The sequence below is a fragment of the Lysinibacillus fusiformis genome (genome assembly GCF_002845985.1).
GTDB classification, from domain to species: Bacteria; Bacillota; Bacilli; order Bacillales_A; family Planococcaceae; genus Lysinibacillus; species Lysinibacillus fusiformis_D.
Window position 1 is genome coordinate 1 of sequence record NZ_PDFK01000013.1, and the last position, 49,163, is coordinate 49,163.

The 49,163-nt window shown below is 37.6% G+C and carries 33 protein-coding genes and 1 riboswitch; of the genes, 21 read left to right on the top strand and 12 right to left on the bottom strand.

What is annotated here, in order from left to right; genetic code table 11:
• The first annotated feature begins 373 nt into the window (after positions 1-373).
• The gene (locus CRI88_RS21895; RefSeq protein WP_101967029.1) at positions 374-1,954 is read left to right on the top strand and encodes a helix-turn-helix domain-containing protein; all 1,581 of its coding nucleotides are present in this window, start codon (positions 374-376) and stop codon (positions 1,952-1,954) included.
• Between the two features lie 128 nt (positions 1,955-2,082).
• Positions 2,083-3,063 (top strand): ABC transporter substrate-binding protein, encoded by a 981-nt coding sequence (locus CRI88_RS21900; protein WP_101967030.1) that lies wholly within the window; start codon positions 2,083-2,085, stop codon positions 3,061-3,063.
• Between the two features lie 47 nt (positions 3,064-3,110).
• On the opposite strand, the gene CRI88_RS21905 is transcribed toward CRI88_RS21900, so the two are convergent.
• The 5 genes from CRI88_RS21905 to CRI88_RS21925 form a co-directional block, all read right to left on the bottom strand.
• Complete coding sequence (locus tag CRI88_RS21905; protein ID WP_036125805.1) at positions 3,111-3,911, bottom strand: alpha/beta hydrolase; 801 nt, start codon at positions 3,909-3,911, stop codon at positions 3,111-3,113.
• Positions 3,908-4,894 carry an ABC transporter substrate-binding protein gene (locus CRI88_RS21910; protein WP_036125808.1) on the bottom strand — a complete coding sequence of 329 codons (987 nt, stop codon included), beginning with the start codon at positions 4,892-4,894 and terminating at the stop codon, positions 3,908-3,910. The genes CRI88_RS21905 and CRI88_RS21910 overlap by 4 nt, the downstream gene beginning before the upstream one ends.
• A gap of 45 nt (positions 4,895-4,939) precedes the next feature.
• On the bottom strand, positions 4,940-6,127 hold the full coding sequence (locus CRI88_RS21915; RefSeq protein ID WP_101967031.1) for a helix-turn-helix domain-containing protein: 1,188 nt from the start codon (positions 6,125-6,127) through the stop codon (positions 4,940-4,942).
• Between the two features lie 34 nt (positions 6,128-6,161).
• Positions 6,162-7,796, bottom strand: a complete 1,635-nt coding sequence (locus CRI88_RS21920; protein WP_101967032.1) for an ABC transporter substrate-binding protein — start codon at positions 7,794-7,796, stop codon at positions 6,162-6,164.
• A 97-nt stretch (positions 7,797-7,893) separates the two neighbouring features.
• Entirely contained in the window at positions 7,894-8,850 is a 957-nt protein-coding gene (locus CRI88_RS21925) for an ABC transporter substrate-binding protein (RefSeq protein ID WP_180957839.1), read from the bottom strand.
• A gap of 232 nt (positions 8,851-9,082) precedes the next feature.
• Here CRI88_RS21925 and CRI88_RS21930 point away from each other — a divergent pair, with 232 nt between their 5' ends.
• Both CRI88_RS21930 and CRI88_RS21935 read left to right on the top strand, forming a co-directional pair.
• The gene (locus CRI88_RS21930) at positions 9,083-10,249 is read left to right on the top strand and encodes an MFS transporter (RefSeq protein ID WP_101967033.1); all 1,167 of its coding nucleotides are present in this window, start codon (positions 9,083-9,085) and stop codon (positions 10,247-10,249) included.
• A gap of 89 nt (positions 10,250-10,338) precedes the next feature.
• Positions 10,339-11,310: a helix-turn-helix transcriptional regulator gene (locus tag CRI88_RS21935; protein ID WP_036125819.1), complete on the top strand. Its 972-nt coding sequence runs from the start codon at positions 10,339-10,341 to the stop codon at positions 11,308-11,310.
• A gap of 38 nt (positions 11,311-11,348) precedes the next feature.
• Here the strand turns inward: CRI88_RS21935 and CRI88_RS21940 are convergent, their stop codons facing one another.
• Positions 11,349-12,305, bottom strand: coding sequence for an ABC transporter substrate-binding protein (locus tag CRI88_RS21940; RefSeq protein ID WP_101967034.1), 957 nt, complete (start codon positions 12,303-12,305; stop codon positions 11,349-11,351).
• A 98-nt stretch (positions 12,306-12,403) separates the two neighbouring features.
• On the opposite strand from CRI88_RS21940, the gene CRI88_RS21945 reads away from it, so the two are divergent.
• The 4 genes from CRI88_RS21945 (at position 12,404) to CRI88_RS21960 (ending at position 19,174) form a co-directional block, all read left to right on the top strand.
• Positions 12,404-13,963 carry an AraC family transcriptional regulator gene (locus CRI88_RS21945; protein ID WP_101967035.1) on the top strand — a complete coding sequence of 520 codons (1,560 nt, stop codon included), beginning with the start codon at positions 12,404-12,406 and terminating at the stop codon, positions 13,961-13,963.
• 100 nt (positions 13,964-14,063) lie between these two features.
• Entirely contained in the window at positions 14,064-15,008 is a 945-nt protein-coding gene (locus CRI88_RS21950) for an ABC transporter substrate-binding protein (protein WP_101967036.1), read from the top strand.
• A 189-nt stretch (positions 15,009-15,197) separates the two neighbouring features.
• On the top strand, positions 15,198-17,108 hold the full coding sequence (locus CRI88_RS21955) for an AraC family transcriptional regulator (RefSeq protein ID WP_101967037.1): 1,911 nt from the start codon (positions 15,198-15,200) through the stop codon (positions 17,106-17,108).
• A gap of 143 nt (positions 17,109-17,251) precedes the next feature.
• The gene (locus CRI88_RS21960) at positions 17,252-19,174 is read left to right on the top strand and encodes an ABC transporter substrate-binding protein (protein WP_101967038.1); all 1,923 of its coding nucleotides are present in this window, start codon (positions 17,252-17,254) and stop codon (positions 19,172-19,174) included.
• Between the two features lie 106 nt (positions 19,175-19,280).
• Here the strand turns inward: CRI88_RS21960 and CRI88_RS21965 are convergent, their stop codons facing one another.
• Together CRI88_RS21965 and CRI88_RS21970 are read right to left on the bottom strand one after the other, a co-directional pair.
• The gene (locus tag CRI88_RS21965; protein ID WP_101967039.1) at positions 19,281-20,579 is read right to left on the bottom strand and encodes a hypothetical protein; all 1,299 of its coding nucleotides are present in this window, start codon (positions 20,577-20,579) and stop codon (positions 19,281-19,283) included.
• A gap of 758 nt (positions 20,580-21,337) precedes the next feature.
• The gene (locus CRI88_RS21970; protein ID WP_180957840.1) at positions 21,338-24,307 is read right to left on the bottom strand and encodes a hybrid sensor histidine kinase/response regulator; all 2,970 of its coding nucleotides are present in this window, start codon (positions 24,305-24,307) and stop codon (positions 21,338-21,340) included.
• Positions 24,308-24,518: 211 nt separating this feature from the next.
• On the opposite strand from CRI88_RS21970, the gene CRI88_RS21975 reads away from it, so the two are divergent.
• The 4 genes from CRI88_RS21975 (at position 24,519) to thiC (ending at position 31,150) form a co-directional block, all read left to right on the top strand.
• Positions 24,519-25,679 carry a response regulator gene (locus CRI88_RS21975; RefSeq protein ID WP_036125634.1) on the top strand — a complete coding sequence of 387 codons (1,161 nt, stop codon included), beginning with the start codon at positions 24,519-24,521 and terminating at the stop codon, positions 25,677-25,679.
• Between the two features lie 210 nt (positions 25,680-25,889).
• Positions 25,890-27,992, top strand: coding sequence for a methyl-accepting chemotaxis protein (locus CRI88_RS21980; RefSeq protein ID WP_058845295.1), 2,103 nt, complete (start codon positions 25,890-25,892; stop codon positions 27,990-27,992).
• A gap of 111 nt (positions 27,993-28,103) precedes the next feature.
• Positions 28,104-29,033 (top strand): AEC family transporter, encoded by a 930-nt coding sequence (locus CRI88_RS21985; RefSeq protein ID WP_036125640.1) that lies wholly within the window; start codon positions 28,104-28,106, stop codon positions 29,031-29,033.
• A 78-nt stretch (positions 29,034-29,111) separates the two neighbouring features.
• A riboswitch (TPP riboswitch) is annotated at positions 29,112-29,226 on the top strand.
• Positions 29,227-29,371: 145 nt separating this feature from the next.
• On the top strand, positions 29,372-31,150 hold the full coding sequence (gene thiC, locus CRI88_RS21990) for a phosphomethylpyrimidine synthase ThiC (protein WP_101967041.1): 1,779 nt from the start codon (positions 29,372-29,374) through the stop codon (positions 31,148-31,150).
• Between the two features lie 438 nt (positions 31,151-31,588).
• On the opposite strand, the gene CRI88_RS21995 is transcribed toward thiC, so the two are convergent.
• Positions 31,589-32,443, bottom strand: a complete 855-nt coding sequence (locus CRI88_RS21995) for an IS3 family transposase (RefSeq protein ID WP_145991340.1) — start codon at positions 32,441-32,443, stop codon at positions 31,589-31,591.
• Positions 32,428-32,934 (bottom strand): helix-turn-helix domain-containing protein, encoded by a 507-nt coding sequence (locus tag CRI88_RS22000; protein ID WP_180957841.1) that lies wholly within the window; start codon positions 32,932-32,934, stop codon positions 32,428-32,430. The genes CRI88_RS21995 and CRI88_RS22000 overlap by 16 nt, the downstream gene beginning before the upstream one ends.
• Before the next feature lie 486 nt (positions 32,935-33,420).
• Between CRI88_RS22000 and CRI88_RS22005 the strand changes: the two genes are divergently transcribed.
• The gene (locus CRI88_RS22005) at positions 33,421-34,770 is read left to right on the top strand and encodes an IS1182-like element ISBsp5 family transposase (RefSeq protein WP_101967043.1); all 1,350 of its coding nucleotides are present in this window, start codon (positions 33,421-33,423) and stop codon (positions 34,768-34,770) included.
• A gap of 244 nt (positions 34,771-35,014) precedes the next feature.
• Here the strand turns inward: CRI88_RS22005 and CRI88_RS22010 are convergent, their stop codons facing one another.
• Positions 35,015-36,520 carry a catalase gene (locus CRI88_RS22010; protein WP_036125644.1) on the bottom strand — a complete coding sequence of 502 codons (1,506 nt, stop codon included), beginning with the start codon at positions 36,518-36,520 and terminating at the stop codon, positions 35,015-35,017.
• A gap of 310 nt (positions 36,521-36,830) precedes the next feature.
• Entirely contained in the window at positions 36,831-38,285 is a 1,455-nt protein-coding gene (locus tag CRI88_RS22015) for a helix-turn-helix domain-containing protein (protein ID WP_101967044.1), read from the bottom strand.
• Positions 38,286-38,566: 281 nt separating this feature from the next.
• On the opposite strand from CRI88_RS22015, the gene hutH reads away from it, so the two are divergent.
• The 8 genes from hutH (at position 38,567) to CRI88_RS22055 (ending at position 48,890) form a co-directional block, all read left to right on the top strand.
• Positions 38,567-40,081, top strand: coding sequence for a histidine ammonia-lyase (gene hutH, locus CRI88_RS22020; protein ID WP_058844644.1), 1,515 nt, complete (start codon positions 38,567-38,569; stop codon positions 40,079-40,081).
• A 161-nt stretch (positions 40,082-40,242) separates the two neighbouring features.
• Complete coding sequence (gene hutU / locus CRI88_RS22025; protein ID WP_058844643.1) at positions 40,243-41,913, top strand: urocanate hydratase; 1,671 nt, start codon at positions 40,243-40,245, stop codon at positions 41,911-41,913.
• Positions 41,910-43,187, top strand: coding sequence for an imidazolonepropionase (gene hutI, locus CRI88_RS22030; protein WP_058844642.1), 1,278 nt, complete (start codon positions 41,910-41,912; stop codon positions 43,185-43,187). Before hutU ends, hutI begins: the two co-directional genes overlap by 4 nt.
• 150 nt (positions 43,188-43,337) lie before the next feature.
• Positions 43,338-44,138, top strand: a complete 801-nt coding sequence (locus tag CRI88_RS22035; protein WP_058844641.1) for an NUDIX domain-containing protein — start codon at positions 43,338-43,340, stop codon at positions 44,136-44,138.
• A 79-nt stretch (positions 44,139-44,217) separates the two neighbouring features.
• Positions 44,218-44,772, top strand: a complete 555-nt coding sequence (locus tag CRI88_RS22040) for a cysteine hydrolase family protein (protein ID WP_101967045.1) — start codon at positions 44,218-44,220, stop codon at positions 44,770-44,772.
• Between the two features lie 19 nt (positions 44,773-44,791).
• Positions 44,792-46,252: a nicotinate phosphoribosyltransferase gene (locus tag CRI88_RS22045; RefSeq protein ID WP_101967046.1), complete on the top strand. Its 1,461-nt coding sequence runs from the start codon at positions 44,792-44,794 to the stop codon at positions 46,250-46,252.
• 5 nt (positions 46,253-46,257) lie between these two features.
• Positions 46,258-46,872 (top strand): nicotinate-nucleotide adenylyltransferase, encoded by a 615-nt coding sequence (nadD, locus tag CRI88_RS22050; protein WP_101967047.1) that lies wholly within the window; start codon positions 46,258-46,260, stop codon positions 46,870-46,872.
• Between the two features lie 164 nt (positions 46,873-47,036).
• On the top strand, positions 47,037-48,890 hold the full coding sequence (locus tag CRI88_RS22055; RefSeq protein WP_101967048.1) for an SLC13 family permease: 1,854 nt from the start codon (positions 47,037-47,039) through the stop codon (positions 48,888-48,890).
• Positions 48,891-49,163 lie beyond the last annotated feature (273 nt).

The following is a 49,163-nucleotide window of genomic DNA, read 5'->3' on the forward strand; positions in this document are numbered from 1 at the left end:
ATTAAAAGTGATGTGTGACAACACCCCTCCATAAAAGAGTAATGAATACCTTCCCTTTTTTGCTAAAAAGTTAACATTTTTATTTTATGGATTGGAGTGGAAGGCTACTTGACTCCCGTGGGATAGCGAGACAGGCGAGCCCCTGCACGGAGCGGTAGCGGAGGAAGCGGCTCGGCGCTCGCCCACAGGAAAGCAAGTAGCCTGCAACGGAAATCCTTTTTCACCTTTCACATAAATTCTATGGATGGTTTTGTTTTTCAACACTAAGTCAAGCAATTATAGTTATCTATATTTGCTTGACTTTTAATGATAACTATTATCAATTATAATGACTCTATAATGATTGTTTCAATTATATTAAGGTGGATGCAAAATGTATAGATTAATGGACACAGCAATAATTGAATGGAAAGAAAAGGTTAATACATATTCACTTCATACAAAATTTCCAACCTTATTAGCTTGCGATGTTGCTACCAAAATTTCCTTAGATGGAAAATGGTTATGTTTAGATAAAAATGAAATGATATATCTTAGTGCGGGGAAAATAGCAAAGTTAGAAAAAGCAAATCACCAAGTTGTTCATTTATACATTGTATCTTTTCAAATGTACAGTCTTACTGAAGAAAATGCTGATTTATTGCTTTATCGTGTCGATCATAAACAATTGCCTGCCCATGGCTCAATTGCTAGTGTAGAAACATTATCGTATCGTGCTGTTACTCTTCTTCAAGAACTTGTAGGTGAGTTAGACTTAGGTGAACAGCATTTTCATAGTAGACAAAATTTTTTGTTGGAGGAAATATTACATTTATTTATCCAAGCTTTAAAGCCGTATAAAGAGAAAGTAGATTTGATTATGCGAGAAGCTCTAGCATATATCAATCGCCATTATGATCAAAATCTAAATCGATCACAATTAGCAGAGCTTATGGGTTTTAATCCAAGTTATTTTTCAAGATTGTTTCAACAACAAATAGGGCGTAGTTTCTCGAACCATTTGATGAGAGTGAGAATAGACAAAGCCAAAATGTATCTTCTTTCAACGGATGCCACATTGAACGAGATTGCGAGAAAAGTTGGCTATACAGATGGACTCTATTTAAGCCGAAAGTTTAAACAAATTGTTGGTGTATCGCCAAGTGAGTATCGGTATAGACCAAAGCCGAGACGTATTGTAGCATTCCAATATAGTGGTGATTTACTTGCTTTAGGCATACAGCCAATTGCTGCTCCTTTTACACCATGGGAAGTATCACCGCTTATACATCGTGAGCTTAGTGGTACGATTGATCTGGAGCAAGATAGAACTCATCAACTGGAGAAAATGGACATCGACCTAATCATTGTGCCTGAATATTTATATTATTGTCCAGGCAAGTTAGAAAAATTGGAGCAACTTGCACCCATTTTGGTTTTGCCATGGAATCAATTAGATCGACTTGAAGAAGTTAAGCTTATAGGGAAAATTCTTGGATGTGAGGCAGAGGCAACGATGTGGGTTGAGCATTATCAATCCATTACACATACAGCAGCTGCTAAGCTCGAATTCATTATACAACCTCACGAAACAGTAGGTTTATATGAGGTATGGGAGGATCATACAATATGTATTTGGAATACCACTGCAAGAGCTACCTTTAATTTATATAATGGCTTAAAGTTAACTCCTCCTCCACGTATTCAGCAAGAGGTGCTCGAAGTAAATAGTCATCTTTTTATAGAGGGAAATATATTGTCTGACTACGCTGCTAACCACATGTTTGTCGTCCTCACAGAAGATTACTATCAAGATTTCCCAAATAAGTTATTAAAGCATAAAGCTTGGAAGCAGCTATTTGAAGATCCAACAAGGAGCATTTATCCAATTAAGCTGAATGATTTTTGGTGCAATGATGGATTAACGCTAGAAAAACAACTTAGTATTATGCTAGAAAAGCTATATAATCATTAATAATGAAGCCAATGTCACTTTTGTCCATATGCAAGTTCTCACATTTTGAAATAGACGATTGAAGAAGAGACCATTACGATAAGGATATTGATTGAGAAAGATTATCATTATCGATAGGAGTGGAACAAATGGTCAAGGCGAGGCAAAGAATTTGGATAGGGTTAATGATGCTACTGTTGATTTTAATTGTTTTAGGTGGCTGTAGCAAGGCGACAAAAAGCAATTCAGAAAGCCCACAGTCAGAGTCAAAAAGTAATTCAGAAACAGATACAAAAGTTATTAAAACAGTTGATGGTGATGTTGAAATACCTGCCAATCCTCAACGAATCGTTACGCAAGGATATTTAGCAAATTTTTTAGTTTTTGATGTTAAACCAGTCGGTGCACCATATTGGGAAATGGAAAGCCCTTATACTATGGAATTAAGTGAAGGGATCACAGATATTGGTCAAATTGATGGAGGCTCGGTTGAAAAAATTTTATCACTTAAACCAGATTTAATAGTCACGGTTGGAGGAGATGAAAAATTAAATGAGCAATACCGCAAGATTGCCCCAACATTGGTCATCCCTTATGGTACATATCATGAAGTTCATGACGAAATGAGAGCTTTTGGGGAGATTTTAGGAAAAGAGAAGGAAGCGGAAAAATGGCTAAAAGAATTTGATAAAAAAGTAGCGAAGGCAAAGGATTCTATTAAAGGGTTAATTAGAGAAGGAACGACTTTTTCTCTTATGGGTCCGTTTGGAAAGGATTTTTATGTCTATGGTGATGGTGTAAATCGTGGTGGACAAGCAATTTATCAGCAGCTAGGTTTAACACCACCAAAATTAGTACGCAAGGATTTAATTGAGCCAAAAATTAATGCACTGAGTATTTCACAGGAAAAGATTGCAGATTATGCAGGTGACTATATCTTTTTAGATATTTCAGGAGAAGCGGAATTTGATGAGAATGACCCTGTATGGTCAACGATTGATGCAGTTAAAAATAATAAAGTATTCTACTTAAATCCCGAACGTTTCTGGCCATATGATCCAATTGCAGTGGAATCACAGGTTGAAGAAATTGCTAAAATGTTAAAGAACCATTTAGAGCAAGAGAAGTAAATGCTACAAAAAAGCCCAAGTGGATAAATTACCACTTGGGTCTTCTACTAGGAATCCAAAAAACGGGGAAGACGACTAAGCATACAAGGGAGGACGCTCACATGGTCCTCCTCATCAAATTTCACATAATCAGTAAGAATGTTTTTGTCGCTTAAACGCTTCATTTGTTCAGCTGCTTGATCAGCTCCTTCAAGCATATCTGGCAGCTCGTTAGCGCCGATTGTAAGTAAGAGATTAATAGTATGCTGACTGTTCCAAGTTTCAGCAAATTTGTCTATTTCTTTTAGTACGGCATTGTTAGCCCACCAAACAGAGGGGCTTCCGACTACTACATGACTAAATAAATTTGGTCTCGCACATAGAGCATACAGTGTGAAAAGACCGCCTAATGAATGACCAACAACCGCTTGTTTCTTCTTATTGACTGGCCACTCCTTTGCGATAGCAGGCATTAGCTCATGCTCAATAAAGTCTAGGAATTCATTGGCTTTGCCATTAGGAGGCCAAGGCGATCCATCTGGACGTGGTGGTAGCTGAGCTTCACTAACAGGTAGTGTAAAATCATTGCAACGTCGTTCCATATCAAAGGGTTCCTTTGAGGGATAGCCAATCCCAATAACAAGAATTGGCTCATAGCCTTTTGGTTTACGTGTTTGTAATTTTACTGCCTCAGCGAGCGTTGGAAAAAGAGCGTCCCCATCTAAGGCATATATAACAGTATAGCCATCTGCTGGTGGTGCTTCTGTTGGGGCAGCAATTAAAATTCGATAGTCAAGCTGTTGACGAGATGTCATGGCAACTTCAAAGTAGTTATCTGATGTATAAGGTTTCTTTGTCATTGTTGTCATGGCGCTAAAAACTCCAATACATCCTCTATCACTTTTCCTTGTGCATGAATACCACCATTTAGCCAATAATCCTCGGATGTTTCAAATACTTGATTATGTTTGAAGGCAGCTGTACTTTGCCAAATTTTACTGTCCTTCAACTCATTTATAAATTCATCTCCAAGATTGCCATCATTGATTAGGAAAATATAATCGGCATCAAGTTCAGGTAGAATTTCTAATGATACTTCAAAGGCACCATTTTTCACGTAGCTGCTTTGTTCAAATCCTAATTCATGTGTTAAGACATACCCACTGAAATACTCATCAGTCATGAAAAACATTCCTTTTGCATTAAAGCGAATTAACGCAACCTTTTTACCTTCTGTGATGGAGGCTAGCTTTGTTTTTGCTGCATCCACCTTTTCTTGATAGCCTTGTAAAGCTTGCTCAGCCTTGTCTGGTTCATCAAGTAATTGCCCTAAAATTTTAATAGAGCCTTCTAAATCGCTTGCAGCATTATTAAATACATAGGTTGGAGCAATTTTGGCATATTTTTCGTATGTGCCATTTTCCACATAAAATGAATTGTGCAAAATAATTAAATCTGGTTTATTAGCCATAATTGATTCGGCTGAAGGGGGACCACTTGCAAAGCTAATTTCAGGTACGCCTTGTAGCTGATCTTGTAAATAGAGCTGTGGTTTAACACCATTCGACCATTGCATAATAGGCTTGATGCCAAAAGCTAATAACGAATCCTCCATAACAGGTGCAAATATTTTTGTAGGCTTAGCAGGTAGTGTCACATCATTGCCAACCTCATCTTTTATTGTTAATGGATAAACACTTTGCTCCTTCGTATTTTCTGAGTCAGCCTGTTCTTCTTTATTACTTGATTGGTCATTGCATGCCGAAAGTATGCCAATAGCAAGCAATAACATCGCTAATATATAGGCAGATTTTAAAATCGTTTGACAGTGATTACGACAATTTTGTTTCATTGTTCATCAAAGTCTCCTTCCATTGATAATCATTCTCAAATGGAATTATAAATCACTGTCTGATAGGATACCATGGACGGAAACAGGAAAAGGGTTTGGATTTTTTCCGGTTAACATCAGCAACATTTCATCTAGCATTCGGTTTATAGCAATAGCAGAGTATTCGAACCAAGGATTTGATGGCAAAACATATACATGTCCATTTTTTACGGCTTGGAGCTCTTTCCAATGATCGAGGTATTGTAAAGTGAGCCAATAATTCCGAGTGGGCGAATCTGGGCAAATGATAAATAGTAGACGGTCTGGATTTATATCTACTAGCTGTTCAAGTGTAATAGGTTCGTTACATGTTTGTTGTTGCGCATCAACAAGACGAAGCTGCAAATCCGTAAAGAGCACATCCTGAATGCCTTTATTACAATATAAAAATAATTGGTCGCCACATAAACGGAGAACAGCAAAAGTATCCTCCCCAGTCACTCCTTTGATATCTTGTTTAGCCTGTAATACCTTTTGTTCATATGTTTGAATGAAATGCTCACCCACGCTTTGTTTTTTGACAGCAACAGCTATCTCTCTTAACTGTGTTCGCCAGTCCTTAGCTTGTATATAGACATTTTTAATACCCATTGTTTGAAGCCAATCAAGCATGGAGAGGGAGGGCTCCTCTTGGAAAATGTGAATATCTGGCTTAGCAGAGGCTAATTTTCTAAAGTTGTCTTCGGACTCTGCATCAAAAATATTGACATGCACTTGAATTTTGTCTTGGTAATGGTTGTAATAATAAGGACTCCATTTGGCATTCAATGGAGCTGCAACAGGTATGATGCCAAGTGCTAATAAATTCCCGGTAGCTGAAACAGAAAAAGTAGAGATTCGCTGACGAGCTATTTTATTAAAAGCAGAAGGTGAAACCCCCACTTCCTTTTTAAACTTCCGACTAAAATAAAATTCATCACTGTATCCAACTTTTCTAGCGATTTCACGAAGCAATAGATCTGTATCACGCAATAGCTGCTTAGCATGTCCAATACGCAGCTCCGTTAAATAATCAGTGGCACTTTGACCGAATGCCTTTTTAAATGCCTCACCAAAGTAGCTAGAACTTAGACCAGAAATGAGTGCCAGATGCTCCATCGTGAGTGGTTGATGATGGTTTTTAGCAATATAATCTCGAATATCCTTTAATGAAATTTGAGTTGTCATTCTATCTGTTATGCTTTCCGTTTTCATGTAACATGTCACCCCTTGTATATAATTATGGGAATTACTTTACAGTAACCAATAACTTTGGTAATGCACCGAGTAACTTCTCCCTTGTAAAGGCATCACTATAATTCCACTTTGTTGCATCCACTAAATAAACGTGGTTATTTTGTACGGCAGTGAGGCTTTTCCAAATATCACTTTGCATCAATTCCATCGTTGCCTTTTGCGATTCTGGTTTATCAGATAAAAGCATAAAGATTCGATCACCAGCGTATTGAGGCAAGTGGTTTATCGGAATTTCCTTATACCCCATGCTTGCTTGAAGTAATTTTTTTACTTGCGGGTGAGGTTGAAATCCATCTGGATGAAAAAGGGCAGGGGATAGACCTGTACAGCCCATGACATAAAGGCGTTTACCATGATCAAAGGTCAAAACTGATGCCGTTTCACCAGACTCTACAACGGTTTGTAGCTGCTGCCACATAGTTTGTTCTTGGATTTTAAAACGTGTTAGCCAATTTTCTGCACATTGTTGTTGGCTTAGCCATTGTCCTAATAGACGGATGCGTTCTTCTAATGAATCCCAAGAATTTAGGGTAATAGTTGGAGCAATCGACGATAATGCCTGATATTGCCGTTCGTCGTTATTTGTAAAAATGATTAAATCTGGATTAAGCTTTGAAGATTTTTCTAGATTGATTGGAAATGCTACATCTTGAATGTACGGAACATGGTTTTTATAAAAAGATTTACTAATAGAGTTTTTGTCACCACCTATTGGCTGTACATCAAAAATCAACATATCGCCAAATGTCTCTCCATGATAAATAATACGATGAGGAGAGGAAGGGATGACTACCTCATGTCCAGTCCAATCTTTTACAATTGTTCTTTGCTTATACTGCCGTGCAAACTGCTTTGGGGGAATCCCAATCACTTGTCGGAAGCGGCGATTAAAATAATATTCATCATCAAATCCAACTTGCTGTGCAATATCCTTTAATGGCTCATTTGTTTGTAGCAATAATTCCTTTGCATTGGTAAGACGTAAATCTGTAATATAATCTAACGGTTTTTTCCCTGTTAAAGTTTGAAAGATTGCGCTATATTGCCATTGAGCGATATGAGCTAGCTCTGACAGCTTTTTCACGGTTAAAGGCTGTTGATAGTAGCTATGTATATAGTTAATTGTTTCTTCAACCGACTTTGTCATTGTTAATTGGTAATTCACATGAAGCTGATGTTCAAATAATAAATTTAATAGTTCATACAAGATTCCGTGTTGTTTAAGATAATCTGATTTAAGCTTTAAATGATATAGATCTTCGGTAAGACGAATAAAGCGCGTATTTGGGTAAACGGTATACTCCACTTCATCAGAAAAAAGGGCTCCTAAATATGGAGAAGGGTACTCATGTTTTAGCTGAAAAGCTGTAAAAGTTATTTTATAGAAATGGAATTGCTTCGTTAGATCCGATAAATCTATCATAGAATGAGGTTGTATAAGAAAAATCTTCCCTTTCGTCACCAAATAGGGAATATCATCAATCGTTAATGTGCCACAGCCATCCATAAAAAGTATCATCGTATGGTGAGAAGTTGAGATAAACGGATAGCTCTGTGAAATATAGTCGATATCTTCTAAATGAAATAGTAAATTATTGTTAAAAGAAGATGAAATATTGTCTTCCATCTGTTCACTTCCTTGCTAAATGAAAATGATTATCAATTAACTATATTGTATAAAAAGTAAAGAGACATTTCAACAAAGATGAAATGTCTCTTGCTATTTATTTTTTTAGCATAGTAGGTATTTGTGTTAACAGCCATTCTCTAGTTGAGGCATCGCTATCACTTTTTTGAATATCAATTGTGTAAACATGTCCATTTTTCACAGCAGGTAGGTTCTTCCAGATTGGGCTTTCCATCATTTCTTTTGTCGATTGTTTCGCCTCATCATCTACTGGTGTTAGGATGAAAATTCGATCACCAGCATATTCAGGAAGAAGTTCTGTGGAGATTTCAGCAAAGCCTGTTCCATCATCAAGTATTTTTTGTATTTTGTCACCAGGCTTAAGAACGTTTGAATCGTATAAAACTTGAGAAAGTCCAGCACGTGCCATTACAAATAATCGGTCTCCTGGATAATAGGTTAAAACCGATGCCGTTTCATCTGGTTTAACGCTGCCATCAGCTACAAGTGAGTTCCACATTTTATCTGCTTTTTCTGTATAGTCATCTATCCATTGTGCTGCTTCATCTTTTTTATTAAGTATATCGCCTAGCTCTGTCAAACGTTGGTCCAAAGGCGCGAAAGTATCAAGCACTATAGTTGGAGCGATTTTAGAAAGCTGTGAATATGTCTTATCATCAGAAGTACCAATAATGATAAGGTCTGGTTTTAATGACAATGTTTTCTCAACATTAATAGGAAAACCAACGTCCTCTACATCTTTTACACGATCTTCCCAAGCATAATTTGTAATCCAGGAGAAGCCTGCACCAACTGTTTTAATATTCAATGCAAGCAAATCACCGTATCCTTCTCCATGATAAACCACTCTCTGTGGATTTACTGGGATTTCAACCTCATGATCTAAATAATCCTTATACATACGAGTTGTTGCTTCAGTTGTTGTTGTCCCTTTTTTATTTGTCTCTTCATTGCTTGAACCACAAGCAGCCATAAATATCCCCATCAGTAGTAATAGGCTACAAATGAGTATATGTCGATTTAATTTTTTCATGTCTATTCCTCCGTAAATGATAATCATTATCGATATTGATTAGCATAATTTAGTCATTGTCCAAGGACAATGGACAAACAAAAAATGGGTCATTGAGGTTTATCCAAAAAGCGAATGTCTTCTCTTTTAAATGGCAGAAAATAAAATCCGTTTAACCGTATAAGCATCCTTCCATAGGTGGAAAATGGGCCTTTCATTGAACTAAGATGCATGTAATGAAAGGAGTATACAAATGAAAAAATTTTGGGTGTTTGTCTTAACAGGTATGCTATTAATTGTTACAACGACAGGATTTGCACGTATGGCCTATGGCATTATTTTACCGTTTATGCAGGAGGGGTTAAGCCTTACGACCTCTCAGTCTGGTTACTTAGGTACAATGCTGTTTTTAGGCTATTTACTAACTGTTGGACTTTCAGGAGTACTCACAATACGCATTGGTGCAAAAAATGTTCTGTTAGTTGGAGGAGTCTGTGTTGTTTTAGGATTGATGGGTCTAGTTTTCGTCACTAGCTTCTGGGAGGCTGCTATCACACTGTTTTTTGCAGGCGCTGGTAGTGCACTTGTGTATACACCACTACTATCTATAGCCATTAGCCTATACCCTAAGAAACGAGGGACTGTCATGGGACTGTTAATGAGTGGAGCTGGAATTGGGATGCTTTTATCAGGCTTACTCGTCCCTTTTATGCTGCAACAATTTCCTACGTTAGGATGGCGAGGGGCGTGGTTAGTATTTGCGATTTTGACACTGATCGTCATGTTGTTAGCGTTCTGGACGATAAAGCAACCAAATCCTGTTAAGAAGGATACAATACAGGAAAAAACAACAGCATGGCGCAATAAGCAGCTATATATCATTGCAGGTATTTATTTTGCTGTTGGTCTAGTCTATCTTATTCCTAATCTATACCAAACAAGCTATATGAAAAGCCTTGGGCTATCCAATGGACTAGCAGGTTCCATTTATGCCATTGCGGGAATCGTGTCGATTGGAGGCGCTCCATTCTGGGGAATGTTAGCAGATAAAATGGGTATTAAAAAGGCATTAACAGCGGCTTTACTACTATCGGTTGTCGGCGATTTACTACCAATAATGTTTGAAAATATTGGAGGGTTTATATTATCCTCTATTATTTGGGGTTCATCACTCGGTGGTGTTCTTGTCTTGATTCAGATGAAGGCAAGCCAGCAAGTGCCACCTCCATATATTGCATCTGCCATCGGATTTATTTCCATTTTTTATGCAGTTAGTCAAATGATGGGGCCTGGTTTAGCAGGTTGGTTAATTGAGCATGTTGGAGGATTTCCAGTTGCTTATGGCTTTGGAGCGATAGTTTTCTTTATATGTATCCTGCTAGCATTTACAATGACTACTGCAACAACAGAAGAATTCTAAATTTCATAGCGGAAAAGATGTACCTTTGCTATACTTTGGTTAATTATTGATAATCATTCTCAATAAAATACTGAGGGATGGTGAACGCTATGAATATCGACTTTCATCAAAATTTTACTCAATTTTTTCATGCATTAGAGATACTAAAACCACAGGAAAATGCAACACAATATATGACATTCCAATCATCGATAAAGGAAGGGGCAATACATCGTTTTATGCCTCGTGCAGATTTAGAGGTGGTTGTATCGGATTATTCATTTCATCAAGAACATCGAATGTATATCTCTACAGCGAAGCCAATGGTGGAAGTTAGCTACTGCTTGCAAGGGACACGTGGCGTTCATATTTCTAATTGTGAATATGAAGTAACGCCAGGAACATGTACTTTGCAATTAATGGAGCAAGTAGAGGCAAATTTTTTATTTAATAAAGATGAGTCTTATCAGATGGTTGGCATCGGTATTCCCGTAACAACTTTTAATCATTACATGGAAAAAATCAATGGCAATGGCGGTGCTACCAAGTTTTCTAAGGTTCTTCAAGGATATCCCTATCGTTTGTTTCAAGAGAAGATAGATTCGCTTGATTTGTTTATGGTAAAACAGCTGCTAGAAGGGATAGCAGCTAATCGGATGACTAATTTGGAGTTAGAAAGCATGGCTTTACAGCTTTTAACGAGAACATTTCAAACCTTTTTCTCTCATCCTACTAATTCAATGGAATTTTCACAGGACGATAGAGCTAAACTATCTCAAGCAAAAGCCATCATGGCAGGAAATATAGTGAATCCTCCTTCACTCATGGAGCTGTCTCGTTTAATTGGCTTAAATGATTATAAGTTGAAAAAAGGATTTAAAGAAATGTATGGCACAACAGTATTTGGCTACTTACGTGAGCAAAGATTAGAAAAGGCTTGTTATTTACTACAAAATGGAACAATGAATGTCATGGAAGTGGCAAATGCTGTCGGGTATTCGAATCCAAGTCATTTTGCTGAGGTTTTTAAGGAGAGGTATGGGCTGAGTCCTCGAGAATTTGTAAAATATAGTTCACACTAAAACCCCTCCAGCGTTATGTTGACGCTGGAGGGGTTTTCTTACTTAGCAATGCTATCTACGACATTTTGAATGATTTGTCGATTAGCAATAGCCCCTGAATATAACCAACTTGAATTTTGGTCAAATTCATAAACATGGCCATTTTTAATAGCAGGTATATTTGCTAAGAGTGGATCACTTAATAATTCAGTGCTGCCTGTATGATCACTGTTAATAACAAAAAGATAGTCAGCATCTATTTGTATAAATTTTTCTAAAGAAACCTGTGACCAATCACCAGCAGCAGAGGCTGATACCTCTTTTACTAAGGTTGGTGTTTGTAGTCCGAGATCCTCATAAAGAACAACACCGCTAGAAGCTGTGTCACTTACCATATAAATTGTATTTTTAATATTCCAGATGACAGTGGCAGAAGGGCTTCCGACTTTGTTGTGAATAGCTTCTTTAGCTTCTTTAGCAAATTGATCATAATCTGCAAGGACTTTTTTTGCCTTATCTGTTTGACCAAAGATTGCGCCCATTGTTAAGAGCTTATTGCGCCAATTATTATCCTCTGCTCCCATGACATAAGTAGGTGCAATTTTGCTATATTGCTCGTATTTTTCACCTTCGGCAATTTCAGGTGAACCAACTACAATTAAATCAGGATTAAAGCTTGTAACAGCTTCGTAAGGAAGATCAAATTCAATCGTTGGGATGTCTTTTAATGAATCTTGAAGGTAGCCTTGGATAGAGGTACCTCCTTTGACTGACCATTGTGCAACTGGCTTGATGCCTAATGCTACAAGGTGATCTTCTAAATAGGGTGCAATGACATGCTGAGGATTTTTGGGAATGGTCACCTCATGACCGATGGCATCTGTTAAAACTCGATTAGTGCTCTTTTCATTTGTTGTATCGGATGAGGAAGATGGTTGATTTCCACATGCAGCTAATAGGATGGAAATAATAAAAATGCCTATTAACAAGACATTCTGTTTTATATATTTTGTCAAAACGATAAGCCTCCTAATTCAATTGATTTCTATCATGCTATTTCATTATAATGAAAATGATAATCAATATCAATTTGATGTTTAGGAGATAAAACGAAATGAACAAAGATCGTCAGTTACTGTCCCATATTTTTTATCAACCTATTCAAATAGTGACATTACAAGAAATGTTAAATGACAAAGCAGCACATTTCACACATCCTATTATTGTCATCATTTATGAGGGACAAGTAGAGTGCACCCACCAAGGTAAGAAGATTCAGCTTAGTTCAAATTCTGTTATGCTGTTGAACGATACTGACGATTTTCATCTACTTGAAACAGGTGAAAGTAGCGGAATCGTCATTCAATACTGTGCATATGGCTCTAAAACGGATCATTTATTACAAGATGCTATTTTAATTGAACATGGCTCCTATCGGCTCATGAATCTAGCTAAAGAAATAGAAAAGGAAGCGGACGCCCAAGGTAACAATCCGTTTCACTTACAAAAATTATTTGGTGAAATGCTTGAAGTGTTATACAACCATTTACGTGATAATACACAACAACTATGGATTGATAAGGTACTTCATTATATCAACCTACATTTTCGTGAAGAATTAACAAGGGAGCAGCTGGCTGAAAATGCACAAGTAAGTCCTGAGCATTTTTCACGTACCTTCCACAAGCATACTGGTCATACATATAGTGAATATTTAACGTTGCTAAGAATACGAGAATCCCAGAAAAAGCTGTTGTTAGCGATGCCGAAATTAGATGATCTTGCCCAGGAGGTTGGCTACCGTGAGGGTACTTATTTAAGTCGGAAATTTAAAGAATTAGTGGGTATGTCACCGACAGTTTATTATCAAAAATCGAAGCGTGTCATTGCGCTTAATACCAATCATACAGCCTGCTTACTTGCTCTAGGCATTACGCCAGTGTTGGGGGTGTATTCTCCATTTCTGGAGGGCATCGAGCCAGTACCCTCTTTGCAGAGGCTTAAAGGCTATGAGTATGCTATTACGTCAAATTATCAGGAGATAACCGCAGCATGTCCAGATGTCATTGTTAACTACAGTGGTGGCAAGGAGAAACAAGCATTACTGTCAGTAGCCCCTGTATTCGAGCTACCATGTAGACAATTGAGTTGGCGAGAGCAATTTGGGCTGATTGCCGATATTGTTGATAGACGAGAAGTGTGTAAGAGCTGGCTTCAGCAATATGATGAACAAATAGCGCATTGTAACTATATTCTTGATCAACAACTTGGGTCAAGAAGGGGTACCGCTATTGTTTGGGAAATAGGTAGTCATCAAGCATATTGTTTAAATAGTAGTCATGGGAGAGGAAGTCATATATTATATGAGGATTTAGGCTTTAGTCGACCAGATACTATAGTCACGAAAAACATTGAACAAACAGGCTACTTAACAGTAGATATTGAAGATATTGTGTACTTTCCAGCTGATTATATATTCGTTACGGCTCTTCCTACAACCGATTTTGGAAAGGAGTGTCTCTTAACAGTATTGCAGTCAGAAAAATGGCGGTCACTTACGGCAGTGCAAAAGAAGCAGATGTACTTTATGAATCAATATGAATTATTTTATGGCTATGACCCATTATCTACAGTGGCTCAATTACAAAAATTAATGGAAGTACTAACATCATAAAAGTACAAGGGAACAAATCACTTCCATGCATAGACAGTTATTTTACTTTCTTCTACAATTATTGAGAATGATTATCAACTAATGTGTATGGAGGGAAAAAATGCTTAGACAAAATAGAAAATTCATAGCACCACTGTTTCTTCTATTACTTCTTTTGTTAACGGCTTGTGGGGAAAATGAAAAAAACACTAGTTCAACTACAGAACAAGATACAAAAGAAGCAGAGACAAAAACGGTCCAGACGACAAATGGCGAAATTGTTATTCCGACTAATCCACAGCGTATCGTAGCAGAGGAATATATTGCTAGTTTGCTTGTATTGGACGTGAAACCAGTGGGAGCTCCTGGGTTGGCTCTTGAAAACTATTATTTAAAGGATGGATTAAAGGATGTAGAAGAAATCGGTGATTATGGAAAACCATCGATTGAAAAAGTTATATCACTCAAACCAGATTTAATTATTACGGGCAATGGGGAAAATTACGATGCTTTAAGTAAAATTGCACCGACAGTTGTCATCCCTTATGGTGAATTAAAGAATGCACATGAAGAGCTTACATATTTTGGTGAATTGCTTGGCAAAGAGCAGGAAGCGAAGGATTGGCTCGCACAATACGATCAAAAGATTGCCGATGCAAAAGCACTGGTAGATGCGATTATTCCAGAGGATGCAAGCTTTTCTATTATTGAAGATGCAGGCAAATCTTATTATGCTTATGGCGATAACTTTGGACGTGGTGGACAGCCAGTTTATCAGTCGCTTGGTCGTAAGCCACCCGCTAAAGTAGCAGACGAAATTATGGAAAAGCAGTGGGTTGAAATTTCAAAAGAGGTGCTAGCAGATTATACAGGAGACTACATCATTTTAACTGCAGATGGTCGCACAGTTGAAGATTTTAAAAATGATCCAATATGGGGCAGCCTACCAGCTGTAAAAAACGATCATCTTTATGTTTGGCCTGAGGAACGTTCGTGGTACTATGACCCTACAGCAGTGTTGGCTCAGGTTGAGGAATTAACCAAATGGCTAACGACTAAAAAATAACAGGGTGAGTTGTGCAGATAATTTATTAGTACGATGGTTTTTAGCAAGTAAAAAAGGAAGCAACTTTAGCAATAAAGGTGCTTCTTTTTTGTTGTTTCATTTTAATATATTATTGAGAATGTTTATCATTTATAATATTCACATGAGGTACCATTCTATGCTTTGACTAGAAAGGTGTGAAAACAAACAGTGAACATAGATGACCATATCCTTTTGTGGAAGGCTGCTTCCATTCAATTGTTTGATATTCGTTATACAAGGATGCAAAGTGATGAACAGCTTAGCTCCTATCGTGTACCAGCAAGCGGTTTTTTGTACGCAATAAAGGGAAAGGCTAAAGTATTATTAGACAGTAAAGCCTATAAGATAGAAAATTTTTATATAGTGCATGTTGGTAAAGGGAGCTGCCTGCATATTAGTGCTGTAGAAGATAGTTTGGAGTACTATTTAATTCTCTACAAAGCGACGTTACCTCTTCCTCATAGAAAAAATTTGCTAGCATTGTGGGAACGTGAAAAACCTTTTCAGCTTCAATATGTTTTTCAAATTTCGAATGCGCTCACATTACAGGAAAAAATCGAAACTATGCACCGAGAGTGGCTCAAACAGGGCAATATAGCCCATTTTCATGTCAAAGTCCTTTTTTATCAATTCATTTATGAACTTTTGCAGCAATTACATCAACAGCAGGTCATTGTTCAACAGCCGGATCTTGTGGAGCAAATTCAAAATTATATAGAAGAATATTACAATCAACCGATTACACGAGAATCGCTTGCTCAAATGTTGAATTATAGTGTGCCCTATATAGCTAAGCAATTTAAGCAGAAGACGGGTAGAAGTATTATTGATTATCTTATCCAGATAAGAATACAAAAAGCACAGCAGTTATTATTACATACCACTTCGAGCTTGCAGGAGATTGCGTCGAGTGTTGGCTATGAAGATGTCTCTTATTTTATCCGTATCTTTAAAAAGTACAGTGGGCAAACCCCAATGCAATTTAAACAACAGCCAGATAAGCATAAATCGTATCGTCCTATGTATCGGCTTTCTTTGTCTAATGATAAAAAGTGGATACGACATTATATTGATAATGATAATTATTATCAATATAAAGCAAAAGGAGATTTATCGATGAATAAAAAAGCAAAGTCCTCTATGATGGCGACTTTATTGCTATGCTTCACTTTATTGCTTAGTGCATGCTCTGGTACTGCTATCACAGCTTCTAATAATGGAGAAACAAAAGCACCAGCTAATGAGTCAACGGAAGTACAGTCGACAACCAAAATTGTATCCACTGTGAAGGGGGATGTCGAGATTCCTGTTGACCCAGAACGTATCGTAACCGATTATTACCCAGGTTTTTTATTAACTATGGGCATTAAACCAGTTGGAACACAGGAGCTTTATATGAAAAGCCCTTACCTGAAGGAGCATAATGAAGGAATTACTTATTTTGAAGAATCCCTTGAAGCAGTAGTTGATTTGAAGCCCGACCTTATCATTACTGGGGATGATAAGAAATACGAAGCATATGCTAAAATAGCGCCTACAGTTTTAATACCCTTTAATTTAGAAATGGATGCAACATTGGAGGAGTTTAGTAAAATTTTAGATAAAGAAGAAGAAGTGAAGGCTTGGTTAGATGACTATAATCAAAGGGTAGCAAAAGCGAGACAAACGGTTCAAGATATCATTGGTAAGGATCAAACCGTGACGATTTTTGCTGGTGGAGCAAAAAATAACATAACATTATATGGTAATGGTTATACAGGGCGATCATTTTATGATGGGCTTGGGCTAACTCCACCCGCAAAAGTAGTAGAGGAAATTGATCCTGAAAAGCCGTGGCTGGAATTATCACCTGAATTACTTCCAGATTATGCGGGTGATTATATTTTTGTGGCTGTTGATAAAGCGACAGAAACATATGATTATAAAAACGAACCAGTTTGGAAAACGCTAGATGCTGTGCAAGATGATCAAATTTTTGAAATTGATGGCTGGAGTTTCTGGTTTTCAGATCCTATTTCAATCCTAGGACAAATTGAAGAAGTGACAGAAATGCTAGTACAGCATGCAAAAGCAAAATAAATGGGATTCCATAAAATCACTCAAGCATTGGATGTTTGAGTGATTTTTCTATGTTTCATGCATGATTGTAGAAAAATGTATTGAGAACGATTATCAATTATAATAAACTGGGAGATAGTGATAATTGGAAGGAATGATGTAGGATGCTGCCAAAAGAGGAGTTTTTTTTTCTTTGGAATCATGCAACGATTAAAGTACTCGATATACGATATGAACTATTTAAACCTGAAGAGATTGGGAAATTATATAAATTGCCTGCTAATATGTTTCTTTTTGCCACAGGTGGAGGTGCAGAAATCCAGATCGATTTAACAAACTATACACTAGAGGGCTTTCATCTTATTCACGGTGGAAAAGGCTCCACTTTGCAAATCGTGGCAACAGACAAAGGGTTTGAATACTACATGGTATTTTATCGAGCTTCCATTCCTTTAACCCTTAATAAAATGATAGCAAGAGCCATGCAAAGCAATAATCCTTTCAACTATCAATACAGTCTTATACCTAACTCACCTATTACTATGTTTAAAAAAATACATTATATGTATATAGAATGGGGAAATGCTAATAATCTCAGCAAATTTACCATTAAATCGCTATTCTATCAATTATTAAATGAGATTTTCAAGCAGTTAGAACAAGACAGTATCGACATTCAAAAGCTGAATGTCTCTAATCAAATTAAAGCCTATCTAGAAGAAAATTATGCACAGCCATTGACTTTAGAATCAATTGCGAAGGCATTACGCTATAGTCCATCCCATTTATCCATTCAATTCAAGCAACAAATAGGTTGTAGTCCGATTGAGTATTTAATTCAGCTCCGTATTGAAAAAGCTTCTATTTTGCTTGAGCAGACAAATGCTAGCTTGCGCGATATCGCAATGGGTGTCGGCTATAACGATGTTTATTATTTTAGTAGACTATTCAAAAAGAGAGTAGGCGTTTCCCCCATAAAATTTCGTCAAAGGGAACAGTTGAATCGTCTAGTAAAAGATAGTCCTTCAATGTCTGAAAGATACTCCATTGTCGATTGGAGCTTCCAAGATTATATTGAGAATGGTTATCAATATAATGAAAGGAAGTATGAACCAATGAATAAAAGAGGATTATCAGCTATTGCAACACTCTTTCTATGTCTGACACTTTTATTAAGTGCTTGCAGTAGTGGAGCAACAACAAATACTGGAAGCGGGGAAAAACAGGCCTCTACGGCACAAGCAGTCAGCGAATCACAAACAAAAATTGTATCCACTATGAAAGGAGATGTAGAAATACCTGTAAATTCTGAGCGAGTAGTGGTGATGTATTATACAGGTGATGTACTAGCTTTTGATGTGACACCAGTGGGCTCCTCTAAAATACAAGAGGGAGCAGCATTTGAGGAAGAATTAAAAACAGTTGAAAGTTTAGGTGAGTGGTTCGAACCAAATGTGGAGGCAGTAATCCAATTAAAACCTGACGTCATCATTATCCCAAGTAAGGATGAGCTGTATGAGCAAATGCAAAAAATTGCACCTACTGTCATGATCGATTTCTCTACATCACTGGATGACCGTTTAACGAAGATTGGTGAAGTATTAGGGAAAGAGAAAGAAGCAAAAGAGCTTTTAGCTAATTTCTATACAAAAGTAGAGAACAGTCAAGAGAAGCTGAAAGAGGCAGGTATTTTAGATAAAACAGTTAGTATTATGGAAGGCGGCAAAGGACAAATGTCCGTAGTGACAAGCTATACCTATGGACGTGGTTCCCAAGCTATTTATGAGTATTTAGGTTTGAAAGCACCTGATATTATTCAAAAGAAAATTGATGACAAAAACAACACGGATGAGGCAATCAATGTTTCTTTAGAAGTACTAACAGATTATGCAGGTGATTTTGTGTTCCGTTCATCCTACGAAGGAATGGTGGATTTAACAGATCACCCAGTTTGGTCTAATATCCCAGCCGTTAAAGAAGGAAGACTGATTGAAATGGATTTTGGTTTTTGTTACTATAACGACATTTATTCATTAACAAAGCAGCTAGATTTCATCGTGGACAACCTAGTAGCTACGACAAAATAGTATAAACATTAGAGAGTGCCCCATAAATATCGTTTATGGGGCTTTTGTCTACAGTCTGGAACAACTAACTTGAATTTAGTTGTTTCTTCTTTCAGAAGCGTCATGCTTATTTTCTTATAATTTGGAATGTGCCAGACGTAGTTGCTTGAACAATATGACGATTTCCATCAACATAGAAGTTAGTATGCAACTTCTCACCTAAATCGTTCCTTTGAATAATGGAAGCATTTTTAGGCAAATTGTTAATAATTAATTCGATGTTTTCCTCGAATTCTATAGGTTTATTATTGAGTGTCATCTTGAATGTAATGTTATTTAATTTTCTTTTAAGCTGAATTTCTATGACACCAGTAGTATCCTTATCCACTAAAGTTGAGAGAGAAGGAATAATTAATGTCATATTAGATTTGGTAGTTAAGATAAATCTTTCTGTGTGAACTCCTGGGTCAGTGACATTTATTTTTGCACTATAATCATTTCTATTTCTAGACATAGCCGTTGTTTTACCAGGCAATGCGGCGATATTGGAAAAATTAGGCTTTGTATTTTCAACTGATTGTGTTGGAAGTTTATATTTACCATTCACAAGATCAATTAAAATAGACACATTTGGAACTATTTGTTGCTGCACGGGTGTTAGCGCCTCAAACGCAGTTTTAACCTTTTGTACATCCTTAATTGTAGATGTTTTAGGTGATAGAGTAGCAATGGCATTTTCTACATCTTTGGCAGCAGCTTTATCCTTTACGACAAGTCGTTCAGCCTCTAATAATAGTTGCTCTGTACCATACGGTAAATAAGCATTTGTAAATTTTCGTAATGCATTATATTCAGCACGTGCTGCCTCAACTTCTTGATGGAAGCTTAAACGTGAAGAATTTAATAATTGTATTTTCGTTACTACTTTGTAAATTGTCGTATTTGGACTTATATATGATGATAGTATTCTCTGTGTTTCAGCATTAACAAATGTTTTCTGTGCAGCGTTTAAAGAATTGAACCACTCCCTTGTAGCCAAAACATTTTCATAATAATTTACTGCGGTAGGTTCTACAGAAGCTAGTTTTTCTTCAATTTGTGAAGCGAGTTTACGATATAAAATTCTAGTATGTTGATGATTGGAAAGTACGTCATAATTAGTAACATACTGTTTTTCTGTTTCAGTCAAGTTGTTATAAGCTTTGAGAGCCGATTCCAATCTTGTTTGGAATGAGGAATATCGATCATCAATGATTGATATGAGCTGAATAACATTCCAGACATTAGAATTGTAGTAGTAGTTATTATTGTATGTGTAGGCTATTTTTGATGGCTCTGTAACTTCAGCTGCTGATGCTGGTGCACTGTAAAGAAGTGAAGGGATAGCAACTAAAGACAGCAAAGCCAATCTTTTTTTGTTTTTCATACTAAGAGAAGCCTCCTATTTTATTTTTCATGGTAGATGCAGTGGGAATCTATCCAAGATTTGGTGTTAAATCAATTTTATCATAGCCTAGGATCTTTTTATGCATTTTTTAGATGATTAGGTAGATTGGTTATAAAATTTATGTGAGCATCATATAACTTCAGTACCTATAGAGGAAGTTATATTTGTAAAGATAATAGAAATTTAATGGGAAAAACAGGAGATGTTGAGTAGTGAGCATGGTGAGTCAATTGGTTACAATTGATCCCGAAGGTTAAAAATGCATCACTAGGTACTGTTCAAAAGAAGAAAATGAACAATTCATCAAAGTATTATGTTGTAACAGGTACATAAGAAAATCGACAAATTGCTGAAAATATTCATGATGTGATGAAGTATTAATTTGGGTGGTATGTAGACATTGAACAGATTAATAGTAGATGGAGAGCCAAGAAGGGAACGGTTACAAGCAAACTAAGCAGAAAAGAAAATTAAGCAGCTGAACAGTCAAAAGTTACGAATGTGATACGTGAATAATTCAAGGATGTTCAGGATTTGTTCAGTACCATGTAGTAAGCTATTTTATGTAATCTTGTCAATGTCTTAAACTTTAAGCAAACCAAGAAAGACTAGGCTTCTTTTGTAAGCCTAGTCTTTTTTGTTCGTGCAATGGATAGGATTTCTGGAAGAGATGAATAGAGCTCATAAAGTGATGGATTCACCTTCCAAACTGACGGTTAGAACGACATCATTCGCCTTTAAGTTTTTGGAATGGAGAAGGAGATGGTTGTGCCTTGATCAATGACACTGTTTATCGTTAATTCCACGCCAAATAATTGCTTTAGACGTTGTTCCGTATTGACAAGACCTACGCTTGTTTTCTTTTCAGGTATCCTATGTTCAAAGCCAACACCGTTATCAGAAATGGCTATTGTAAAAAGCTTCTCCATCTCTTTGATGCAGATGGTCACAGTACCACCCTCTCGACGAGGTAAAATACCATGCTGGATAGCATTTTCGACCAAGGTTTGTAACGACAGTGGAGGAACAAACAGACTCATCTGATTAGGAATATTCCACACAACTCGTATCCTGTCACCAAAGCGAATTTGTTCAATTGCAATATAGGCGCGTACAAGCTTTAATTCATAGTCGATAGGCACGACTAAATCGACATTTTGGAAATCGAAACTCATTTGTAGGTAATCACTAAAGGCCAGTAGTAATTCCTCCATTTTTTCATCATCTACTCCATTTAAAGAAATAATAGAATTCAGTGTATTGAAGAAAAAGTGAGGTTGAATTTGTGCTTGGAGCCATGCAGCTTCAATGCGAAGACGTTCCTCACTAGATTGCTTCATCTGAATGAGTGCTTGAACACGTGATTTAAGCTCCATGTATTCCATTGGTTTCCTAATGTAGTCATTTGCTCCACTTAAAAAGGCGAGTCGAATATCTTCACTTTGCTGTCGAGCTGTTAAAAATAATATGGGCAGCTCTGAAATTGAGAATTTTTCACGAATGTACTTTGCCAATTCATAGCCAGACATATGCGGCATCATAATGTCGGAAATAACTAAATCAAAGCTACTCTCTTGTAGTTTTCTAAGAGCTTCGGTCCCACTTAAAGCTGTTTCAATTTCAAAGGGTTCAGTCGAAAATGCATTCACGAGAACTTGTAAGTTTACAGCATCATCATCCACGACAAGAATTCTTGCCTGACTGGTCACCAAAGTAGTTTCTTCAGTGGAAGCGGCAAAGCTTTCTTTCATTTGCGATAAATCATTTAACAATGACGTAAATTTTAATAATGTTGTATCCATTTCAGTATTGGAGTCACTGTATTCCACTGTTTGTGTCTTTGCTATGGGTAAGGAAAACGTAAAGGATGAGCCTTCCCCAAGAGTGGAAGTCAACGATATTGTCCCACCGTGCAAAGATATAAGCTCTTGGCAAATACTTAAGCCTAATCCGAGGCCCCCACTTACCGACGTCATTGTTGAATCAACTTGCTCATAAGGGTCAAATATTCTTTCTTGCATATCCTTTTCAATGCCAATTCCTGTATCTGTAACGGAAATATATAATTTTTTACCAACCACTTCGGCATCAATCGTAATGGAGCCCTGCTCTGTAAATTTAATGGCATTATGAATTAGGTTGGAAAAAATTTGAATTAATCGTGTCTCATCTGCTAACACAAAAGGTGAATTAGTAGGTATCCGTATGATAAGCTCAATTGGTTTTCCTTTCAGCATAAAACGAAACATATTGCTAACCCCACTTGCGAGATTATAAGCATTCAAAGGTTTGGGCTGCAGTCGAAGCGTTTTTTCTTTTAGCTTTACTAGATCTAATAAATCATCTAGCATATGGGTCATGTGATTGCCGATTCTTACCAATAGTTTTAAATCACTTTGATCTTCTTTAGTTTCCTGTTTTGCTAACAAAGTTTGGGCGATGCTCATCATGCCGTGCAAAGGGTTTCGCAGCTCATGAGAGGTATTTGCTAGAAAATCATCCTTTGTACTTATTTCTTTTTGTAATTTCACAGAAAGCTTTTCAGTTTGTAAGGTTGATTGAAAATAGCGTGTAAACCAAAATGCGGATAATGCCGTTATACCAATTAATAAATCAAAAGGATAATGACTATAAGGTAGTGTAGCATTTTGTCTTATAGAGAAAAATAATGAATTAGTGACTACTGCTGTCCCTGTTAATAATAAAAATATTACGCCTTTTTGACCTTTTATCACGATAGACAATGTGAAAATCGTTATAATAATAGGCGAGACGATGAAAAGTATTATGAATATCATTTTTGTTTTAAAAATGTATTCTATCGGGGTTACTACAATAAATAATAAATAGGTAGCACACAGCAAAGGAACAATCGTTAATATTTTAGGCTTAGCGTATTCCTTCATCAATTCACGTAGGAACAAAACGAAAAACATCATATTGTTAATATAAGAAAAATAAAATAATTTGTTTGCCCAAATCCAATTGATAGGTATGTAGCTAAATAAAATTTTATTGCTAGAAACGAGTACGGTTACACAGGTTGAAACAATAATCAAGGCAAAATAAAGAAGAGATTTATCCCGAATACCGATAATCCAAAGTAGAATCGTAAATAATAGATAAAAAATAAAGACTAAGCAAACCGCCATTTGAGTTGTAATGGAAAAGGTTTTTGATTGTTCCATAGAGTGCAAATCGCCAAAAATAATTTCTTTTTGAAACCCGCCTTGTACATATGGGTTTGTTTGAACACCTTGGATAATAATTTCGCTTTCATTAGTATTAAGCGTAAAATAATGGGTTACAGGTCTGCCAATAGGAGCCGTTTGAGTATAATCCGCTGTAAGATTCCCTAGTCCACCAATGAATTGACCATCTATGTAAAGCTCATAGGGAGCTAAACCTTCAGGAATCGTAATGCCATACATCTGAGGTGCAGTGTGTTCTTTGAGAATTTTTAAACGATAAGAACCATAATGAACCTCATCATTATGTTGAAAATACTGATCCCAAGATTCTGGTTGATTTGTATAAACTTTATGTTGTTCCACTGATTGGGTATTTTCTGAAGCGAGAAGGATATTAGGGTAGAATTCCCATTCCTTTTGTAGCTTAATTATAAAATTATGGCTTGTATCAATATTTCTTAAATTAACAGTCCCTTGGATAGCATCGATCCCTGTTGAAATATTTGTGAAATTCATCCAAGTGAAGCGTATCAAAGTTAGAAAACAAAAGAATAACCAGGCAATTAGAAAAATAGTAAAATTTTTGGAAAGTATTTTCTTTTTCATCATAAATAATAGATTTCAACAAATAGAGTTATTTCTCCTTCAAAAGTAATGGTTATTCTATCAATTCTTTTAATAATTATACGATAATAAGTAAAGGAATAGTTTTTTAGGAGGGGTCAATGTGAGAATCGTGCTAGTAGATGATGAAATTTTACCATTAACGAGACTGAAAACCTTACTTGAAAAAAGTAATGTCCCGGAAATTGAAATAGTAGGAGAATACACCGATTCTCTAAAAGCAATTGAAGAGATCCAAACGCTACAGCCAAATGCTGTATTTTTAGATATCGTGATGCCTGATTTGGATGGTTTAGCATTAGGGGAAAAAATTCAAGAGTTATTGCCCGATGTAGAAATCGTTTTTACAACAGGGTTTGATCAATACGCAATAGATGCATTTAATCTACATGCTATTGATTACTTATTAAAGCCTGTACAAAATGTTCGTTTAGAAAAGACCTTAGAACGTCTAGAACACATAAATAATAAACATAAAAAAGTTCCGCCTAAACATACAATTATTAAGCTTTTTGGCGGTCTTAATGTTGTTACACCAGATGGTCATACACAGCTCATGAAATGGCGTACATCTAAAGCCAAAGAGCTATTTGCCTTCATGCTAAATCACCGTGATGAAATGATTTATCGTGATACGATTTTAGAATTATTTTGGCCGGAGTCTGATATCGATAAAGCATCTAAACAGCTTTATACAGCTATCTATACAATCCGTCAAACATTAAAAAATTATGGAATGGATGGTGTGCAAATTTCAAGCCCTTTGCTGAATTCTGGCTATAAGCTCTTAGTTGAAAATGTTGTAGTGGATGTAGAACAGTGGCTGTCCTGTTTAAAATCATTACCCCCATTACAAGAGACATCAGTTGATGAACATGAAAAAGTATTCCAAATGTATACAGGTGATTATTTAGGAGATTGCGATTATCTATGGGCGGAAAGTGAGCGAGAGCGCTTAAGGAGATTGTGGTTACACCATGCTCATCAGCTAAGCGAGTTTTACATAAAAAATGAGAACTACATGGCTGCAGTAAAGGTACAGGAAAAAGTCCAGGCACTTTTTTCTGATGCAGAGGAAAACTACTTCACTTTAATGAAGCTATACGATCTTCTAAATAATACAGCTGCTGTTGAGGAGCAATACTGGTTATTAAAAAAAATGCTTCAGGAGCATTTGGCAGTGGAACCAAGCGAGGAAATTGAGAGTTGGTATGAAAGCTGGAAACAAGCAAATGCTATGCCTCATGCTCAAACCTTTAGTTAAACTACATGATTTTGTTATGAAAGGCTCTGTCATAGACAGAGCTTTTTGTTTTTAATAGTTCATAAGACCCTTATTAAAAAATGTATATTGGTTGTAGATTTGTCCGTATTTCTCTCTATAACTCTGTAAAATTCTACTTTATTCGCTAAATATTTTATTGTGATACAACCTTTCATCCTTTATCATTATTATAAAAGTGGGGTGTTAGTTATGAAAAAATCTAAAGGTATTGCATTAAAACTATCTTCCCTAATTATAGGATTATTTCTAGTTTTATTTTTATCCTATACAGTGACAACGGGAATTATTATAAAAAATCAAAGTGTGGAAGACTCAGAATATGCAACGGTGCAGGCTGCTGAATCTTCGGCTGCTATTATGAGTGAACGTTTCAAGAAAGCAAATACGGCATTGCAAACAACAAAGCAAATCATTGAAAGCATGCAGAAGAATAATGCTTTATCTTCCAAGGGTGTCTTAGACATTATGGAAAATAATCTAGCTAACAATGATGATTTACTTGGTGTTGGAGCAATCTTTGAGCAGGGTTCTATTATGTTAGATGCAAATGCAGAGGCTACTTTAGTCGATTCCAAAAAACGTTTTGGACCATACCTAAGCAAAGATGATAATAAGATCAGCACCACTTTAATTGAAGGGGTCGATGATAAAAGTGTTTCTGAATGGTACTGGGTGCCAAAAGAAGACGGACGCGCAGTTTTAACGGAGCCGTATGATTACAATGTAAATGGAAAGAACGTATTAATGACAACCATTTCAGTGCCGTTAGTCAATGCTTCTGGATCGTTTTTTGGTGTATTGACGGCGGATGTATCGATAGATTTTTTAAATGGATTAACAGAATCTGTTGCACCAGAGGGTGGTTATGCGGGCATTATTACGAATAAGGGTGTACTGACAGCCAACAGTTTTGGTGAAGAGCTAGATGGGCGCAATATGCAAGAGGACCCAGCTTGGACAAGTATTAGTAAGACCATGGAAAATGATGAGCTTACAAGTATGTACGTTGATTCTAACCAGTTTAAGGAAAAGGCATTTAATGTATTTGCCCCAATGATTTTAGAGGATATTGACGAGACGTGGACTGTTCAAATTGTATTGCCTGAATCAAAAATTCTAGAGACATACAACCACGTCTTTGTATTTACAATTATTTCTTCTATTATTATGGTTGTTTTGATGACAGTTGCAAGTGTGCTATTCATTTACAAACAGTTAAAGCCACTCCAATTTTTGCGTGCATCCATTGAAACAGCTGCAGAAGGGGATTTAACACAAAGAGTAGAGGAGAAATATATTAAGTCTGATGAGATTGGTGCAGTTGCACTGGCTTATAATAATATGCTGGATAAAACCAATAGTGCAATACAAACAGTGCTAAATTCTACGACATTGTTGAACCAATCTTCTAATCAAGTGCATGAGGTCTTTAATGAAATAGTAGCTTCAAGTCAAGAGGTTTCAGTAGCAATCAATGAAATTGCACAAGGTGCATCGAAGCAATCAGAGGATACTGAAGAAACCAATTATCGAATGATGGATCTATCTGATCAGATTGATGCCATTACGTCACTATCCAATGAGATGGATGAGCTATCTCATCAAACAAGTGCAACGACAGAAAAGGGATTGCATGAGGTTAATAGTTTACGTGAACATAATATAGAAACCAATGAGATGAATGGGCGTATTCAACAGCAAATGGAATCATTAGCTTCTAACATTGCCAATATTAATCAAATCATCGCTTCTATTCAAAGCATTACAGAGCAAACGAATCTGTTAGCTTTAAATGCAAGTATTGAGGCAGCTCGTGCTGGCGAACATGGAAAAGGGTTTGCGGTAGTAGCAGAGGAAGTAAGAAAGCTAGCAGAGCAATCTAAAAATGAAACAGAAATTATTAAGAGTACGGTAGAAAGTATTCTCGAAAATTCCCAACAGACAGTAGCTGTTATTGCTTCGAATGCAGATTTAATGCATTCTCAAAATGAGTCCGTACAAAGCACACAAATGGCCTTTAAAGATAGCAGTGACTTGTCACGTTCAATTGCAGCTTCCATTAGTGAACTAATGAGTAAGTTATCTAGTATGTTAGAGCATAAAAATCAAGCAATTATGGCTATTCAAAGTATATCTGCTATTTCAGAGGAAACAGCTGCCTCTGCTGAACAAGTAAGTGCTTCTGCAATGGATCAACAAGCAGAGTTACAAAAAGTAGCAGAGTCTATTCAAAATATGAATGATATATCAAATGAACTGCAAGAAGTCGTAAATCGATTTAAGCTAGCGTAAAGAAAAAGGCTGCCTAAAATATATAGGCAGTCTTTCTTAATGGTGAAGGGAAGAGACATTGACCTGTTAGCCATTCAGCACTACTATAATGAAGGGAAGGGGGTCATCAATATGATGTATCTCGGAATGATTTTCTTTCAAATTGTTGCACCTATTTTAGTGTTGCTTGTACTTGGCGCTATACTACAAAAGAAATTTCGTTTTAACTTAAAAGCATTGTCTCAGCTTATTACATATTGCTTTATGCCAGCCGCTGTTTTTGTGAATTTATATGAAACACGTGTAGAGCTGTCTGTTCTGGGAGAAGTCGGGTTATTTATTGTGCTTTTTATTGGAAGTCAAATGATACTCAGTCATTTTTTAGCGAAAGGGCTTGGTTTGGCCAAAACGGAGGCAGCCGTCTTTAAAAATAGTGTTGTGCTCATTAACTCTGGAAATTATGGTATTCCAGTGGCCCAAATGATTTTTGTAACACAACCTATTGGTGTAGCCATTCAGGTCATGCTCGTTATATTTCAAAATATGACAACTTATACATATGGTTTGTACAATTTAATTTCCTCTACGAAATCGGGTATGACAATCATCAAAGATTTCTTTAAAATGCCCATTATTCATGCGCTAATTATTGGTGTCGCTATGAACTATTTTAATATTGGTATACCGCAGTTTATCAAAATACCTGTAGAGCATGTCGCAGATGGATTTATTGCTGTAGCCTTAATTACATTAGGCGCACAATTATCACAGCTTGAAATCAAATCTATGTTTAATAAAACTGTTTTTGTTAGCTGTTTTACAAGATTAGTTATCGGACCAGCTGTAGCATTGGTCATTATTTATGTATTGGGGTTAGATGGAGTTGTCGCACAATCTCTGTTTATAGCCAGTGCCTTCCCAACATCTCGCAATAGCTCTAGTCTAGCATTAGAATACGATGTGGAATCAGCTACAGCTGCGCAAACTGTTTTATTTTCAACCATTGTGAGCTGTCTAACAGTAACGATCGTGATTTATCTTGCGGAAGTATTATTTACTTAGTTGGATGAAAATTTTAAAATATTGAATGGAAAACTTCCATCTCTTAGAAATATCTGCTACACTAGCATCAAACTAAATAGTATTAACTAGGGGAGTCTGATGAGTCAGGCTGAGAGGGAAACGCTTAGAAGTTTCTTGACCCTTTGGACCTGATCTGGCTCATACCAGCGTGGGAAAGTTAAGAAGCTATTGCATCGTATGTCGTGTGCAATTACTAGACCTTTACATTCATGGCCGGATCCAAAAAAATATTTTGGATTCGGCCTTTCTTTATTTGTTGGAGTGAGCTAGATTTTCGGTCCTTGTATCAAATTACATTTAAGGGAGAGAAGTAGCTCATGTCAGTAGTTAGTGAAAAGAACATTACGATTATGTCTAGCTTTGAAGGAAGCAAAAAAGTGTATGTGGAAGGATCACGTCCAGATATTTTAGTACCTATGCGTGAAATCGCATTAAGCCCAACGACTGGTAGCTTTGGGGATGAAAAAAATGCCCCTATTCGAGTATATGATACGAGTGGTCCATACACAGATCCGAATTATCACATTGATATTACAAAGGGTCTGCCTACTTTGCGACGTGCATGGATAGAAGAAAGAGGAGATGTTGAGGAATATGAGGGGCGTACGATTAAACCTGAGGATAACGGTTTTCGTCGTGTTGATGATCCGCGCATTCAAGAAAATGTTTTCCCTGAATTGGAGCGGAAGCCTTTACGTGCAAAAAGGGGTAAAAATGTAACACAGCTTCACTATGCACGAAATGGAATGATAACGCCGGAAATGGAGTTTGTGGCGATACGTGAAAACATGGATCCTGAATTTGTTCGTTCAGAAATTGCAGCAGGTCGGGCTATTATGCCTTCTAATATTAATCACCCTGAGGCAGAGCCGATGATTATTGGTCGTAACTTCCATGTGAAAATCAATGCAAACATTGGAAATTCCGCGGTGTCGTCGTCAATAGCAGAAGAAGTTGAGAAAATGACATGGGCTACACGCTGGGGTGCCGATAATATTATGGATCTCTCGACTGGTAAACATATTCATACAACGAGAGAATGGATTATTCGAAATGCTGCAGTGCCAGTGGGAACGGTGCCCATTTATCAGGCTTTAGAAAAAGTAAATGGCATAGCCGAGGATTTAACGTGGGAAGTTTATCGTGATACGCTCATTGAGCAAGCAGAGCAGGGGGTTGATTATTTCACGATACATGCGGGTGTTCTTTTACGCTATGTACCTCTTACAGCAAATCGTGTAACAGGCATTGTGTCACGTGGTGGTTCAATTATGGCACAGTGGTGTTTATTTCATCATCAAGAGAATTTCCTTTATACACATTTTGAGGAAATCTGTGAAATTATGAAGACATATGATATTGCTTTTTCTTTAGGAGATGGCTTACGCCCAGGTTCCATTGCAGATGCCAATGATGAGGCCCAATTTGCAGAGCTTGAAACGCTTGGTGAATTAACACAAATCGCTTGGAAGCATGATGTTCAGGTGATGGTAGAGGGGCCAGGTCATGTACCGATGCATTTGATAAAGGAGAATATGGACAAGCAATTAGAAGTTTGTAAGGAAGCGCCTTTCTATACATTGGGCCCATTAACAACAGATATTGCGCCAGGATATGACCATATTACCTCAGCTATTGGTGCAGCGATGATTGGCTGGTTTGGTACAGCGATGCTCTGCTATGTGACACCGAAGGAGCATCTTGGCTTACCTAATCGTGAGGATGTTCGAGTAGGAGTTATTACTTATAAGATTGCTGCCCATGCAGCTGATTTAGCGAAAGGACACCCAGGTGCACAACAACGGGATGATGCATTGTCAAAAGCACGCTTTGAATTCCGCTGGCGTGATCAATTCAATCTATCATTAGATCCAGAACGTGCGGTTGAATATCATGACGAAACGCTTCCAGCAGAGGGGGCAAAAACAGCGCACTTTTGCTCAATGTGTGGCCCTAAATTCTGTAGTATGAGAATCTCACAGGATATTCGTAATTATGCTAAAGAAAAAGATTTAAATACGACTGAAGCTATTCATCAAGGTATGCAGGAAAAGGCAGAGGAGTTTAAAAAAGCGGGGAGTCAGATTTATCAATAATGAAGGAAGGCTTATGTCAAAGTATAGACATAAGCCTTTCATGTTGTTGAAAAAAGATGATGTCAACGGCAGAAAAAGCAAATTTGCAAGGTGAGAGGTTGATTTCCGTTCCGCCAGCGCCCTTTCCAGGGGGCGTCCGATGAGCCACTTCACTCACTTACGCTCGCTCCACTCCAATCAACCATTCTGCAAAGTGTCTTTACTTTTTTTCATAGTAGTATAGCGATCAAATAGCCCATTATCTGTATTCTTAGAGGGGATAGGCTCTTATTTTCAATATGGAGAAGTGATGAATGACAATCATCCTCCATAAAATAAGTAGCAAAAACCTTCACTTTATTTGAAAACCTTTGCTAAAAAGGTACCATTTTTGTGGGTTGGAGTGGAAGACTACTTGACTCCCGTGGGAGAGTGAACTGACCCCAAAAATTTGAACTTTTAAGAAACTCTTCGAAACTCAACTGGACTTTTTCCGTTGAGTTTTATTTTTATCCGTTCATGATTGTAGTAGTGGATATAGTCTACTAACGCTTTTTTGAATGCTTCGTAGTTCTTAAACGTTGTTGCGTATAGAAATTCTGATTTCATAATGCCAAAAAAGCTTTCTATCACGGCATTATCTAAACAATTTCCTTTCCGTGACATACTTTGCTTGATTTCATGTGTTGCCAATAACGCTTTAAAACGTGGTATTTGATATAACCATCCTTGATCAGAATGGACGATTAAGCCACTCTTTTTCGATAACTTTGTATACGTAAACGCCTTCTTAAAAGACTGTTGAACTAACTCAAAATTAGGTGATTTTGATACCTCATACCCAACGATTTCTCGATTGAATAAATCTAATACAGCGGATATATAGATTTTTTGACCGTTTATTTTAAACTCCGTTACATCGGTTACCCATTTCTGATTGGGTGCAGTGGCTTCAAAATCACGTTGGATGACATTCTCTGCGACATAGCCGACTGTCCCTTTATACGAACGGTATTTTTTAGGGCGTACCGTCCCTTTTAAGCCCAATTCTTGCATCAATCGTTGGACCGTTTTATGGTTGATGAAAAACCCTTCATTTCGGAGGGCTAAACAAATACGACGATAGCCATAACGCCCCTTATGGTAATGAAAAAGCGTCTGAATTCGTTCTTTGATCGCCTGATATTTATCTGGTTTTACCCATTTTTGGAGATGATAATAATACGTACTTTTCTTAAGTTTCGCGACTTTTAATAGAGCTTGAAGAGGAAAATCCAACCTTAGCTCATCAACAGCTCTTACTTTTTCTTGGATTTGAAGGCATCCTTTTCTTGAACTAAGGCTTTCAACTTTTTTAAATAGGCATTTTCCATCCGTAAATACTCAATTTCCGCTTTTAACTCATCCGTTGTTTTTCCATTTAAATCAGACGAAGGTGGTTGTTTTTTTGGCATTGATTGGCGCTCCTTTTCTACTTGATAGAGCACCTCACCAGCCGTTGACATCCATTGTTTTTTCCATCTCCGAATGGTTTCACGGGAAGGAATATTAAACTTCGCAGCAGTCTGAAGGAGCGAATCGCCCGTCTCTATCAGGTGTTGAATTACTTTTATTTTAAAAGAATCTTCGTAATTCGTGAACCCTTGAGGACGAATAATTCCTTCGATGCCATGATAGCGATATAATTCAATCCATAATCGAATGTACTGTCGATCCCTCTGTAATCGATTGGCAATCTGATACGTACTTTCTTTTTCTTCAAAGTAAGCTAGAACTGCGGCTAATTTTTGTTCATCAGAAATCACTACCTGCACCCCCTATAGTACATTTTTAAGTCCAATATTTTGGGTGCAGCTCAGAGCGAGACAGGCGAGCCCCTGCACGGAGCGGTAGCGGAGGAAGCGGCTCGGCGCTCGCCCACAGGAAAGCAAGTAGCCTGCAACGGAAATCCATTTCTCCCTTTCAATTGACTGTTTTGTTTTTCAACACTAAGGAAGGCTTATGTCAAAGTATAGACATAAGCCTTCAGACTGTAGACAAACTCGATGAATTTTGAGTTTGCCTACAGTCTTTTTTCTTTTACAATAAAATAAAGTAAAGCCGTTGATTTCCACTACGGGCGGACGCTTTCCGCGGGCGGGGTCGAGCTGCTTCCCTCGCTTCGCTCAGTCCAGGATCTCGACTTTCCCGCTTTTCCCGCAGGAGTCGCCGCCCTTCGTTCCAATCAACTTCTACATAAAGTACTCTATCTACATAGGGTGTTGAAAAGTAAACTTTTGAGGTGATGAAGCATGATGACGAAGAATCAAACCAATGAACGTGAACAATTAGAAATGTTAACGATTGATCAATTAGTTCCCCAAGATCATTTAGTACGAAAACTAGAGGCGGCTATTGATTTTTCATTTATCTATCCTTTAGTAGAAAACCTCTACTCTGCTAAAGGACGCCCTAGTATTGATCCTGTTGTTCTCTTTAAAATGACGTTTATTCAGTACGTTTTTGGTATACGGTCCATGCGTCAAACCATCAAAGAAATTGAAACCAATATGGCGTATCGTTGGTTTTTAGGATTTGGCTTCCATACAGAAGTTCCGCATTTCTCTACCTTTGGTAAAAATTATGTCCGTCGCTTTCAAGACACCGATATATTTGAGCAGATATTTTATCGTATATTAAAAGAGATTATGCATCAAGGACTCCTCCATGCAGACCATTTATTTATCGATTCTACGCATGTGAAAGCGAGTGCGAATAAACGAAAGTATGATAAAAAAGTTGTGCGAAAAGAAACACGGGCTTATGAAGAGAAGCTTCAATTAGAGTTAAATATTGATCGTGAGGAACACGGAAAAAAGCCCTTTTCCCCGGAGAAATTTGAAAAAGAAGAATGGAAAGAAATAAAGGAAAGCACGACAGATCCTGAAAGTGGATATTACGTGAAGGATGAACGTACAAAACAGTTTGCGTATTCTTTTCATGCAGCGACAGATGAAAAGGGCTTTGTCTTGGGTGCCATTGTGACTCCGGGAAATGTGCACGATAGTCATGTATTACAGCCACTTGTGGAAAGAGTCATTGAAAACGTTCAAAAACCATTAGCTGTTGCGGCAGATGCAGCCTATAAAACACCAGCGATTACGAACTTTTTGTTAGAGAATCAAATGTTGCCTGTTCTTCCGTATACACGTCCTAAAACGAAAGATGGATTCTTCCGAAAGCACGAGTATACATATGACGAGCACTATAATTGTTATCTTTGCCCACAAGGGCAGATATTGAAGTATGCGACAACGACGAAGGAAGGATATCGCCAATATAAATCGAATCCTTTGATTTGTGCGAAGTGTCCAAGCCTTTCCCAATGTACAGAAAGTAAGCATCATCAAAAACTCATTCAACGCCATATTTGGGAGTCATATGTGGAGGAAGCTGAACATTTACGCCATTCCTATGACATCAAACAGATTTATGCAAAGCGCAAAGAAACGATTGAGCGTGTCTTTGCCGATGCAAAAGAAAAGCATGGTATGCGATGGACAACCTTAAGAGGTCTAAAAAAATTGTCCATGCAGGCGATGCTTACTTTTGCTGCCATGAATTTGAAGAAACTGGCTACTTGGACGTGGCAAGTAGCTTAAGAGAGCAACTATGCTCGAAGAGTATGTTGAATTTGGTAGTATATTACCAAATGTTAAAGATAAAATAGGAAGAAAAATGACAAAAACCATCGAGAGTGAACTTCTCGATGGGCTTTTGTCTACAGTCTGAAGGCTTATGTCAAAGTATAGACATAAGCCTTTTCTAATCATAAAAAAGCTCCATGTGAATGACAGATTCACATGGAGTAAAAGTTGAATTTGGATATCAATAATAAGTGGACTATTAAACGTTAGTTGGTTGTTTTACATATGGGTTTGTAAGGTCCATACCTTCTAACGAAAGACCCATCGCTTTTGCGACACCCTCACCATATGCTGGGTCAGCTAAATAGCAGTGAAGGATGTGACGGCGTTTGATGAATTCTTCAACAGAAGCCATATCATTCGCTGTATTTTCAAATAGACGTTGTTGCTCTTCTGTAGTCATTAAACGGAACAGTTTACCTGGTTGCTCAAAGTAATTGTTATCATCTTCACGGAAGTCGTGAATACCTGCATGACCATCAATGCGTAATTCAGGCTCTTTATGGTCTAGGTTATGCTCCCATTCACCATAGCTATTTGGTTCATAGCCTAATGTAGAACCGAGGTTGCCGTCAAAGCGCATTGCACCATCACGATGGAAGGTACGGAATGGACATTTCGGTGCGTTAACTGGCAGCATATAGTGGTTTACACCTAGGCGATAGCGTTGTGCATCTGCGTATGCAAAGATACGACCTTGTAACATTTTATCTGGTGAGAAGCTAATACCAGGAATAATGTTAGATGGTGCGAATGCAGCTTGTTCAACTTCTGCAAAGTAGTTATCCGGATTTTTATTTAACTCGAACTCACCGACAGGAATTAATGGGAAGTCTTTTTTATACCATACTTTTGTTAAGTCAAATGGGTTGTATGGAAGCTCACGAGCTTGCTCCTCTGTCATAACCTGAATATACATTTTCCATTTAGGGAAATCGCCTTTTTCAATAGCTTCATATAGATCACGTTGTGAAGATTCACGATCTTGACCGATAACTTCAGTAGCTTCAGCACCTGTTAAGTTTTTAATACCTTGCTCTGTACGGAAATGGAATTTAACCCATACACGCTCATTTTCAGCATTGATAAAGCTATACGTATGAGAACCAAATCCATGCATATTGCGGTAACCAGCTGGAATACCACGGTCAGACATTACAATTGTCACTTGGTGAAGCGCTTCAGGTAATAGAGTCCAGAAATCCCAGTTGGAGTTAGCGTTTTTCATATTTGTACGTGGATCACGTTTAACGACATGGTTTAAATCTGTAAAGTGTAATGGGTCGCGGAAGAAGAATACAGGTGTATTGTTCCCTACTAGATCCCAGTTTCCTTCTTCTGTATAGAATTTAAGGGCAAAGCCACGAATATCGCGCTCAGCATCTGCAGCACCACGCTCACCAGCAACTGTTGAGAAACGTGCGAACATTTCTGTTTTCTTGCCAATCTCTGAGAAAATTTTCGCTTTTGTATATTGAGTAATATCATGCGTTACAGTAAAAGTACCAAATGCACCTGAGCCTTTAGCGTGCATACGACGTTCAGGAATTACTTCACGGTTAAAATTTGCTAATTTTTCAACTAACCATACATCTTGAAGTAAAAGAGGACCACGTGGACCTGCTGACATAGAGTCATGGTTACTTACTACTGGAGCGCCACCTGCTGTTGTAAAACGACGGCTACGATCATTTGCGTTTGTCATATTAGTTTACCTCCTGAAAAAAATATAAGTCAAACTCTTCATCTATAACTATAACAAATATAAAATAGAATTGCTAGTACATTATAATTATTATCGTTAAAGAATTTTTATATTTAAAGATAAACTATAAATATATGCGAAGGAAAGGCGTTTTATACATAGTTTTCACCAGAAATTTCACTTTTCTAATCTCGTTTTTAAAAAATATTAGGTATGAAAATGACATGAATTTTAAGATAATGACTACATTGTAAAAACCTTTATTGAAAATAAAATGGACTAATTGAAAATTATTTCAATCAATTATCTTTTAGTTTTTTCGATATCGATTAGGCGTTATGCCGATTTGTTGTTTAAATATTTTAATGAAATAATTAGGATCATCAAAACCGTTTAAATGGGCAATTTCACTAATGGAAAAATCCGTTTCTAGCAGCATGTTAGTAGCATGATGAATTCTTATTTGCTGTAAATAGCGTTTAAATGGTAAGCCTTGCTTCTTTGAGAAAATGGTACTTAAATAATTTGGGCTGATTCCGAGCTTATGGGCGACGAAGGGCAGGGACAAGGAGCTATCATTAAATTGTTGATCAATTATTTCTAAAGCTAGTTCAACATAATCGGCTCGTTTCTCCATTCGAGCTTCCCGCGCTAATTCAATTAATGTTTGTGTGAAAGAAATAATGCCATTGAGAATTGTATAAAATATAGGATGTTCAATGATTAAGTGAAATAGCTGACGATAGCTTTGCTCGATAACTGCTTTTTCGTGTAATTTATATTTCAACATAAAGCGTCGAATTTGTGCTAGAACACTTGTTAAATGAATACGTAGATCATCTTGCTCATAATATATTCCCTCATTAGATAGCTGGTATAAAAATGTTTTAACGGCTTCAAGGTTTCCGTCTTCCAAACTACTGATTAACAATTGTTGCTCTTCTGGTGTTAATAAGGGATCAAAGGGCTGTGTTTCAATTTGTTTGCTTGCATAAAAAATATGACCAAAGCCTTCGTAAAAGCTTTGATGTAGTGCGCGCTTTGTTAATGTATACATGTTTTTGATGGTTGTCGGTGGCCCATCATAAATGCCAATATTTAAAGAACTATTACTAATTAACCGCCATTCCATCATAAGTGCACGGACATCCTTTTCTACCATCTTTATGTCACTTGTTTGAAAAAGGCATACAATTGTATTGGACAGAGGGTAGGTTTTCATATGGAAGTGGATAGGTGTTTGTTGTAGCCAATTGTAAAGCTTATTAAAAGTTTCGATATGTTCTGGCTCCATCATTGTGAAATGTATGGTCGTCTCAATTGAACTAGATTTGTTATCTAAAAATAATTGATAATAAAAGGAATCATTTGTAGTCTCCTGTGCATATTCCGTGACCTGTGGTGTGCGAAGAGAAATGGTTGTGAGCTTTTGTTTTAATAATTCTAAATCAATGGGTTTTACAAAGAGATGGGCCACTTGTAAATCTATTGCCTTCAATGCATTTTTAAATAAAGGTTCTGTCGTCATTGCAAGAATGGCACCAGATAGCTTTTGTAAATCCCGATAAAGAGCCGTTAAGCGATTATTAGGAAATAGATCGATATTTAACAGAATGGCGTCCGGTTCAAATAATCGAATTCTTTGGGGCACCTCTGAAATACTTGTGCACATTTCAATGAAGACGTCTCCAGGGAAATAGGTATGTAAAAACCACTTTATGCCTGCCAAGTCGGTAGGATCACGATCAATTAATAATAGCTTCATTACATCAACTCCTATAAAATATTCCAGTTTCATATAAAAATACGATTATATTATTAAAAATAACATAGGAATCTGAAAAAAATCTTCTTTTCTCTTTTAAAATTCTCTATATTCTGAAAAAAGTAGTGAGTACAATGTAAATAGAGTAATAAATCATCAGCAGAAACCACTTGTACAATGAAAACGCTTAAATGGAATTTAATGCTGAAGTTTTTAATATTACGACCAATAAATGAGGAGTTTTTATTTACATAGTTAGATAGGGAATAGGAGGATGTCATGTGAAATCGATCATCGAGCTTGATGGCAATACATTAACAAGACAACAAATTGAGGAAATCGTTAAGGGGCAAGCAACAGTTGCACTTTCTGTTAATAGTTTACAACGTATTCGTTTAAGTAGAGAGCGTATCGAGAAACGCTTAGCTGAAGGACAAACGATTTATGGAGTGAATACAGGCTTTGGGCAACTCAGCAATATAAAAATTGAGCAAGAGGATATTGAGCTATTGCAGCTGAATTTATTACGATCTGATGCAACGGGTGTTGGTGAACCGTTCCCTACTGATGTTGTACGTGCAATGATGGTGTTACGTGCCAATGCTTTAGCTAGAGGATTTTCTGGCATTCGTGAGGAAACCGTACAGCTGTTATTGGAGTTTATTAATAAAGGAGTGCATCCGATTGTTCCGTCACAAGGTTCGGTGGGAGCAAGCGGCGATTTGGCGCCATTATCGCATTTGGCATTAGTGCTAGTGGGAGAAGGTAAGGCGGAGTTTAACGGAGAAGTTATGAGTGGAAGCGAGGCGCTACAACGAGCGGAGTTAACACCAGTTCGACTTCAAGCTAAAGAGGGGCTGGCACTTGTTAATGGTACGCAAGCTATGACAGGAATTGGTGTATTAACAGTCAATGAAGCTGAACGAATTGGACTTGCGGCGGATATGGCGGCAAGCTTGACGCTAGAAGCTTTAAAGGGCATTACGTCAGCATTTGATCCAGCGCTATTAGCAGTAAGGCCACATCCAGAATTAGAACTGGTGGGGGGACGTATTCGTAAGTGGCTTGATGGTAGTAAACGTGTCACAAAGCAAGGCGAAATTCGCATGCAGGATGCTTACTCGCTACGCTGTATTCCGCAAGTACACGGTGCTTCTTGGCAGTCCTTTTTCTACGCGGAGAATCGTGTTCAAACTGAAATGAACGCGACTACAGATAATCCGATTGTTTTAGAAAGTGGTGAGGTACTATCGGGTGGTCATTTCCATGGTCAGCCAATTGCCTTGGCAATGGACTTTTTGAAGATTGGTGTAAGTGAATGGGCTAATATTTCAGAACGTCGTACAGAACGTATGGTAAATCCACATCTTAACGAAGGATTACCGCCGTTCTTGGCAACAAACCCTGGGATTGAATGTGGACTAATGATTGCACAATATACAGCAGCTTCTATTGTCTCAGAAAATAAAGTATTAGCTCATCCTTCTAGTGTGGATTCTATTCCTACATCAGGTAACCAAGAGGACCATGTAAGTATGGGAACAACATCGGCCCGTCAAGTACGTCAGATTGTTCACAATGCGGCTCGCGTTATCGCAATAGAATTAATTTGTGCTTCTCAGGCAATCCATTTAGATAAGGCGGAAGAGCAATTATCTCCAACAACACGTAAATTCTTAGAGAAAGTGCGTGAATTCTGTCCACCTTTATTAGCGGATCAACCAATTGGTGACGAAATTGAAGCATTGGCGAAATACTTACTAGCAAGTAATGATCTAGTAAATGAGTATGTGTAAATAGGGTTGAATGAAATAGCAAAGGCTGAGGCAAGACTCGTTAATCCGAGTCACCTCTGCTTTGGATATAATTATATGCTTTTAAGTCTGAATATTCAGTCTTTATTTTAGTATCTACACTTTCAAACTAATAGTATTTTTATGAAAAGGAGCGTGTTTTTATGGTATTCAAAACAGATATTCGTGCACCACGTGGAAGTGAACTAACATGTAAGGGATGGACACAGGAAGCGGCAATGCGTATGTTAATGAACAATCTAGACCCAGAGGTGGCTGAGAACCCAGATGAGCTGATTGTGTACGGTGGTATTGGAAAGGCTGCTCGTAACTGGGAAAGCTATGAACAAATTATTGCTTCTTTAAAAGAATTAGAGAATGATGAAACACTGCTGATTCAATCAGGGAAGCCAGTAGCTGTATTCCGTACGCATGAGCATTCTCCCCGTGTATTAATTGCCAATTCAAACCTAGTACCTGCATGGGCAAATTGGGATCATTTCTATGAATTAGAGGACAGAGATTTAATGATGTATGGGCAAATGACTGCGGGTAGCTGGATTTATATTGGTGCTCAGGGCATTTTACAGGGAACTTATTTATCATTCGTAGAAGCAGGGAAGAAGGTATTTGGCACTGCGGATTTACGTGGTAAATTCATCCTAACAGGTGGTATGGGCGGTATGAGTGGTGCACAGCCGTTAGCTGGGAAAATGGCAGGCGCTGTAATCTTAGTCGTTGAAGTGGATCGTGCCCGCATTGAACGTAAAATAAAAGAAGGATACTGTGATTACATCGTGGAGACTGTGGATGAAGCCATTGCATTAGTCGATAAATTACGTAATCAGAAAGAGCCAGCTTCTATTGGTCTTGTAGGGAATTGTGCAGATGTCAATCGTGAGCTGTTAAATCGAGGGATTATTCCGGATTTTGTGACGGATCAAACATCTGCACATGACCCGATTAATGGCTATGTACCAAATGGCATGACATTTGAAGAAGCATTAGCACTTCGGAAATCGGACGTTAAAACGTATGAGCACAAAGCGAAAGAAACAATGGCAGAGCATGTTCGTACAATGCTAGCGTTTCAAGATGCAGGTGCAGAAGTATTTGATTATGGAAATAATATTCGTGCCTATGCCAAAGAGATGGGTGTAACGAATGCCTTCGATTTCCCGGGCTTTGTACCAGCCTATATTCGTCCACTATTCTGTGAAGGAAAGGGACCATTCCGTTGGGCGGCTCTTTCAGGAAACCCTGAGGATATTTATAAAACAGATGCACTTGCGAAAGAGATGTTCGCTGAAGACGAAGGTCTAGTCAATTGGATTGATATGGCGCAAAAAATGGTTAAATGGCAGGGGTTACCAGCTCGTATTTGCTGGTTAGGCTATGGTGATCGTCATCGCTTTGCATTAAAGGTAAACGAAATGGTTGCGAATGGTGAATTGTCAGCACCGATTGTCTTTGGGCGTGATCATTTAGATTCAGGTTCAGTCGCATCACCAAATCGTGAAACAGAAGGGATGATGGATGGTTCGGATGCAGTATCGGATTGGCCAATTTTAAATGCGCTTGTAAATACTGCTAGTGGTGCGAGCTGGGTGAGTGTGCATCATGGCGGTGGTGTAGGAATGGGATATTCACAGCATGCAGGTCAAGTACTAGTTGCGGATGGATCGGCGCTTGCTGCTGAAAAAATCGCACGAGTATTGATTTCGGACCCTGGCATGGGTGTTGCCCGTCATGCTGATGCAGGCTATGAGATTGCGATTAATACGGCAAAAAACAAAGGTGTCCATATACCAATGTTAAAGGGTGATGTGAAGTGACCATTCTAATTAGAAATGCCAATGAAGTAATTACTTTGAGAAGTAATGCACAAGGACCGCGTACGAAAGAACAAATGCAGGAAATTGCGGTAGTAGAAAATGGCTGTGTACTAATTGAAGAAGATCGTATTGTAGCTGTTGGAGCTTTTGAACAACTGGAAGTAGATTTCCCTGATTTAGTAAGGAAAGCAGACATTATTGATGCTACTGGTAAGATTGTGATGCCAGGTTTAGTGGATTGTCATACCCATTTAGTGCATGGTGGAACACGTGAACAAGAATTTAATATGAGACTTAATGGTTCTACCTATATGGAAATTATGAACGCAGGTGGCGGTATTCATGCTACAACAAAGCGTACACGAGAAACCAGCTTTGAAGAATTATATGAAAAGACGATGCAGCATTTAGATGTATTTTTAAAGCATGGTGTGACAACTGTTGAAGCAAAATCAGGTTATGGATTGGATTGGGATACGGAAAAGAAGCAGCTAGAGGTAGCGAAACAATTACAAGCTACACATGACGTTGATATTGTTAGTACGTTTATGGGTGCGCATGCAGTACCACGCGACTATAAGGAACGTGAGGATGAATTTGTTGATGTTGTAATCCATGACATGTTGCCCAAGGTGGCAGAGCTAAAACTGGCAGAATTTAATGATGTATTTTGTGAAAAGGGTGTCTTTACACCAGAGCAATCTCAGCGCATTTTAGAGGCTGGCAAAGCTCTTGGCTTAACACCGAAAATACATGCTGATGAAATCGAGCCTTATCAAGGAGCGGAGCTTGCTGCCGAGGTGGGAGCTATTTCGGCAGAGCATTTGCTGGTTGCTTCTGATAAAGGAATTCTAAAAATGGCTGAAGCGGGCACAATTGCTGTATTACTGCCAGGAACTGCATTCTTTTTACGTGCACCATATGCAAGAGGACGTCTAATGATTGATGAAGGGGTGCCTGTAGCAATATCAACAGATTTTAACCCGGGATCATCACCGACAATGAGTTTACCATTTATTATGAATTTAGCCTGTATGCATATGGGCATGACATTGGAGGAAGTGTTAACTGCGACAACGATTAATGCAGCTTATGCATTAAATCGAGGCAAACAAATAGGTTCCTTGGAAGCGAATAAAAAAGCGGATGTACTTATTTTAGATGTTGCCAACTATAAGCAGTTACAATATTTCTATGGTATGAACCATACACATACAGTTATCAAAAATGGGCAAGTTGTTGTACAAAACGGCATTCTGTTGAATAATCGATAAAAAATGGGCATAAATAAGGCTGAGGAAGCTTTATTTATGCTTTTTTAAAATTGAGTTGCAATTACCTTGAAGGAAGATTATAATACAATTAAATAGTAATTATTGAATTACAAATTACTTAACCTTGTAATCAATTAAAGGGGTTATACAATGACAAAATTCCGTACTGAGGAAGAAGTGCTTGAGCATTATGATTCTTCAAAATATCAAACACCTGATGGATATACCGCAGATATTGCCATTTTTACAATTACGTCAGAGAAAACAGAAGAAAAGGCGCCGCCCAACATGACGCTTAAGATTATGCTAATTAAGCGTGCGGCTAAGGATGCTGATGGAAATCCGAATATTGAAGGAGGGAAATGGGCACTCCCAGGAGGATTTGTAGATGCCGATCAAAAAGAAACAGCCTATATCGCAGCTAAACGAGAATTAAAAGAAGAAACCAATGTTGAAGGTTTGCATGTTCAACACTTTGGTGTTTATGATCAAATCGATCGAGATCCTCGTGGTTGGATGATCTCAAATGCATTTTACGCAATTGTTCCTGAGACCTATATTGAACAACGTCAAGCAAATGATGATGCGGCTGAGGTAGAACTGTTTGATATAGAAAGTGTATTTACACTTCAACTAGCCTTCGATCATAGAAAAATTATTACAGATGCGTTGAATTTTATTAAAAGAGATATGATTCAAACAACCGTTGCTAAAAATTTTTTACCACAAGCATTCACTTTGTCAGAATTACAGCGAGTACTTTTAACAGTTGGGGAAGATCCTCGAATTTCTAATGATTCGGTGTTCTTTACAAAAGCACCCAAATTACCTTTTATCGAAAAAATATTAGATGAGGAAGGCAAACCGAAGAAAACTAAACGAAATTCATTCAGACCTTCGCAACTATATAGATTTAATAATTTTGAAATGGTGGAGTCCATTTATCATTAGGAAAGATCCGTCTTTCCTGATTGTTTTAAATGTAGTAATTTGTAATTTAGCTATTACTAATTAAAAACGGAGTGATGAGATGATGAAAAAGCGAGCATTAATTAATATTGATTATACAGTTGATTTTGTTGCATCTGATGGAGCCTTAACTTGTGGAGAGCCTGGCCAGCTGCTTGAGCAAGCAAATGTAGGCTTAACGAAGGAATTTATATTGAATGGTGAGTTTACGGTGTTTGCCATCGATGTTCATGAACGAGGAGATGTTTATCATCCAGAAACAAAGCTATTTCCACCACATAATATTCGAAATACAAAAGGCAGAGATTTATTTGGCGCTTTAAAACCGTTGTACGAAGCACATAAAGAGCAGGATCATGTCTATTACATTGATAAAACGCGCTACTCAGCTTTTGCAGGGACAGATTTAGAGCTGAAACTACGTGAAAGAGGCATTACTGAGCTTCACTTAATCGGCGTTTGTACAGATATCTGTGTTCTTCATACAGCTGTCGATGCTTATAATAAAGGGTTCGAAGTCGTCATTCATAAGAATGCTGTCGCCTCCTTTAATCAAACAGGCCATGAGTGGGCGTTAGGACATTTCGAGCATACACTTGGCGCCACTGTGATTTGACATGAATGGAGGGAAAAACATGAAATATGCTGACGATAGTTTTATGTTACACACAGATCTATATCAAATTAATATGGTTCAAACTTACTGGCAAGATGGGGCTCATCAACGCAAAGCTGTTTTTGAGCTATATTTTAGAAACCTTCCATTTGGCAATGGTTATGCGGTATTTGCAGGCTTAAAAAAAGCTATCGAGTTTATTAATAACTTCGGTTTCTCTCAAAGTGATATTCAATATTTACGAGAAGAAGGAAAATATCCAGAGGAATTTCTTCAATATTTACAGGAGCTTAAGTTTACTGGATCGATTAAGGCGATGAGGGAAGGAGAACTAGTCTTTGCGAATGAGCCTATCCTACGAATTGAAGCCCCATTGGTAGAAGCCCAATTAATGGAAACTCCTTTGTTAAATATTGTGAACTATCAAACGTTGATTGCGACAAAGGCTTCACGCATTAAACAAGTGACAGGTGAGGATGTCGTGATGGAGTTTGGTACTCGACGTGCACATGAATTTGATGCAGCTATTTGGGGAACTCGTGCTGCCTATATAGGTGGATTCTCTTCAACAAGTAATGTAAGAGCAGGAAAATTATTCGGTATCCCCGTGTCAGGAACGCATGCCCATGCAATGATTCAAACCTATCGGGATGAGTACACTGCATTTAAAAAATATGCAGCGGCACATAAAGATTGTGTATTTTTAGTAGATACCTATGATACGTTACGTTCGGGCGTTCCTAATGCGATTCGTGTAGCAAAGGAGCTAGGAGATCACATTAATTTTATTGGTATTCGTTTAGACAGTGGTGATCTAGCATATCTTTCAAAACAGGCAAGAAAAATGCTAGATGCTGCAGGATTTACAGAAGCAAAAATTATGGCTTCGAATGATTTGGACGAATATACAATTATGCATTTAAAGTCGCAAGGTGCACAAATTGACGCTTGGGGAATCGGAACGAAGCTTATTACAGCCTATGATCAGGCAGCTCTTGGTGGGGTATATAAATTAGTTTCAATTGAAAACGAAAGTGGAGATATGGTAGATACCATTAAAATTTCAGCAAATCCTGAAAAAGTGACTACACCAGGGCGTAAACGTGTTTACCGTATTATTAATATGGATAATGGTCATGCTGAAGGAGACTATATTGCATTAGAGGGAGAAAACATAGAGCAAGAAGAAAGATTGAAAATGTTCCACCCTGTTCATACGTATATTAGTAAATTTGTAACGAATTTTTTTGCAAAAGATTTACATGAAAGCATCGTAGAAAACGGAAAAGTAGTTTATGAGGAACCTACAATTCAAGAAACACAAGCATATGTGAAAGAAAATTTACATTTACTGTGGTGTGAATATAAACGAACAATGAATCCCGAAGAGTATCCTGTCGATTTAAGTCAAGCATGTTGGGACAATAAAATGGCAAGCATACAGGACATAAAAGAAAAAATTTCACAAGATAGGAGGTAGCTACAATGGCGAGAATAGGTATTTATGGTTCATCCTTTGATCCTATTACCAATGTTCATCTTTGGACAGCAAGCACAGTCGCGCACCGTTGTAAATTAGATAGAGTCATTTTTTTACCTTGTTCAAACAAACGTAAAGATAAAACGATAAAAACAGCAGATACTCATCGTTGGAATATGCTACAGCTGGCCATTGCTAAGGATGATCGTTTTATTGCAGATTCCTATGAGATGGACCAAGAAGGCTGGAACATCTATACTTATGACACGATGAAATACTTTAGAGAAAAACATCCAGAGGATGAATTGCATTTTATCATGGGCGCTGATTTATTAGTGGATATCGGCGCGGGATTGTGGAAAAAAGGTGACGCATTAGTTGCGGAGAATAAATTTATTGTAATGGCTAGACATGGCATCGATATGCTATCAACGATTAGTCGTTCTCCCATTTTAAGAAATAATGATGATGGTAGATTCCATCTGATAGATAAAGGGCTAGCGATGGAAATTAGCTCTACTTATATTCGTGAGGAATTTGCGATGGGGGGAGAGCCGAGATACCTCTTGCCTACTGCTTGTTACGACTATATTAAAGAGCATCATCTTTATCAAAAATAGTGGAATTATTTTTTTAAGTGTGGTTGGACGCCGCACTTTTTTTAATTTTGAAAAGATGGTGAATTTCATCATATGTAGCTCTAGGTAAGCTATAATAAAAATAGCAATGGAATACACCCTTTTTGCTGACGATAATTACAATGATTAATGTTAGAAAGGAATTCATGGATGTGCAGCTTACATTAACATTTCTTATTTTAGGAGCAACAATTTTTGCATTTGTGACCAATAAAATACGAGCAGATCTTGTAGCGATTGTGTCACTTCTAGCATTTGTCATTGCGGATATTCTAACGCCAACGGAGGCATTAGCTGGTTTTTCAAACTCTGTCGTTTTAATGATTGCAGGGCTATTTGTCGTGGGCGCTGGAATATTACGCACAGGTCTAGCAGGAATGGCAGGGCAACTCTTACTTAAATGGTCGGGCAATAGTGAGCTGAAATTATTTGTGCTACTGCTTATTATTGTAGGATCTGTTGGTGCCTTTATGAGCAATACTGGTACCGTAGCATTAATGATGCCAATCGTTGTAAGTATAGCGATTAGTATGAAAGTTAGTCCGTCTAAGTTTCTACTCCCACTCTCATATGTAGCAAGTCTTTCTGGTCTGATGACACTGATTGCGTCACCAACCAATTTAATTGTCAGTCAGTTATTGGTTGATCGAGGCTATAATAAACTTGGCTTTTTTGAAGTGACCCCTATTGGTATTGTAGGGATGATTGCTGGAATTACTTATTTAGTGCTTGTACGTAATATTCTATTACCAAAGGATCAAAATCGTACACAAACAAATGAAGGCTATAAACTTTCACCAAAAAAAATTATTAAGCAATATGATTTAAATAATCGTCTATTTAAAATCGCTGTTCCTGAAGACTCACCGATTATTGAGACATCTTTAGCAGAGCTAAAACTGCCAGCTAAGTACACGCTCTGTATGATGAAAATTCATCGTAAATCACAGGAGGGTATCAATTTACTGCCGATGACATATCAGGAAATGGCAGGTCCAACTAGTGTCATTCATGCCAAGGACGAGCTTTATGTTCAAGGAGAAGTAGAGGATATTCGTCGTTTTGTTGAGGATTATCATCTTGAGATGCAAGGGTTAGTGGAAGGAGAAGCTGATGAATTGGTATCGAAACATCTCGGTATTGCAGAGGTGTTGCTGACACCTAATTCGAGTTTTATTAATGAAACTGTTAGCTCTCTTGGATTCAGGGAAAAATATAATTTAAATATCATTGGCATTAATCGCAGAGGTGGTTATAAGCTTCAGGATATGGTTTCTCATAAATTGAAATTTGGAGATGCCATATTAGTACAGGGAGCATGGGATGAAATTCTCTTGTTAGCAAGAGAGACCCAGGATGTCGTGGTTGTCGGTCAGCCTAAAGAACACGCGAGTGTGGCAGCCGCTACAGGTAAAGCTGGTATTGCCGGTTTAATTATGCTGTTGATGATTATTTTAATGGCATTCGAAGTTTTCCCAGCTGTGATCTCAGTAATGATTGGTGCTGTGTTGATGATATTAACAGGCTGTTTACGAAACATGGAAGATGCCTATAGCAATATGAATTTTGAAAGTATTGTGCTAGTGGCTGCAATGTTGCCAATGGCAACGGCGTTAGAAAAAACTGGAGGCATGACCATTTTATCGGATGGTATTATTAATGCCTTGGGTGATTTTGGACCATATGGCGTGCTCATTGGTATTTATATTTTAACAGCTATATTTGGTCAATTTATAAGTAATACGGCAACTGCTGTATTGTTCGCGCCCATAGCAATGAGTGCAGCCATTGCTATGGAAGTTAGTCCTACAACATTTATGATTGCAGTAGCGGTTGCGGCAAGTATGGCATTTGCTACGCCAATTGCTTCCCCTACGAATGCGCTAGTAATGACGGCGGGGGGCTATAAATTTATGGATTTTGTAAGAATAGGGATACCATTACAAATTGTTATGTTTATCGTTATGATGATTGCCATCCCATTCTTTTTCCCGTTTTAAAAACTCGGTTTCTATACCGAGTTTTTTATTTTATATAAAGATCTATTATTTTTTATCGAAAAGTATGATAAAATTCTTTTTTAGATAGCGGTATAACATGGCACTCACTTGTGAAAATTGAATTTTAGGTTGTCATTATTTTTACGGGTATATATAGGAAGTTTTTCATTACCAAGAAAAAAGTTAAATTTTTTTCAAGAAAAGTGTTGACCTTTTAAAAATAAGAGTGTAGTATTATACAAGTCGCCACGGTGACACGCTAAAACAAAGCAA

What these genes read in the sequence shown, in the direction of transcription:
- CRI88_RS21895 (WP_101967029.1), top strand. Translation starts at nt 374, where the DNA reads ATGTATAGATTAATGGACACAGCAATAATTGAATGGAAAGAAAAGGTT.
- CRI88_RS21900 (WP_101967030.1), top strand. Translation starts at nt 2,083, where the DNA reads ATGGTCAAGGCGAGGCAAAGAATTTGGATAGGGTTAATGATGCTACTG.
- CRI88_RS21905 (WP_036125805.1), bottom strand. Translation starts at nt 3,911, where the DNA reads ATGACAACAATGACAAAGAAACCTTATACATCAGATAACTACTTTGAA.
- CRI88_RS21910 (WP_036125808.1), bottom strand. Translation starts at nt 4,894, where the DNA reads ATGAAACAAAATTGTCGTAATCACTGTCAAACGATTTTAAAATCTGCC.
- CRI88_RS21915 (WP_101967031.1), bottom strand. Translation starts at nt 6,127, where the DNA reads ATGAAAACGGAAAGCATAACAGATAGAATGACAACTCAAATTTCATTA.
- CRI88_RS21920 (WP_101967032.1), bottom strand. Translation starts at nt 7,796, where the DNA reads ATGGAAGACAATATTTCATCTTCTTTTAACAATAATTTACTATTTCAT.
- CRI88_RS21925 (WP_180957839.1), bottom strand. Translation starts at nt 8,850, where the DNA reads ATGAAAAAATTAAATCGACATATACTCATTTGTAGCCTATTACTACTG.
- CRI88_RS21930 (WP_101967033.1), top strand. Translation starts at nt 9,083, where the DNA reads ATGAAAAAATTTTGGGTGTTTGTCTTAACAGGTATGCTATTAATTGTT.
- CRI88_RS21935 (WP_036125819.1), top strand. Translation starts at nt 10,339, where the DNA reads ATGAATATCGACTTTCATCAAAATTTTACTCAATTTTTTCATGCATTA.
- CRI88_RS21945 (WP_101967035.1), top strand. Translation starts at nt 12,404, where the DNA reads ATGAACAAAGATCGTCAGTTACTGTCCCATATTTTTTATCAACCTATT.
- CRI88_RS21950 (WP_101967036.1), top strand. Translation starts at nt 14,064, where the DNA reads ATGCTTAGACAAAATAGAAAATTCATAGCACCACTGTTTCTTCTATTA.
- CRI88_RS21960 (WP_101967038.1), top strand. Translation starts at nt 17,252, where the DNA reads ATGCTGCCAAAAGAGGAGTTTTTTTTTCTTTGGAATCATGCAACGATT.
- CRI88_RS21965 (WP_101967039.1), bottom strand. Translation starts at nt 20,579, where the DNA reads ATGAAAAACAAAAAAAGATTGGCTTTGCTGTCTTTAGTTGCTATCCCT.
- CRI88_RS21970 (WP_180957840.1), bottom strand. Translation starts at nt 24,307, where the DNA reads ATGAATTTCACAAATATTTCAACAGGGATCGATGCTATCCAAGGGACT.
- CRI88_RS21980 (WP_058845295.1), top strand. Translation starts at nt 25,890, where the DNA reads ATGAAAAAATCTAAAGGTATTGCATTAAAACTATCTTCCCTAATTATA.
- CRI88_RS21985 (WP_036125640.1), top strand. Translation starts at nt 28,104, where the DNA reads ATGATGTATCTCGGAATGATTTTCTTTCAAATTGTTGCACCTATTTTA.
- thiC (WP_101967041.1), top strand. Translation starts at nt 29,372, where the DNA reads ATGTCAGTAGTTAGTGAAAAGAACATTACGATTATGTCTAGCTTTGAA.
- CRI88_RS22005 (WP_101967043.1), top strand. Translation starts at nt 33,421, where the DNA reads ATGATGACGAAGAATCAAACCAATGAACGTGAACAATTAGAAATGTTA.
- CRI88_RS22010 (WP_036125644.1), bottom strand. Translation starts at nt 36,520, where the DNA reads ATGACAAACGCAAATGATCGTAGCCGTCGTTTTACAACAGCAGGTGGC.
- CRI88_RS22015 (WP_101967044.1), bottom strand. Translation starts at nt 38,285, where the DNA reads ATGAAGCTATTATTAATTGATCGTGATCCTACCGACTTGGCAGGCATA.
- hutU (WP_058844643.1), top strand. Translation starts at nt 40,243, where the DNA reads ATGGTATTCAAAACAGATATTCGTGCACCACGTGGAAGTGAACTAACA.
- CRI88_RS22035 (WP_058844641.1), top strand. Translation starts at nt 43,338, where the DNA reads ATGACAAAATTCCGTACTGAGGAAGAAGTGCTTGAGCATTATGATTCT.
- CRI88_RS22040 (WP_101967045.1), top strand. Translation starts at nt 44,218, where the DNA reads ATGATGAAAAAGCGAGCATTAATTAATATTGATTATACAGTTGATTTT.
- CRI88_RS22045 (WP_101967046.1), top strand. Translation starts at nt 44,792, where the DNA reads ATGAAATATGCTGACGATAGTTTTATGTTACACACAGATCTATATCAA.
- nadD (WP_101967047.1), top strand. Translation starts at nt 46,258, where the DNA reads ATGGCGAGAATAGGTATTTATGGTTCATCCTTTGATCCTATTACCAAT.
- CRI88_RS22055 (WP_101967048.1), top strand. Translation starts at nt 47,037, where the DNA reads ATGGATGTGCAGCTTACATTAACATTTCTTATTTTAGGAGCAACAATT.